This is a genomic window from Pseudoalteromonas sp. ABV4_021 (assembly GCF_056159365.1).
On record NZ_JBSWVB010000002.1, the window covers coordinates 1150734 to 1208139 of the forward strand.

At 40.2% G+C, this 57406-nt stretch carries 61 protein-coding genes (2 of these 61 only partly in view); 17 read left to right on the forward strand and 44 right to left on the reverse strand.

What is annotated here, in order from left to right:
* The 3 genes in view from ACXAFE_RS19350 to ACXAFE_RS19360 are tightly spaced (at most 34 nt apart) and all read left to right on the forward strand, a layout consistent with a single transcriptional unit that may run on beyond the window.
* Positions 1-373: the 3' portion of a Dps family protein gene (locus ACXAFE_RS19350; protein ID WP_475156650.1), read on the forward strand. The gene continues 92 nt to the left of window position 1, outside the view; the window shows 373 of its 465 coding nt (coding positions 93-465); its start codon lies off the left edge, out of view; it ends in the stop codon at positions 371-373.
* A gap of 28 nt (positions 374-401) precedes the next feature.
* A complete protein-coding gene (locus ACXAFE_RS19355; protein ID WP_475156653.1) occupies positions 402-1283 on the forward strand; it encodes a glutathione S-transferase C-terminal domain-containing protein in 882 nt (293 codons plus the stop codon).
* A 34-nt stretch (positions 1284-1317) separates the two neighbouring features.
* Positions 1318-1935 (forward strand): DsbA family oxidoreductase, encoded by a 618-nt coding sequence (locus tag ACXAFE_RS19360; RefSeq protein ID WP_475156660.1) that lies wholly within the window; start codon positions 1318-1320, stop codon positions 1933-1935.
* Positions 1936-2114: 179 nt separating this feature from the next.
* Here ACXAFE_RS19360 and ACXAFE_RS19365 read toward each other — a convergent pair whose 3' ends face one another.
* Complete coding sequence (locus ACXAFE_RS19365) at positions 2115-2276, reverse strand: hypothetical protein (RefSeq protein ID WP_475156662.1); 162 nt, start codon at positions 2274-2276, stop codon at positions 2115-2117.
* Between the two features lie 151 nt (positions 2277-2427).
* The gene (locus ACXAFE_RS19370) at positions 2428-2745 is read right to left on the reverse strand and encodes a hypothetical protein (RefSeq protein ID WP_475156664.1); all 318 of its coding nucleotides are present in this window, start codon (positions 2743-2745) and stop codon (positions 2428-2430) included.
* A gap of 163 nt (positions 2746-2908) precedes the next feature.
* Between ACXAFE_RS19370 and ACXAFE_RS19375 the strand changes: the two genes are divergently transcribed.
* Positions 2909-3952 (forward strand): IS110 family RNA-guided transposase, encoded by a 1044-nt coding sequence (locus ACXAFE_RS19375; protein ID WP_475156669.1) that lies wholly within the window; start codon positions 2909-2911, stop codon positions 3950-3952.
* A gap of 501 nt (positions 3953-4453) precedes the next feature.
* Here the strand turns inward: ACXAFE_RS19375 and ACXAFE_RS19380 are convergent.
* Complete coding sequence (locus ACXAFE_RS19380; RefSeq protein WP_475156674.1) at positions 4454-4939, reverse strand: N-acetyltransferase family protein; 486 nt, start codon at positions 4937-4939, stop codon at positions 4454-4456.
* A gap of 1043 nt (positions 4940-5982) precedes the next feature.
* Here ACXAFE_RS19380 and ACXAFE_RS19385 point away from each other — a divergent pair.
* The 8 genes from ACXAFE_RS19385 to ACXAFE_RS19420 all read left to right on the forward strand — a co-directional run bounded on the left by ACXAFE_RS19385 (position 5983) and on the right by ACXAFE_RS19420 (position 11771).
* A complete protein-coding gene (locus ACXAFE_RS19385; protein ID WP_475156679.1) occupies positions 5983-7035 on the forward strand; it encodes a flavin reductase family protein in 1053 nt (350 codons plus the stop codon).
* Positions 7036-7100: 65 nt separating this feature from the next.
* Positions 7101-8093, forward strand: a complete 993-nt coding sequence (locus ACXAFE_RS19390) for a fatty acid desaturase family protein (RefSeq protein ID WP_475157789.1) — start codon at positions 7101-7103, stop codon at positions 8091-8093.
* A 724-nt stretch (positions 8094-8817) separates the two neighbouring features.
* Entirely contained in the window at positions 8818-9114 is a 297-nt protein-coding gene (locus tag ACXAFE_RS19395) for a hypothetical protein (RefSeq protein ID WP_475156683.1), read from the forward strand.
* On the forward strand, positions 9101-9484 hold the full coding sequence (locus ACXAFE_RS19400; RefSeq protein ID WP_475156686.1) for a hypothetical protein: 384 nt from the start codon (positions 9101-9103) through the stop codon (positions 9482-9484). Before ACXAFE_RS19395 ends, ACXAFE_RS19400 begins: the two co-directional genes overlap by 14 nt.
* Positions 9477-9692, forward strand: a complete 216-nt coding sequence (locus ACXAFE_RS19405) for a hypothetical protein (RefSeq protein WP_475156688.1) — start codon at positions 9477-9479, stop codon at positions 9690-9692. The genes ACXAFE_RS19400 and ACXAFE_RS19405 overlap by 8 nt, the downstream gene beginning before the upstream one ends.
* Entirely contained in the window at positions 9682-9885 is a 204-nt protein-coding gene (locus ACXAFE_RS19410; protein ID WP_475156693.1) for a hypothetical protein, read from the forward strand. Before ACXAFE_RS19405 ends, ACXAFE_RS19410 begins: the two co-directional genes overlap by 11 nt.
* 66 nt (positions 9886-9951) lie before the next feature.
* On the forward strand, positions 9952-11073 hold the full coding sequence (locus tag ACXAFE_RS19415) for an FAD-dependent monooxygenase (protein ID WP_475156696.1): 1122 nt from the start codon (positions 9952-9954) through the stop codon (positions 11071-11073).
* Entirely contained in the window at positions 11073-11771 is a 699-nt protein-coding gene (locus tag ACXAFE_RS19420) for a hypothetical protein (protein ID WP_475156699.1), read from the forward strand. Before ACXAFE_RS19415 ends, ACXAFE_RS19420 begins: the two co-directional genes overlap by 1 nt.
* 90 nt (positions 11772-11861) lie before the next feature.
* Here the strand turns inward: ACXAFE_RS19420 and ACXAFE_RS19425 are convergent, their stop codons facing one another.
* The 4 genes from ACXAFE_RS19425 to ACXAFE_RS19440 form a co-directional block, all read right to left on the reverse strand.
* Positions 11862-12053: a hypothetical protein gene (locus ACXAFE_RS19425; RefSeq protein WP_054977896.1), complete on the reverse strand. Its 192-nt coding sequence runs from the start codon at positions 12051-12053 to the stop codon at positions 11862-11864.
* Positions 12054-12102: 49 nt separating this feature from the next.
* On the reverse strand, positions 12103-12273 hold the full coding sequence (locus ACXAFE_RS19430; protein ID WP_475156702.1) for a DUF1328 domain-containing protein: 171 nt from the start codon (positions 12271-12273) through the stop codon (positions 12103-12105).
* A gap of 33 nt (positions 12274-12306) precedes the next feature.
* Entirely contained in the window at positions 12307-12753 is a 447-nt protein-coding gene (locus tag ACXAFE_RS19435; RefSeq protein ID WP_475156705.1) for a ferritin-like domain-containing protein, read from the reverse strand.
* Between the two features lie 139 nt (positions 12754-12892).
* A complete protein-coding gene (locus ACXAFE_RS19440; RefSeq protein ID WP_475156711.1) occupies positions 12893-13786 on the reverse strand; it encodes a mechanosensitive ion channel family protein in 894 nt (297 codons plus the stop codon).
* Between the two features lie 273 nt (positions 13787-14059).
* Here ACXAFE_RS19440 and ACXAFE_RS19445 point away from each other — a divergent pair, with 273 nt between their 5' ends.
* Positions 14060-14629 carry a BON domain-containing protein gene (locus tag ACXAFE_RS19445; protein WP_475156715.1) on the forward strand — a complete coding sequence of 190 codons (570 nt, stop codon included), beginning with the start codon at positions 14060-14062 and terminating at the stop codon, positions 14627-14629.
* Positions 14630-14939: 310 nt separating this feature from the next.
* A complete protein-coding gene (locus tag ACXAFE_RS19450; protein ID WP_475156718.1) occupies positions 14940-15377 on the forward strand; it encodes a GNAT family N-acetyltransferase in 438 nt (145 codons plus the stop codon).
* Positions 15378-15457: 80 nt separating this feature from the next.
* Here ACXAFE_RS19450 and ACXAFE_RS19455 read toward each other — a convergent pair whose 3' ends face one another.
* From ACXAFE_RS19455 to ACXAFE_RS19480, 6 genes are read right to left on the reverse strand one after another with little or no spacing between them, the layout of a single operon-like run.
* Positions 15458-17407 carry a response regulator gene (locus tag ACXAFE_RS19455; RefSeq protein ID WP_475156721.1) on the reverse strand — a complete coding sequence of 650 codons (1950 nt, stop codon included), beginning with the start codon at positions 17405-17407 and terminating at the stop codon, positions 15458-15460.
* Between the two features lie 8 nt (positions 17408-17415).
* Positions 17416-17862, reverse strand: coding sequence for a response regulator (locus tag ACXAFE_RS19460; RefSeq protein ID WP_336436256.1), 447 nt, complete (start codon positions 17860-17862; stop codon positions 17416-17418).
* Entirely contained in the window at positions 17849-19345 is a 1497-nt protein-coding gene (locus ACXAFE_RS19465; RefSeq protein ID WP_475156725.1) for a sensor histidine kinase, read from the reverse strand. Before ACXAFE_RS19465 ends, ACXAFE_RS19460 begins: the two co-directional genes overlap by 14 nt.
* A gap of 5 nt (positions 19346-19350) precedes the next feature.
* Positions 19351-19557 carry a hypothetical protein gene (locus ACXAFE_RS19470; protein ID WP_010558585.1) on the reverse strand — a complete coding sequence of 69 codons (207 nt, stop codon included), beginning with the start codon at positions 19555-19557 and terminating at the stop codon, positions 19351-19353.
* Positions 19558-19577: 20 nt separating this feature from the next.
* Positions 19578-20960: a sigma-54-dependent transcriptional regulator gene (locus ACXAFE_RS19475; protein ID WP_475156728.1), complete on the reverse strand. Its 1383-nt coding sequence runs from the start codon at positions 20958-20960 to the stop codon at positions 19578-19580.
* A 36-nt stretch (positions 20961-20996) separates the two neighbouring features.
* Positions 20997-22610: a diacylglycerol kinase family protein gene (locus ACXAFE_RS19480; protein WP_475156733.1), complete on the reverse strand. Its 1614-nt coding sequence runs from the start codon at positions 22608-22610 to the stop codon at positions 20997-20999.
* A 215-nt stretch (positions 22611-22825) separates the two neighbouring features.
* Here ACXAFE_RS19480 and ACXAFE_RS19485 point away from each other — a divergent pair, with 215 nt between their 5' ends.
* Positions 22826-23545, forward strand: coding sequence for a hypothetical protein (locus ACXAFE_RS19485; protein ID WP_475156737.1), 720 nt, complete (start codon positions 22826-22828; stop codon positions 23543-23545).
* A 120-nt stretch (positions 23546-23665) separates the two neighbouring features.
* Here ACXAFE_RS19485 and ACXAFE_RS19490 read toward each other — a convergent pair whose 3' ends face one another.
* The 10 genes from ACXAFE_RS19490 to ACXAFE_RS19535 all read right to left on the reverse strand — a co-directional run bounded on the left by ACXAFE_RS19490 (position 23666) and on the right by ACXAFE_RS19535 (position 35121).
* On the reverse strand, positions 23666-25849 hold the full coding sequence (locus ACXAFE_RS19490; RefSeq protein ID WP_475156742.1) for an OsmC domain/YcaO domain-containing protein: 2184 nt from the start codon (positions 25847-25849) through the stop codon (positions 23666-23668).
* A gap of 362 nt (positions 25850-26211) precedes the next feature.
* Positions 26212-28428 carry a hypothetical protein gene (locus ACXAFE_RS19495; RefSeq protein WP_475156744.1) on the reverse strand — a complete coding sequence of 739 codons (2217 nt, stop codon included), beginning with the start codon at positions 28426-28428 and terminating at the stop codon, positions 26212-26214.
* A gap of 14 nt (positions 28429-28442) precedes the next feature.
* On the reverse strand, positions 28443-29447 hold the full coding sequence (locus ACXAFE_RS19500; protein WP_475156746.1) for a PI-PLC domain-containing protein: 1005 nt from the start codon (positions 29445-29447) through the stop codon (positions 28443-28445).
* A gap of 31 nt (positions 29448-29478) precedes the next feature.
* Positions 29479-29835, reverse strand: coding sequence for a hypothetical protein (locus ACXAFE_RS19505; protein WP_475156749.1), 357 nt, complete (start codon positions 29833-29835; stop codon positions 29479-29481).
* Positions 29836-30065: 230 nt separating this feature from the next.
* Entirely contained in the window at positions 30066-30683 is a 618-nt protein-coding gene (locus ACXAFE_RS19510; protein WP_475156751.1) for a class I SAM-dependent methyltransferase, read from the reverse strand.
* 87 nt (positions 30684-30770) lie between these two features.
* Entirely contained in the window at positions 30771-32522 is a 1752-nt protein-coding gene (locus tag ACXAFE_RS19515) for an AIPR family protein (RefSeq protein WP_475156754.1), read from the reverse strand.
* Between the two features lie 410 nt (positions 32523-32932).
* Positions 32933-33259 (reverse strand): ankyrin repeat domain-containing protein, encoded by a 327-nt coding sequence (locus ACXAFE_RS19520; protein WP_475156759.1) that lies wholly within the window; start codon positions 33257-33259, stop codon positions 32933-32935.
* A 119-nt stretch (positions 33260-33378) separates the two neighbouring features.
* Positions 33379-33804, reverse strand: a complete 426-nt coding sequence (locus tag ACXAFE_RS19525; protein ID WP_475156762.1) for a VOC family protein — start codon at positions 33802-33804, stop codon at positions 33379-33381.
* A gap of 248 nt (positions 33805-34052) precedes the next feature.
* Positions 34053-34511 (reverse strand): GNAT family N-acetyltransferase, encoded by a 459-nt coding sequence (locus ACXAFE_RS19530; protein WP_475156765.1) that lies wholly within the window; start codon positions 34509-34511, stop codon positions 34053-34055.
* A 22-nt stretch (positions 34512-34533) separates the two neighbouring features.
* Entirely contained in the window at positions 34534-35121 is a 588-nt protein-coding gene (locus ACXAFE_RS19535; protein WP_475156768.1) for a MarR family winged helix-turn-helix transcriptional regulator, read from the reverse strand.
* Positions 35122-35290: 169 nt separating this feature from the next.
* Here ACXAFE_RS19535 and ACXAFE_RS19540 point away from each other — a divergent pair, with 169 nt between their 5' ends.
* Positions 35291-35881, forward strand: coding sequence for a carboxymuconolactone decarboxylase family protein (locus ACXAFE_RS19540; RefSeq protein ID WP_336436238.1), 591 nt, complete (start codon positions 35291-35293; stop codon positions 35879-35881).
* Between the two features lie 37 nt (positions 35882-35918).
* On the opposite strand, the gene ACXAFE_RS19545 is transcribed toward ACXAFE_RS19540, so the two are convergent.
* The 14 genes from ACXAFE_RS19545 to ACXAFE_RS19610 all read right to left on the reverse strand — a co-directional run bounded on the left by ACXAFE_RS19545 (position 35919) and on the right by ACXAFE_RS19610 (position 47380).
* Positions 35919-36614 (reverse strand): aspartate/glutamate racemase family protein, encoded by a 696-nt coding sequence (locus ACXAFE_RS19545; RefSeq protein WP_475156779.1) that lies wholly within the window; start codon positions 36612-36614, stop codon positions 35919-35921.
* 3 nt (positions 36615-36617) lie between these two features.
* The gene (locus ACXAFE_RS19550; protein ID WP_475156784.1) at positions 36618-37160 is read right to left on the reverse strand and encodes a GNAT family N-acetyltransferase; all 543 of its coding nucleotides are present in this window, start codon (positions 37158-37160) and stop codon (positions 36618-36620) included.
* A 1-nt stretch (position 37161) separates the two neighbouring features.
* Positions 37162-37635, reverse strand: a complete 474-nt coding sequence (locus tag ACXAFE_RS19555) for a hypothetical protein (protein WP_475156786.1) — start codon at positions 37633-37635, stop codon at positions 37162-37164.
* Positions 37636-37662: 27 nt separating this feature from the next.
* Positions 37663-38784 (reverse strand): alkene reductase, encoded by a 1122-nt coding sequence (locus ACXAFE_RS19560; RefSeq protein ID WP_475156789.1) that lies wholly within the window; start codon positions 38782-38784, stop codon positions 37663-37665.
* Positions 38781-39215, reverse strand: coding sequence for a YtoQ family protein (locus ACXAFE_RS19565; RefSeq protein ID WP_475156791.1), 435 nt, complete (start codon positions 39213-39215; stop codon positions 38781-38783). The genes ACXAFE_RS19560 and ACXAFE_RS19565 overlap by 4 nt, the downstream gene beginning before the upstream one ends.
* Positions 39216-39285: 70 nt before the next feature.
* Positions 39286-39747 (reverse strand): hypothetical protein, encoded by a 462-nt coding sequence (locus tag ACXAFE_RS19570; protein ID WP_475156793.1) that lies wholly within the window; start codon positions 39745-39747, stop codon positions 39286-39288.
* 1 nt (position 39748) lies between these two features.
* Positions 39749-42445 carry an Ig-like domain-containing protein gene (locus ACXAFE_RS19575; RefSeq protein ID WP_475156795.1) on the reverse strand — a complete coding sequence of 899 codons (2697 nt, stop codon included), beginning with the start codon at positions 42443-42445 and terminating at the stop codon, positions 39749-39751.
* Positions 42446-42565: 120 nt separating this feature from the next.
* Positions 42566-42793 carry a DUF2798 domain-containing protein gene (locus ACXAFE_RS19580; RefSeq protein WP_475156800.1) on the reverse strand — a complete coding sequence of 76 codons (228 nt, stop codon included), beginning with the start codon at positions 42791-42793 and terminating at the stop codon, positions 42566-42568.
* A 383-nt stretch (positions 42794-43176) separates the two neighbouring features.
* The gene (locus tag ACXAFE_RS19585; protein ID WP_475156802.1) at positions 43177-43716 is read right to left on the reverse strand and encodes an isochorismatase family protein; all 540 of its coding nucleotides are present in this window, start codon (positions 43714-43716) and stop codon (positions 43177-43179) included.
* Between the two features lie 29 nt (positions 43717-43745).
* Positions 43746-44147, reverse strand: coding sequence for a hypothetical protein (locus tag ACXAFE_RS19590; protein WP_237131485.1), 402 nt, complete (start codon positions 44145-44147; stop codon positions 43746-43748).
* A gap of 31 nt (positions 44148-44178) precedes the next feature.
* Positions 44179-44484 (reverse strand): Fis family transcriptional regulator, encoded by a 306-nt coding sequence (locus tag ACXAFE_RS19595; RefSeq protein ID WP_475156807.1) that lies wholly within the window; start codon positions 44482-44484, stop codon positions 44179-44181.
* Between the two features lie 133 nt (positions 44485-44617).
* The gene (locus ACXAFE_RS19600) at positions 44618-45346 is read right to left on the reverse strand and encodes an SIMPL domain-containing protein (protein ID WP_475156811.1); all 729 of its coding nucleotides are present in this window, start codon (positions 45344-45346) and stop codon (positions 44618-44620) included.
* 79 nt (positions 45347-45425) lie between these two features.
* Complete coding sequence (locus ACXAFE_RS19605) at positions 45426-46949, reverse strand: carotenoid oxygenase family protein (RefSeq protein ID WP_475156815.1); 1524 nt, start codon at positions 46947-46949, stop codon at positions 45426-45428.
* An 11-nt stretch (positions 46950-46960) separates the two neighbouring features.
* Positions 46961-47380, reverse strand: a complete 420-nt coding sequence (locus ACXAFE_RS19610) for a DUF2141 domain-containing protein (RefSeq protein WP_475156817.1) — start codon at positions 47378-47380, stop codon at positions 46961-46963.
* Between the two features lie 145 nt (positions 47381-47525).
* Here ACXAFE_RS19610 and ACXAFE_RS19615 point away from each other — a divergent pair, with 145 nt between their 5' ends.
* Positions 47526-48374, forward strand: coding sequence for a LytTR family DNA-binding domain-containing protein (locus tag ACXAFE_RS19615; protein ID WP_475156821.1), 849 nt, complete (start codon positions 47526-47528; stop codon positions 48372-48374).
* 1 nt (position 48375) lies between these two features.
* On the opposite strand, the gene ACXAFE_RS19620 is transcribed toward ACXAFE_RS19615, so the two are convergent.
* From ACXAFE_RS19620 to ACXAFE_RS19650, 7 genes are all read right to left on the reverse strand, one after another.
* Entirely contained in the window at positions 48376-49467 is a 1092-nt protein-coding gene (locus ACXAFE_RS19620; protein WP_475156824.1) for a heparan-alpha-glucosaminide N-acetyltransferase domain-containing protein, read from the reverse strand.
* Entirely contained in the window at positions 49457-50077 is a 621-nt protein-coding gene (locus ACXAFE_RS19625) for a hypothetical protein (RefSeq protein ID WP_475156826.1), read from the reverse strand. Before ACXAFE_RS19625 ends, ACXAFE_RS19620 begins: the two co-directional genes overlap by 11 nt.
* A 78-nt stretch (positions 50078-50155) precedes the next feature.
* A complete protein-coding gene (locus tag ACXAFE_RS19630; protein WP_475156828.1) occupies positions 50156-52543 on the reverse strand; it encodes a GNAT family N-acetyltransferase in 2388 nt (795 codons plus the stop codon).
* A 1-nt stretch (position 52544) separates the two neighbouring features.
* Complete coding sequence (locus ACXAFE_RS19635; protein ID WP_475156830.1) at positions 52545-53765, reverse strand: MFS transporter; 1221 nt, start codon at positions 53763-53765, stop codon at positions 52545-52547.
* Positions 53765-55060, reverse strand: coding sequence for a lysine N(6)-hydroxylase/L-ornithine N(5)-oxygenase family protein (locus ACXAFE_RS19640; protein ID WP_475156832.1), 1296 nt, complete (start codon positions 55058-55060; stop codon positions 53765-53767). The genes ACXAFE_RS19635 and ACXAFE_RS19640 overlap by 1 nt, the downstream gene beginning before the upstream one ends.
* A gap of 4 nt (positions 55061-55064) precedes the next feature.
* Complete coding sequence (locus ACXAFE_RS19645; protein WP_475156834.1) at positions 55065-56606, reverse strand: pyridoxal phosphate-dependent decarboxylase family protein; 1542 nt, start codon at positions 56604-56606, stop codon at positions 55065-55067.
* A 244-nt stretch (positions 56607-56850) separates the two neighbouring features.
* Positions 56851-57406: the 3' portion of a sensor histidine kinase gene (locus ACXAFE_RS19650; RefSeq protein ID WP_475156836.1), read on the reverse strand. Its footprint extends 710 nt past the window's final position; the window shows 556 of its 1266 coding nt (coding positions 711-1266); the start codon falls outside the window, past its right edge; its stop codon occupies positions 56851-56853.

Here is a 57406-nt window from a genome sequence, read left to right on the forward strand (position 1 = left end):
GCAAACACACAATTTTCATTGGAATGTCACCGGTAGCCAATTTAGAGAGCTTCACCTCATGTTTGAAGAGCACTACACCGAATTAGCTACAGCAGTAGATGAGATTGCAGAAAGAATTAGAACCCTTGGCCTTATTGCCCCTGGCACATATCAGGCATTCATAAAACTAAGCGCTATTGCGCAAGTTGATACTGTTCCAAATGCAACAGATATGATTGAACTTCTTCTTAATGCTCATGAACAAGTCGTGAAAACGTGTCGCAAAGTACTGACATCAGCCCAAGACGGAGATGATGAATCTTCAGCAGCATTAGCTTCTGACAGAATGCGCGAACACGAGAAAACAGCGTGGATGTTGCGCTCAATGTTGTAATGAATTTTTAAATACGGGGGAATTACCAATGGCAGTTTTAGAAAAAGGCATTTGGAATGAACAAAAAGAGGTTGCAGACCTCACTTTGGAAGATAGCTTTAAGCATAATATTGAAAGTACTGCGGGCCGATATCATTTGTATATGTCATACGCGTGCCCATTTGCTCATAGACCTTTATTAGTTATTAACTATTTGGGTTTGAATGATGCAATTACATTCTCGTCGGTTGCGGCTAAACGATACTCTGAAGGGTGGTTATTCGATGACCAAAATCCAGACCCAATATATGAGCAACAAAATTTAGCAGCGTTATACCTTAGAGCAAAAGCAGATTATACAGGTAGAGTAACTGTTCCTATTCTTTGGGATAAGCTAAACAATACGATTGCTAGTAATGATTCATCTAACTTAGCAATGGAGCTTGCGACTAACTGGTTATCAATGGCTACCAATAAAGTAGAGCTTGTTCCAAGCAATTTGAAAGAAGACATTGAGAGGTTGAATAGCTGGTTGCATCAAAACGTAAACAGAAAGGTTTACCACGTTGGCTTTGCAAAGTCGCAACATGAGTATGATTCAGCGAGTGATACTTTGTTTAATGCGTTAATAAAACTGGATGAAACCCTATCAAAAAGCACCTATTTACACGGCTCAGTTATCACATTGTCGGACCTTTTTTTACTTCCGACATTGGTTCGATTTGAAGCTGTTTATGAAGTGCACTTTAAAGCGAATAAAAAACCACTAAAAGCGTTTACTCACCTGTATCGATATATGCTTGATTTATTAAACGTTGAAAGTATCAGAGCAACGATAGAGATCGAGCATATGAAAGAGCATTATTATTTCTCTCATGCTCATATTAATCCACATCGCATTATTCCTGCTGGACCAGAAATAACTTGGTAAATAAAACGCTTACTTTATCTTAGAGCAACAGAATATGATTAGAATTGATTTTTTCCATGATGTAATTTGTGGCTGGTGTTATGTCTTTTCCCCTAGATTACGAAAGCTAGCAGAAGAGTTTGATTTAGATGTACATCACCATGCATTTGCACTTTCCGCATCTCGCGAGGAGATGATCAGCAAGTTCGGATCAATGCCACAAGCAAAGGAGATTATTCTTGGGCATTGGGAGCAATGTGCACTCGCTGATGACGCTCAACGCATCAATGTTGAAGGCATGCGCCAAAAAGCGTTTGAGTATCCATTTTCAACGCCTGGATTAAAAGCGTGTAAAGCCGCTGAAAAACAAGGTGGTTCAAATACGTATTGGGATTACTTTGATGCGGTTACACACGCACATATGAGTGAAAATAGAAACATTGGAGATTTACAAGTACTTGCAGATATTGCAGAGCAAGTTGGATTAGATAAGTCTATTTTTCTTGATGATATTAATTCTACCGATAGAGAAATTGAAATCCAAAGTGATAGACAGCTAGCACAAAGCTTCGGCGTTACATCTACTCCGACCTTAATTATTAATAATAAATGGAAAATTACTGGCGCAGTCTATTATCAAATGCTTCAAAGCGCGCTGGGTAAACTCAACTAACTCTGGAGTTTTTTCTTTAAAATCACTTAAATCTGGAATATTTGTTAGACGTTTAATGCTGATTCTTTACCAATGCTGCGCCGTGTTTTACTGAAATAAAATAGTTGGCTTAAATTGGCAAAACATAAGCAACAGCCAACTATTATTTGTCTCACTTATCCAGCTTGTTGCAGCGGAAGTTAATCTCCACCCGAGTCACCGTCACTTCCCGAGCTAGAGTTAGAGTCAGTCGACGAATCAAATTCGGAATAAACACTTACTCCAAAGTCAGCATGTCGATAAATTAGAAGCGCGGTAAAGACAAGAATAACGCCAAAAATGGGGTCATCATGAAGGTACATCCAAGCACCTAATATTGCTATTAAAATAGAGACTATCTTTTTAATCATGTTTTACTTCCTTGTTTTATTAGACACAGTTCCGCTTTGCTTAATGGTGTCGCCATAGCTTAGTCCGGCAGTATTTTTGGCCGAAATGCGCTTTAGCAACTGGTTATATGCCGCCTATAATAAACCCAAAAATAAAAGCAACACATGCTACCAAAATCAATTGATTTAACTTTGTTTTTTCATTGCGCTCTGAAACAGATTGCAACATAGCTTCAACAGAGCCCTCGTATTTACCAAATGCGTTTAGTGTATAGGTGGATTTATTGTTTAGTTGACAGAAAAAGTCATTATTAGAATCGAGAAACTCTCTCAGTTGTGATTGGCTAATATTAGTTTGATTTGCCAAAGTTATAATACCGCATCCAGATTTACCATGGGATGCGACAGTTTCAAGAATTTGTTTAGTTTGGTTAAAATCCATTTATTTTCTCCGTACTTTTAATATTTCGATTTCCATCGAGTCCTAGCATTAATGCCTTGATAATTTGTCCACTTTTAAACTATTTGATACTTATTGAACCTTCTCCCCGAAGTTTAGCGAATAGCTAAACTTCAAGGCGACCAAACCAAAAGGAGAAAGCTCAATGAAATTCTATACTACTTTTCACAAATATTATTGTGGAATTGACCTTCATGCACGCATTTTATACGTGTGCATTCTTGATGAGCGTGGCAATAAAGTGGTTCATCAGAAAATAAAAGCTGATAGACATGAGTTATTTAAGCTCATTTCTCCTTATCTAGAAGATATTGTTGTTGGCGTTGAATGCATGCATTGTTGGTATTGGGTGAGTGACTTATGTGCTGAACATGATATCGATTTCGTACTTGGTCATGCGCTATACATGAAAGCCATTCATGGTGGCAAAGCCAAAAATGATAAGATTGATTCTTATAAAATCGCAAGCCTATTGCGCGGTGGCAATTTTCCGCTAGCTTACAATTATCCTGCTAATATGCGTTCAACACGTGATTTACTGCGCAGGCGAACGCGACTGGTTCAGCATGGCGCACAACTAAAAGCGCACATTGTTAATACAAACAGCCAGTACAACTACCCACAGCTCGAATTACACATGAAAAACAAATGTGTTCGCCAAGAATTCCAAACGCGTTTTGACGACCAAGCTGTTCAACGTAATGTGAACTTTGATTTAGCAATACTCGATGCCTACGCAGAGGAACTTAAAAAGCTGGAATATTATTTAGAAAGCAAAGCTAAAAAGCATCAACCAAACTATTACGCTCAACTTCGCACCATACCTGGCATTGGTCTTATTTTAGCGATGACTATTTTATATGAAATTGGCGATATTAATCGCTTTGAGTCTGTACAAACGTTCGCATCTTATTGTCGGCTCGTTAAGTGTAAAGCAGAATCTGCTGGCAAAACCTATGGCACCAGTGGCAATAAAATTGGTAATGGCCACTTAAAATGGGCATTTAGTGAAGCCGCTGTGCTTTATTTACGTGGTAACGACAAAGCTCGGAACTACTTAAACAAATTACAAAAGCGCATGAGTAAAGCCAAAGCACTCTCAGTGCTCGCCCATAAGCTCGGGCGCTGTGTTTATTTTATGCTAAAAAACAAGACGGTATTCGATGATGAACGTTTTTTAAAAAGTTAAGTCGCACAATGGGGTGAGCTATACACCTAACTAGATAGGCATGAACAACCATGTACTATTTGTGTTTAAGTCAGCAAAAGCTGAATGTGACAGGTAAGTGTTGTCGAAGTAATAAGCTATTTAGCCTTGATTAGACACCCCGTTGGTGCGCATTAATTTAAGCAATGAATTGAATCGTTTACACCTTAGCTGATTACTGCGTAACGCACCTTTAACTAACTGGACGAATGAGCCATCCCCTTGAGTAGCGCTAGATTAAGGTTAACCGATAAATGTCTAGTGGCCCTAAACGATAAGTTGTATCGACTGATTTAGGCAGCGATGAGATCGCAATAAGAGATTACTGCGTAACGCCCCTATATGTGTTTGCCGTAAACGATTTTAATGGCTAACCGACATAACGAAGCTGAACTGATTTAAGAATTGCCAATACAAATTAGCTGCTTAAAAGCAGCTAAAAAGAATCGTTATGCTTACTTGACCCGAGAAGGTTCATATGTGTTATGTTCGTAGCCATTTGTACATGACGTAGCTATCAACTAACCCTAGATGAGCATGCTTATATGCCTTTGGGATTGTACCTATGATTTGAAACCCTAGCTTCTCCCAAAGCTTCACCGCAACTTCATTGGTAGAAACCACGCTGTTAAATTGCATGGCATCAAAGCCAAGCCCTAGAGCAATTTCCTGAGAATGTTCACACATAAGACGTGCAATGCCCTTACCCCTAGCTTCGCTTGAAACCATATATCCACAATTACATATATGGCTACTTGGCCCCATTGCATTTGGCTTGATGTAGTAAGAGCCCAGTACAACGTCATTTTCCACGAAAACAAAAGCTTTCAGGGGAGATTCACACCATAGATCGAATGCTTGTTCTAGCGTCATATTTGGGTCAAAGGCATACGTTTCTTGGGCCTGAATTACCGCTGAAAATGTTGGCCAAAACGACTCAAAATCGGCTTTTGTGATTTCCCTAATCATGAATTTCCTCCTAGAACATAACAGTTTATTAAGAGGCAAGTTGCCTCTTTTTCTACCGCAACATCGCCTGTTTACATTCTAAAGCAATTTATAACACTAATAATTAGTTGTTACTAGTCAGATAGTTATTTGAAAATTAACATTTTATCAGTTGCAGAAAACAGGCAAATTGCCTGTTAATATTATTAAGGGGAAAATAATCATTAAGAAATCGAATAGGCATGATTTTTACTTCTAACAATGAAAAATTTGATATGGAAATGGAATAGTTTATTCAAAGGCTGCAATTCGCTCTTTTGCGGCATTCTTATAAACACGTTTTGTGGGAAGACGTGTTAGTTGAACGTCTGTTTTTGAGAGCTTGGTTAATAGCGATAGATGACAATGACAATCTTTTGAACGCTCAAAACCGTTATTCTTACCAAATCCAACTCTCAAAAAAACTGAAAAAATAATCGATAAAAAATTGAACTAATTTAGAAAAAAGCCGCCATTTTCTCGGTTTAATTAGCCTAACTAACTGTTTTAATGAAATTAATCTAAGTTCAGATTCTGGAGTTAGGTGATTTTATACAGGTGATTTTATACATGAATTTATACTTACCTGATTTCGACAAAAACAAGTTTATTATTTAATCTGTTGAGATTTGATCAAATCTTAAAATTGGAATTTTGGAGTTAGGTGAGTTTATATAGATCACTGGCGCAGCAGATTTTTAGATATCATAAAACGAACTCAATCATTTACTTAAATATCCTCGTTAAAGATTTTTTCAAATCAAACCCATCAAACTTTTTTAAAAAATAATCATAAATAAAACCGATGCTGTAATAGCCAATTTATCAAGAGTTAAAAAATATTAAGCTATTGTTTTAATTAGCTTTAAATTAATTAGAGGCATATGTTAGTAACTTGGTTGAATGATTGCCTTCTCCCTCATTTAAAGTAAAAACTCTATTTTACCGATTAGGGGGCTTGAAAAAAAACACCTGTTCAGCGTACACTTGTGCGCTGATTGAGCGTACATGTGTAAGCCTAAAATATGAATGTTTTGTTAAACCCCCTTTCTAACTGGTTCAGTAAACAGTTTTTCCATCACACATCGATGGCGGGATATATTGAGCCTGTAATTCAATTATTTAAGCCAAGCTGGCGCGATGGTTATTATCGAGCCAAAGTGGTTGCGGTTCAGGCTATTGCTAATCGAACACTTGCGATTGAGTTAAAAACAGAGTCCCGTTGGCCAACTCATAAAGCGGGGCAGCACATTGAACTAACGTTAGAGATAAACGGCCGATTAGTAACGCGTGTGTTTACTATTGCTTCAAGCCCAAATCAGGCGATGCACGAAGGGGCAATTCGTTTAGTCGTTAAGCAGCAAGATGCAGGCGCATTTACCCCTTATTTATCGCGCTTACAGGTTAATTCGTGGGTTAATATTTCAAAACCAAAGGGAACGTTTTTATTACCGCAGAGCGGTGCGGTTACTCTGTTTGCTGCTGGCTCAGGCATTACGCCATTTATTGCGATGCTGCATCAAAATTTACACGAACAAGTAGATCCTATTCATTTGGTGTACTACGCAAAACCAAGTGAGCATTTACTGGTTGCAGAGCTTGAGAGCTTAAGCAATCGCTTAGCAAATTTTACCTTTACCTTATTGAGTCGAAGTAGTGATGGCGATGTTATTGAAAAGCTATCCGAGTTTCATAATTCAAAGTGGCTGGTGTGTGGTCCAAATGATTTTTATAAAACTATTTATGATTACGCAGAAGCCCATCAAATATCAATTTCAAGTGAGCATTTTTCCCTAGTTAATTTGCATGTACATGGTGATGAAAAAGCGCATTTTCAGGTGGATCATGGCGGCATTAAATTTACAGCCGATAACCAACAGCCGCTTTTAGCGCAGTTTCAGGCAAACAAGATTAATGTGCCTTACGGTTGTGGCATGGGTATTTGCCATCAATGCCAATGCGTAAAGAAAAAAGGGATAGTGCGTGATATTCGCACCGGTAAATTATCAGATTACGGTGAAGAGTTAATTCAATTATGTGTATCGCAAGTGGTGTCAGATGTGGAGTTTAAAGCGTGAACACAGTAGCAGAACCAAATTATGATTTATTAGCCGAGCAGCTAAACGAAATTCAATCAACAACTATGGCGAAAGTGGGTGAGCAAGACGCAAATTACATTCGCCGTGTAATCGTTATGCAGCGCATTTTAGAATGGTCGGGGCGTATTTTATTGGTGCTTGGCTTTGTTACGCCGTGGCTTTGGCTTGTTGGTGTGCTTGCGCTTGCAACGGCTAAAATACTCGACAATATGGAAATTGGTCATAACGTAATGCACGGCCAGTACGACTGGATGAACGACAAGCACATTAACTCTAAAGCATACGAGTGGGATATTGCCTGCGATGGTAAAAGCTGGAACCGTGTACATAACTTTGAGCATCACACCTATACCAATATTATCGGTAAAGATCGCGACTTTGGTTATGGTTTATTACGCTTATCAAACGACTTTCGCTGGCGAGTAAAAAATCTTTGGCAATTTATTACATACTTAAATTTAAGTATGTTATTTCAGTGGGGTGTGTCGTATCACGAGCTTGCCGCTGAGCGCGTGTTTTTTGGTAAGAAAAAAGAGAACCGCGATTACAAAGTGCCACACAGCGAATTAAAAACACGGTTTTTTAGTAAAGGCGCGCGCCAATTAATTAAAGACTACCTAATTTTCCCATTGTTAGCAGGGCCATTCTTTTTATGGGTATTAGTGGGTAATCTAATTGCCAATTTGCTACGTAACTTATGGACATCAACCATTATATTTTGTGGTCATTTTACTGGCGATGTAAAAACATTCAGTGAAAAAGAGTGCGAAAACGAGACAAAAGGGCAGTGGTATTACCGCCAAGCATTGGGTTCATCAAATATTAAAGGTAGTAAGTGGTTTCATGTATTAACAGGGCATTTAAGCTTTCAAATAGAGCACCACTTATTTCCAGATATGCCTGCAAAACGTTACCGTGAAATTGCACCTAAAGTGCAACAGGTATTTCGTGAACACGGTATTCAATACAACACAGGTAGTTTTTTCAAACAATATGGCTCGGTAGTTAAACGCATTTTGCGCTACTCATTGCCATAACTGGTTAAATCAGTTCCTTAACATAATGTGCCCGGTTATTGTCTGCCAACGATAGCGCGGGTGCATTATTTTTTATCTTGGTTATTACCGTGTTCATCGTGTTTTGACAAAAAACATAAAACTGTTTGCTAAGCTACAGATATATGTAAAAAGGAAACACGAGTTTCCTCATCTACTCAAATAGGTTGTTTACAATTTTTTACAAAAGGTTTTTACGATTTATATTTAAATTATGTAAATGAAGTGTGTTTTTTGTTTGTTTCTCATACAAAATAAGCTTCTTTTAGTTATTTTATATTTCATTTATATTCTATTTAGTAATTATTTATTCTCATTTGAAATAAGTTGAATAGTAATACCCGTTTTAGATGTTAAATTGAAATTTAACTTTATATATCGACTTTATTAACATTGTCCCTATATTTGTTTTCAGTCTTTTTCATTAGTTATTTCCTACCTTTTATCGCTGCTCTATTTATCCCTATCTTTTCTAGGGATTTAGCTTCCACTTCTTACATGTTTTAAGAAAATACAACTTTTACACTATTTGCTCATTTTTAGACCTGTAATTAGTTGTAATCCAGTTTTATGTAAGCGCTATCACTTTTTGATAACTGTAAAAAAAATGTTGTCAATGTTTCGCTTTCCTGTGTTTTTGCCTATTTGCAATTTAAATGAGTGATCATCACAATGCGCCGCCTTGGGGAATGAATGAGGTACAGGTTTGTTAATAAAAAAAGCAGCGAAACGTTTTGAAGTAGCGCTAAAAAGCTATGAAAATGAAAGCATCAGCACTGAAGTCGCAATCATCAATAATCATAAACTCTCAATAAAATGCTTCTTGTATTGTGGCCTTCACTATTGTGTCACTGTGCAGTTTGATGATGACTATTGTTTAGTGGCGTTAAATGTTCAGTATTTAAAAGAAGGGGTTCACATACCCACTTTAATGCAAAAAGCACAGCTCTCCGCGTGCATATCCCAAGTAATTACAGAGGGGATGCATTATGCCAAATGCTGAAATTTATTTCGCTGGGATGTCAGTTTCTGAGCTTGCACTAAGCACACAAACGTTACTTGAACGCTTGTTTAGTAAAGATTATTACCAAGTTGTGGTGTCAAAAAACACGCTGTTTGAAGCACAACTAACAGTGTTTTACTGCAGACATAAATTACTCAAATTAATGATTAACAACAAAGAGGTGAGTTTGAGTCATTGTGAAAAGTTATGCCACACCAAAGTGAATGAGCTAGTGCAGTATTTCCGTGCAGCAGATAAAAATTTTTGCTTTTCGCGTTCGGTGTTTTATACCAATGAAAAACTTATTGAGACGTTTCATGTTTTAAATTCGCCTTTAATTGGCATTATGCAGAGGCACTATTATGCATAAACTGAGTTTGTGTTTTAAATCATCGCAGTGCCATGAACTTACGCCAATGCAAACAAGGGTACTGTATCAACTTGTTATTAAAACAGTATCAGAACAGTACGGTGAAGACCGCGTAACGCAAATTATCGATGCCTTTAATGGCGATTATTTTTCAATCTTAAAGTGTGGCATTTCATTGCTCGCAAGTGAGACCAACAATGCAAACTAACATGGTAAATAAACTAACAGATGTGGCGCGCACCGCCGACCAGTATATTGCAGAGCAAGGGCAATACGGCCGTATTCAATCTGATAAAAGTAAAGTGATGGATCACATTCTTAAACTAATGGAAATCGACGCGCAAATACGCCTTGCTAAGCAATTCGAGCATTTAGCCTCGGCAATTGGAACAAAAAATTAGTAGTACCCTGTTTTCAACAGGATCCCCCAGCCAAAGCCTCCCGTGAGGCTTTTTTTAGGTAACAACATGAAAATATTAATTGTAGGTGCAGGGATCGCCGGTTTATTGATGTATCGCGAATTGCAACGTCATGGCATTGAAGCCGATTTTATAGAAAAGCAGGAAGCTTTGAATAATTTAGGTGCGGGTATTTGCTTACCTGGCAATGCAATGAAGCAGTTTGAAGCACTTGGCTTAAAACAAGCTATTTTAGCCAAAGCCCACCAAGTTAAAGAAGTGCGGTTTGAAACTCATCAACGCGAGTTGTTAGCAAGTGCTAGCCTTAAACAGGGCATATTAGCGCAACAGCCATTCGTTGCTTTATCGCGACAGTCTTTGATGGACATATTAAGCGAAGGTATTGAGAAACAGATTCAATTTAGTCGTTCAATCGTAAATGTAACTCATAAGCAGTCTTCTCAATTGGTGCGTTTTAATGATGGTTCTGTACTCGAATATGATCTGGTGATTGGCGCTGATGGGATGAATTCAAATGTACGTGAGTCGTTATTTGATACGCCAGAGCTCAATGATTTAGATGTTACACATTGGCGCTTTATTGTGGAAATGCCGACAGCATTGCTGGAACCAAGTTACTTAGTGGGGGAGAGCGATGCGTTTATGTTTTACCCCATTGGTAAAAACCAGGTGTATTGTTATGGGCAAGCGGCAAATCAACAAATTAAAGCTTTGTACCATGATCACAAAAAAAGCATGTTAGCGGTATTTAAACACTATCATCCATCGGTAATTAGCGCGATTAATAATGCAACGGTTATCAGTCAAGGGCGCTTAAAGTCGGTTGTTTCTAATCAGGTATATTGTAAACGCACGGTATTAATTGGTGACGCATTACACGGTTGCCTGCCTAGTTTACAACAGGGGGTAGCACAGACTTTAAACGATGTACGTGTTTTATCTAAGTGCTTAAAAAATGCTTACAGCATCGATATGGCATTAGCTGACTTTAAATCGATAAGGCTTAAAGAAGTAAGTTGGATAGTCAATGAGTCCAACAAAATAATTCGATTAGCACAACTAGGCAGTTCACGCTTTGGGCGTTTTATTCGCAATGTATTGATTCGCTTGCAAGGTCCACAAAATGTGAGAGCCTGGCGTAAATTAATGGCAGACCAAGAGGTAAAGTAATGCAGCTTCAAACTATGCTAAACACGTATCAGGGTGAGTTGCTAAGTTCGCATGATCTGTCTTTTTACGAACGCTGGGCAATGGATTATTTCCATGATGACCAACATGTAAGTGATCCCTACTTGTCTATTACACTTGATTTACCGCTGGGCGCGGCTCGTGATAATTATCAAAATCATTATCAAAGTACTGAAGGTGCATCATTTCAAGGCTTTTTAATTTGGTGTTTAGCACGGGCACTTAAGAGTGAGTGGATTTTCTCGACCCGTAACATTAACGGCAAATGGTATCGATTTGATAATCTTCCTATTTTTTGTCCAATTGCGGTAGGGGGAGATCTGCGTTTTAAAGATGTGATCTTAGAAAATGTTACGGCGCTTTCGTGGCCTGAGTTTGCGCGTTATTATCGCAAATCTGTGGATTGTAATGACGCAAAACTAGAAGTATTGCCACAGGAAGTATGGGCACTGTGTCCGTTTATTGGCAATCTACCTAATATGGCATTTTCGTCATTTCAAATACATCGAAACAAATTAAAAACAGGGCGCCCCTTATTTTATTTCGGTCAGCGCAAAACGATTAATGGAGAGCCGAGCGTTCCCCTAAGTATTAGCTTTGATCACGCTAATAGTGATCCGTTTGTGTTGGATAAATTGCTTGCCACGTTTAATGAGCTAACTACTCAAAGCGCAGATTAAAAAAAGCGACTATCTGGGGATGATGATAGTCGCTTAGGCCTACTCGTTGGGGTTTAAATCAGATTAATAAACTCTGTGGTTGCAAAGCTATTAGCAGTTTTGTTCTTCAGTGCCAATCTCTTCTTTCGCTTTTTCACACAGGTCTTCGGCTTTGTTTTGCGCGTCAGTGATGGCTTCGTCAATACGCTCGCCTGCATCTTCTGCTGGGCCTTCAGAACAACCTGTTAGTGTAAATACGGCACCAAGTGCAATTACTTTTGTCATTGTCATTAATGTTTTCATGATATTTTTCCTTATAAAATTAATTGAGTATTAGCGGTTTTTGGCCCGCTTAGGCCTTAGGTGCCCTTACTCTGGGTAAAATCAGCGACAGTACCAATAGTGCGACAAATACAAAGAATAAAATTTTCGCGATACTCGCTGCGGCGCCTGCAATGCCACCAAATCCTAAAAGAGCGGCAACAATGGCTAAAACAATAAATGTTAGTGACCAACCAAGCATACATCCTCCTTAATTTGGGTTAAGTTCAAAATATTAAGCGGTTACTTCTTGTAGTGCTTTCATCTCGTCGTGACATGCTTGCATGCTGTTTTGAATTAGCTTAAGCGTACTGAAGTAAGGCGCTGGCAGAGGCTCTTCTAGTGCTGCCTCAATTTTTTCAAGAACGCGGTCCTCTACTTCTTCAAGTTGTGAGATGTACGTGTGCTCTTTGTCTGTGCTTATCACCGAGAGCACTTTTGTGTATGTTTCACGTAATGACACCATGAAATCGTTATCCGTTTCGACTTCACCTTCATCAAGTACTACTAAAGGTTGTAATTCAGCCGCGGCACGCTCTTTTTCAGAAATCATGCGCTCGAAGATGATTTCAAGACTTTGGCTAGAGACTTTTGTTTTGGCTTCTTTATAAAATTCGATACCGCCATTTAAAACTTTCACAAGCTCTTTTACCGGGGTTAAGTTGTAATTTGAGTTTGACATAAATGCTCCTTTTCAATTTTCTTAACGGTTCAATCTATTAATGCATGGCGTGTGCCAAAAATAAAGTTATTTAAAATCAAATGCTTGTCGGTTTTTATGGAAAAGTGCCTGCGACACATTTACAGGCACTATGAAGTTTTTACTTATCTTGACTCTGTATATCTTGCAAAGAGTGGCCACCCTTTGCGTTAAAGTCTAACGTACGGATTGGGAACGGAATAAGGATGTCGTTTTGCTCAAGTGTTTTATGAATAGTAGCAACCGCTTTGTGGCGCATTTCCATAAAGCCAACCTCGCCTGGGTAGTCTATCCAAAACCATACAAGTAGGTTTACTGAGCTGTCAGCAAACTCGCTGGCATAAACGGCGGTTTCAGATTGTTTGATTACGCCATCAAGATCATTAATCGCGTCGGTAAGTACGTCTCGTGCTTTATCTACATCGTCTGCGTAAGAAATCCCCACAGGTACTTCTATACGACGTTTGCGCAGTTTCGAATAATTTAATAGCTCGTTCTTAAACAGGATTTTGTTGGGCACTATGGCCATTTGTCCATAAAAGTTCTCTATTAAGGTGTTGCGAAGATTAATGCGCTCGACTGTGCCAAAGGTATCGCCGGCTTCTATAATGTCGCCAACGCGAAAGGGTTTACGAATACCCATTACAATGCCTGCAATTAGGTTCTCCGTCATATCTTGAAAAGCAAAGCCAATGGCAAGACCAATAATGCCTGCTCCTGCAAGTAATGATGCTACCGCTTTTGATAGCCCCATAATGTCGAGCGCGAAAAAGAAACCAATAACAATTATCACCATGCGACAAATACCTGTAATAAGGCCAGCAATTTGCGATGATTCAAAAATACGGTTAAGTAACTTCTTTATCCAGCCCGATATCCATTTGGATAACATTAAAAATACGATAAAGATTACGAGCGCAATCACCATGTTGGGCAAATTCTTTATGGTTATTTCAAGCCAGTGGGTGAGCTTTTCATTTATAAGAGACCAAAACTTCTCCAATGTAATCGACATAACAGCTCCTTTAATAATGTAATGACGTTACTTTGGGTTACGCAGTTTATATGCCAGCGTAGCTAAATTGAGTAAGGCTAAGGTGTTGTGAGGTGTTTGTAATAATGGCACTGTGTATTTGTGTAAAACGTACATGGATTTTTTTCACACTGGTTATGTAAATGCTACATTGGTAAATGTCTGAGTTTTATTAAGTTGTTGATATTTAATGTTAAAAATTCTGGCATGTGAAGTGCTTTAAGTAAATCGAACTCAGCAAAAAGGAAATTTATTATGAATCGTACATTTAATACACTTGCACTAGTTACTGTTTTATCTACAACTGCTCTTTCAGTAAACGCGAAAGACAACCAGTGGGAAAAAGAAGCAAGCGACGCTTGGATTGATGGTAAAGCTGAAGCAACCTTACTTTTCAATACACAGCTAAATTCGTTTGATATTAACACCGATGTAGATAAAGGTGTGGTAACACTTACGGGTAAAGTAAATCACGATGTTGATAAAAAGCTGGCACAAGAGTTAGTTATTGGTATCGACGGCGTTAAAGAAGTTGAAAACCGTTTAACAGTGCTACCAGATAGCAAAAGCAAGTCAGAAAAAGACGATGGTCAAATTGAGTCTGACTTTGTAGACGCAAAAATTGCAACGGTAATTAAAACACGCTTACTGTTCGATACAGATATTAGCGGTACGAGCATTGACGTTGATGTTGAAGGCCAAAACGTTACCTTAACGGGTGAAGTTGATTCAGAAGCTGAAAAGCAACTAGCAATCACAATTGCTAAAAACGCAGACGACGTTGAAAACGTAGAAGATAACCTTCGCGTTGTAAAACAGTCTTAATCCTGTCCCAATTACTGCACTACTAAAAAAGCACCGAAAGGTGCTTTTTTTATGCCAGCATCTTTCTTGTAAATCAATTTGCGCTTTTATTCGTGTAACTATCAAATGCCAGTAACCAACATCTAAGTTACTGGCACCCATCTTCAATGTTTTAAGCACTTAACACATGTCGTTTAGCAGTTGTTTTGAACTCTTTAGTAATCTGTGTGGTCTACTAACTTCTTGTTTTATTTAACCTGAACCTGCGTTCAGGTTATTTGTAAATTGACCTAGAGTTCATTTTTCTCTAGGTATATCAGTTAGAGAGTATATGGACGTAGTACTTAAAGAAATAACCAGTTCAAATTATGAGTTAGTGTGTGATTTAGATGTAACAGAAGATCAGCAAGATTACGTGGCGTGTAATATGTGGTCGCTGGTTGAATCGCATTACAACTCTGGCTATACCTGCAAAGCAATTTATTGTGATAACCAAGCTGTTGGCTTTTTTATGTGGGTGCAAGAATCGCCAGAAAAAGTGTCGATTTGGCGCTTTATGATAGATCACAAATATCAAAATAAAGGCATTGGCAGAATCGCATTAAATCAAGCGCTTGACGCGATTAAGTTAACGCGGGGGCTGTGTGAGATTGAAATATGCTATAACCCTAAAAATCCTGTAGCGAAAGACTTTTACTCAAGTTTTGGCTTTCAAGAAGTGGGCATGGATGAAGACGACGAAGACATGCTCGCAATAATATCGCTTTAGTTTGCAATACTATGAAAAAGGGGCGGTTTTTAGTGAAAACTTGCCCCATTTTAGTTAGCGCATCACCTAAAGCTAGCGTACTAAATCACTTGTTTTAAGTCTGCTAACGACACAGGCTTTAAGATCACATGCTCAATTTGGTGTTTGGCAAGCGCCTCCGCGGGTGGTTCGCTACCGCTAACAATAACTAGGTTGGCACCACACTCTCTTGCCTTTATTTCACTTGCAAGGGTTAAACCCGAGCCATCAGCCAGGTTTAAATCGAGGCAAATCGTATCAAATGCGGTGTCGTTGTCTAACAAGGCACAGCATTCGCTAAAACCGCTTACACTGTGACTTTCACAGCCAAGAGAATCAAACAGCAAACACATTAAGTCACGGGTGTTTTTATCATCTTCTACCACTAAAATACGCTGTTTAGTTGCGTTTTCATTAGCGGAAGAAGCGGGTTTTTCGCTGGTGCATGGTTTTGCTTGCAAATGCGCTTCAAGAGACTGGTAAAGCAATTCGGTATTAATTGGCTTGGTAATAATGCCATCAAAACCAAGCGCTAACAGAGTATCGATATTGTCTTTTTGCGCTGCTGCGGTGAGGGCAATAATCGGTGTGTTAATACCTTGCTTTCTGAGCGTCACAATAGCTTCTCTACCGCCCATTTCAGGCATATGCAAATCCATAAAAATAAGATCAAACGCCTGCTCGTCTGAGCATACTAAGTTAACGGCATCGAGCCCGTTATTTGCACAGGCAACCTTTGCACCTGTGTTACTAATTAGGTTTTTTAATAGGGTTTGGATCTCGGGCAGATCTTCAACAATTAATACATCGCCTTTAAGTGATAATGGGCAAACGTGGCTTTCATCACTGTTACTTGCTGCTAAGCTCAGGGGCTGACATTCACCAATGTCGGTGCCTAAGTCAATATCAAAACAAAAGGTGCTACCAACACCTACTTCGGATTCGAGCGTAATTTTACCGCCAAACAACTCAACTAAAGCGGCACTAATTGCCAACCCTAAACCGGCACCTTCAGAAGTGCGGGTAATGGTGTCTTGTAATTGCTCAAACGGCCTAAATATTTGCTTTTGTTTTTCTTTTGCAATGCCAACACCGGTATCTTGTACAGCCACATTCAAGTAATAGTTCTGGCTTTGCTGCAACAGCTTAAACACTACTTCAACCTTGCCTTCGGGGGTAAACTTTATGGCGTTGTAAACAAGGTTAATTAAGATCTGCTTTAGCCTTTTGGCATCGGTCATAATTACTGTTGGCAGGTCGCCTTTTGCCACTATGCTAAGCGCAATGCCTTTTTTCTTTGTTTCCATTGAAAACAAACTTTGCAGGTCGGCAATTAACGGGCCGAGCTCGGTTGGTGATTTTTCAATATTTAAACTGCTGGCATTAATTTTTGATAAATCGAGTACGTCGTTCAGCAAGTTTAGTAAATGCTGACTGTTGTTATGAATAATGTCTAATTCGGGCTTAATATTGCTAAGTTGGCGGTTGTCGCGCAGCAGCTCGGTGTAGCCAATAATTGAGGTAAGCGGTGTGCGTAACTCATGGCTCAAATGCGCCATAAAACGATCTTTCGCGCGGCTATCAGCCTCGGCTTTGTAGCGCTCTAAACGCTCGTTCTCCAAGTCGCGTCGTGATAGCGCATATAAAATCGCGCGATTAAAGCGTGGGCTGCTTATTTCAGATTTTAATAAAAAGTCATCTGCGCCGTGCGCAAGCGCTTCTTTATCAAGCCGTTCGTCTGATTGCCCAGTAAGCATAATAAACGTAGTACTGAGCTTAAGTGATTTAGCGGCTTCTAAAATAGATAAACCCGTATGAGCGCCTAAGTGATAGTCTAAAAAGCATAAATCGACAGGTTGCTGCTTTAATTCATCGAGCACACCTTGATAGTCACTTAACCAAGTGACATCAAATTGATAATTAGGTATTTGCTCAAGATAATCGACCGTAAGCAAATAATCGTCTTCATCATCCTCTACCAGTAATACACGTACGCGCTCAATACTTGTCATATTAATCCCTATGGTAGTTCAACAATTTCAATCCAATATTTACCAAGCTGTTTCATCAGTTCAACTAAGCCTTCAAAAGTTACGGGTTTAGTAATGTAAGATGCTGCGCCAAGATCATAACCACGCAATTTGTCTTCTTCTTGCTTTGAAGTAGTCAAAATAACCACCGGAATTGAACGCAGTGCTGCATTTTCTTTAATTAGCTTTAGCGCTTCGCGGCCATCCATACGTGGCATGTTTAAATCGAGCAAAATAATATTAGGGCGCGGGTATTTTTGTTTATCTTCGAACGGCGCTTGATTGTTCAAATACGCCATTAGCTCAACTCCATCATTTACAAAATATAAATTGTTGATGACTCGGCTTTCTTCAAGTGCGTCTTGGGTAAGTAAACGATCATCTTCGTCATCGTCGGCCATTAAAATATTAATTCGTTTTACTTCAGCTTCCAGCATTACTATTTTCCTCTAAATGAAATGATGATGCTGCAATCGGCAGTATCATGCTAAACGTTGTACCTTGGCCAACTTCGCTGTGAGCAGTAATTTGGCCACCATGGCGCTCTACAATACGTCTGCAAACCGACAAGCCAATGCCTGTACCTTTGTAAGCGGTGCGACTGTGTAAACGCTGAAATGGGGTGAAAATTTTATCACTGTAATCCTGTTCAAAGCCTATGCCGTTATCGCACACATCGATTTGTATCCATTCGCTGGTAATATCATCTAAATGTTGTGCTGGGGCGCTAGCCTCTGACACGGTTACATTGATTTCGGGCGCTTTGTCGGCTTGTCTGAATTTAAGCGCATTCGATAACAGATTTAAAAATAACTGTTGTAGCTGGCTTTCGTCGCCCTCAATTTTTGGCATGCTTGCCAGCGTAATGGTGGCGTTTGATTCGTTAATGGCGATTTCAAGGTCGTCCAGCACGCCTTCAAGCACAGCGTTTAGGTCTACTTCAGTAAAGGCTTTACCTTTTGTAGTGACCCGCGATAACGCTAATAAGTCTGATATTAACAACGACATACGCGAAGCAGCATTATCCATGCGCGACAGATAGTCTTTGCCTTTATCGTCAATTGCGCTGGCATAAAGCTCAGTAATACGCGCTGAAAACGCACGAATTTTACGCAGCGGCTCTTGTAGGTCGTGTGATGCAATAAACGCAAAGTCTTCTAGCTCGCGGTTACTGCGGCCAAGTTCTTCGGCGTAAAGTTCTAGCGCTTGGGTGCGTTCTTGTACTTTTTCTTCAAGTAATTCGTTGTTTTTTTCAAGCTCTAATGCATTTTGCTTTACATTGCGCAGGTGTTTAATGAGCAGTATTAAAAGCAGGCTGCTCATGATAATACTAATGGCGGCAAACCAGATTAAGTTTGCCTCAGAGGTTTTACGTGCCTTACTTAAACGGGTAAATAAGTGATTGCGAATAACCGTTTCGTTTTCAATGATCTCTTGATAAATCGTACGTAAGTCTAAATCAGATATTTGCACATCTTTTAACAGGCGCTTTGGCGAGCGCTCAGAGTTTGTTTGAACGTGGCGAATACCTGCACCCACTAAGGCGAACTTAGCTTCGGCGTAGCGCACAAAGTTGTCGATACGTTTTTGCTGAATATCGCTTTCAGAGCGAATTTCGCGGGCTTGTGTAATACTCTCAGAAAATTGGTCTAACGCTTTTTTATAAGGCGCTAAATCGTCTTCTTGCAGCGTAATTAAATAAGCGCGTTGGCTTGATTCGGCGTTGAGTAAGTCAATGTGCAAACGGTCAATAGCCAGCATCACCTTTGATGTATTTTGAAAGCTTTGCTGAATTTGCGCAATGCTCTGGGTGTTTTGTAACCCCACAAAGGTAATTGAGATGATACCCAATACAATAATGACAAATGCGCACCATGCAAAGCCGATGCTGTGAATGGCACGTTCGAAAAATGCTTTCATTATATTCACTTAGCGTTTTCAGCGATTTGTTGTAACAGCTCGCTGCAGGCTTTACTTGCGGCGATTATTTTATTTGCCGCATCGCTAATTTCGCTGTTTTTCGCTGCATCTTCGCTTAAAATTTTAATGATTTCAGCATGCATTGAAATATGATTTAGTGGCTTTCGTGCATCGTGAACTAAGGTATTAAGTTGTTCATTGTTGTCAGTCATGTTTCCTCGCAAATCATGTTTTACAGTGATTCTTCGTAAGCGTTTAATCGGTTATAGAGTGTTTTAGTACTTATACCAAGTAACTTAGCGGCCAGCGTTTTATTGCCCGAAACCGACTCAAGGGTTTTATAAATAAGCTCTTTTTCAACCGCTTCAATGGTTTTTCCAACATCAACTTCTGGTGCATCATAGGTCGCCGCAGGTGCGCTAGGTGTAAAGGCTTGCTGAACAGCAGCAGCTGGATTGCTTGCTGGTGGCTGTGCAAAAGGTGATGGTTCTATTTGTTCAATATCGATTGTTTGGCTATTTGGATCAGCCATAATAAACGCGCGGTGAATACTGTGCTTTAACTCGCGGATATTACCCGGCCAATGATGGGCAAAGAGCACTTGTTTACTCGTCGGTGAAAACTGATACTGGGTTTTATATTCACGGTTTAAATCATCTAAAAAGTACTCGCTTAATAGCTCGATATCTTCTTTTCGTTCACGCAACGGCGGTATTTCAATTGGAAAAACCGCAAGACGAAAGTAAATATCTTCACGCAGTACTTTCTTTTCGGCAATCTCGTTCATGGTGCGGTTAGTGGCTGAAACAACGCGGCAATTTACCGGAATTTGTTTGTTACCACCAACGCGTGTGACATGTTGGGTTTCTAAAACGCGCAGTAAATTAGGCTGCATGTCTATCGGCATTTCGGTTACTTCGTCTAAAAACAAAGTGCCGTTTTCAGCTTGTTCAAACACGCCTTGCTTTTGTGCAACCGCGCCAGTAAACGCGCCTTTTTCATGGCCAAATAATTCGCTGCCAATTAAATCTTTGGTGATAGCGCCGCAGTTAACCGACACTTGCTCGCCTTGGCATTTGCTGGCGTTATGAATAGCCTTTGCCACAACTTCTTTACCAACACCACTTTCACCAATTAATAATACATTTGCGTTGGTTTTAGCCACGCGCTCAATCATGGTGATTAGGTGCTGCGCCGCTTTTGATTTACCAATTAAACAGCCAAAGTGACGCTCTATTTTCGTTGTACTTTTGCTAGAAACCGCAGGTTCTTTAAACAGTACACGCTTTACGTCGTCGGCTTGAATGGGCTTGGTTAAGTAATCGATTTGATCATCACACAGCGATGCGATAGCGGTTTTTACCGACGGATGACCTGTAATTAGGGTGATATTGACATTAATGCCTTGCGCACGAATAAAATCGATTAGGTGAATACCACTGCCATCGGGCAACATAAAATCTAAAAAAACATGGTCGAAGCGCGTATTTGCAAGCCACTCTTTGGCCTCTGCAATGCTTTCAGCGGTGTACACTTCGCAGCCGATATATTCAAAAATACGCGCGCCTAATTCGTTAAATTCCGAGTCGTCATCGACCAATAACACTGTTTTCATAATGTCCTCAAAATACTGCACTACAAAGTAAACAAATTACTTTGTCATAATCCATAATGATTTTTCTTTTATTTCAATGGTTAGTGTTTCGCACGTTTTTATTTCGCCATCAATACTATACCTTACTGTGTCACCGTGTTGGTGTAAACAAACACGCTTACAAAGCGCATGATTTACGTTGTTTTCGCTGTGTTTTTGCTTACCTTCTAGGCCGTTAAACACAAGTTGCGCAAGACTAAACGCTGCGCTGTTGTTTTCGTCGTGCTCGATGAGCGTGATATCGAGCTGGCCATCTTGATAATTTGGCTCGCCACCACCTTGCGCTAACACGGTAGAAAATGGCGCAGCATTGGCAACAACTAAACTGTTTACGTTCAATTCTTTAGGATTTTGTTCATCAACCGCAATACACACGTTTTGTGATTTGCTTTCAGATACGGCATTAATAAAGCCGCTAATGTAAGCAAATTGGCCACCTTGATTTTTCTCTTCGCGATTAGCAAAGCTGATCATTTGCTCTTCAAAGCCAAACGCAACCAACAACAAAGCAGTGTGTTCATTACATTGAATAGTATCAATTTGCTGTGTTTTACCTTTAACAATTGCCTCGCATGCAAGTGTTATGGGTTCTAACTTAGTTTGCACACCAAGTAATACGTGTGCGAGCGCATTGGCAGTGCCCAGCGGAATAAAACCTAAATGGCAATCGCTGTTAACAAGCGCATGGGCCACGGCCGTTACGGTGCCATCGCCACCACAGGCAATCACTTTGTTATGGTTACGTTTTAAACGCAGTGCGAGCGCACTTACATTGGTGTCTTTTTCGGTAAAGTGAAATTCAAGCAAAAAGCGCTGCGTTAAATAACCAATCACTTGGTTATCGTATTGATACCATTTACCGCTACCCGAAACAGGGTTGATCACCATCGGTAGGGTTTCTGTTTTTGCGAGTAAATCAACGTGTGCAATGGCATTTAAGCGTTTTTTTTGCGAACGGTTTAAACGCGCGGTTTGGCGTAATTCTTTTACTCTATCAAGTGCACCTTGAGTACTGAGCTTATGTTTATAAAGTAAATAAGCACATAATAAAAATACCGAACGACCACGGCCAAGGGCACAGTGGATCACCACTTTTTTGTTAAGCGTGTGCATTGCCTCAATCCAACGTAACGCATGAACAATTTGCGCGCGAGTAGGCGATTGATGATCAAGCACCGGTAAATTTAAGTAGTACAACCCTTCTTGCTCAGCCGACCAATTTAAACCGTCAAATTCTGCAGTTACATCTAAAATTGCGTCAATTTTATTGGCTTTTAACATTGGAATATCGCTTGGGAATAAACGACATGCGATAAAAATTTGGTCTTCAACTTGTTGCAGCGCAGGCACTGAGTCTTTGTAGCGCTGCCACGCGTTGTAAAGCTGCGCGCACAGTAAATAAGGTAACAGTACCAATTTAATAACTACTGGAATTTGCCCTGTTGCGCGTTTGCGAAGGAAATTTGGTTTTTCAAATAGGTAAGCGCTAAACACGATTAACACCGAAAGCAGAATCCAACAGCTAGCAAAAATAAATAACGGGTGTTTAGACACATAAACAAGACCGGATGCCGCAACAACCAGCAATAAATAAATGAAAGTTACATTCATACTATCAACACCTCAAAGCTAAATAACATACGGTTACAAGAATTGTACCTATGAATTTTTATATGTATTTCAACGTGATAGTGGTTTTTTGAGTGTGTAATAACTACCCGTTTGAAAAAGTTACAAAGGGTTTAAAGTAAAAGTGTGTAAAAATTACATACCTGTATAAATATGCTAGCCTAGCATTATTTTATTAAGCAAATTAAAGGGATGTTATGCGTTTTTCCCGCTATTTTAATGTAAGTGTTTTAATACTTATTCTGATCATCGTTGGTTGCGGTGAGAGTTATCAAGCGTTACGTGATCGCGAGGCAAAGGAGCAGCAAAACTGGCCTAAATGGCCTGAGTTTGAAGCCGCTGTGCCAAAACCCGATTGGTGGCATTCAGTACCAATTAAGTACATTGATCCTATGAATTTTACATCGGAAGAGATGACAGCCTATTACAAGAAAAATACGGGCGATGATAAATATAAACGTGATTTTAAAGTAATTTATGCGCGAATGCTTAAGCATAAAAACAATGCCCAAGAGATAGCAGGCTTTTTAGGTCGTGGCACGGTAAGCGAGTTTAAACCACTTTACGAATTCTATATCACACACTTTTTAGAGGAAACATGGCAAAGCGAGTATTGCAAGCAATGTAACGATGCAAACTCTGCCATTAATATAGGAACGGATTGGCTTTATTATTTAATTGAGGGCGGCGAGTATGAGCGGGCGCAAAAAATTATCGACCAGTTATTAGAATTGAAATACCCTCGGGCGATCCCAATGCAGCGTTTCTATTTAATTCGCTCTTACCGACGATTACTGGCCAAAACGGTTACCGAAAAAGAAATATACAACCAATTAGAACCGTACATTGTCGAAAACTATAAGTTGGCTGAACAAAAGCAAGACTACAAATTAATGCAGCGATGGTTAGATTTATAACGCGGTTTGCCGCAGTACAAGTTTAGCGAGCAAGGATTGGTCAGGTGCTAGTTAGCAAGCGTTGAAGCACACGCATTAAAAAAGCCCGAATACATCGGGCTTTTTAGATTTTATAACGCTTTACTTACCCGCTAATTTTGCGCGAGCGCTGTGTAGCTTTTTGTAGCTTTCGATTAAGCGTAGGTGCTTATCTAGGCCTTCTAGCTGTGAGTTAGTGGGTGTTAAACCATAAAAACGCACATTGCCATTAATTGAGCCAATAATCGCGTTCATTACTTCCTCGCCAAACATGCGTGTGAAGTTATGGTGGTAGTCTTCAAACTCAAGTTCGTCATCAAGTGCTACTTGCAGTGTTGCGTGCAGCGCTTGGTAGAATAGGCCGCGTTCAACGGTGTTATCGTTATATTGTAAGAAGCTTTCAACGAGGTTATTCACTTCTTCTAAATCGCCTAATGCTAAATAAATTAATAGCTTAAGTTCTAGAATCGTAAGCTGACCCCACACCGTGTTTTCATCAAACTCAATACCAATTAGGGTGATGATATCAATGTAGTTATCGAGCTCGCTCTCTTCCAAACGATTAACTAAATCAGCTAACTCGTCATCAGACAGTGAATGCAGGTTTAAAATATCGTCGCGGTATAAAAGCGCTTTATTGGTGTTATCCCAAATTAAGTCTTCTGCTGGGTAAACCTCAGAATAACCCGGTACTAAAATACGGCATGCGGTACCAAGGCCTGTAAATTCAGCTACATAGGCTTCTTTACCGATGTCTTCTAAAATACCAAATAGGGCATCGCATTCTTCTTGGTTAGTGCCTGAGAAATCCCATTCCACAAACTCGTAATCGTGCTTGGCACTAAAGAAACGCCAAGAAATGGTGCCTGTTGAATCAATAAAGTGTTCAACAAAGTTTTCAGGCTCTTGTACGGCCATTGAGTTGAAGGTTGGCTTAGGTACATCGTTTAAACCTTCAAAGCTGCGGCCTTGTAGTAGCTCAGTTAGGCTTCGCTCAAGCGCCACTTCAAAACTTGGGTGCGCACCAAATGAGGCAAACACGCCGCCGGTTTTCGGGTTCATTAAGGTAACACACATTACCGGGAACTGGCCGCCAAGTGAGGCATCTTTAATGACGACTGGGAAGCCTTGCTCTTCTAACCCTTTAATGCCCGCAACTATGCTTGGGTATTTGTTCAGTACGTCTTCTGGTACATCTGGCAATACAATTTCTTGCTCGATAATTTGGCGTTTTACCGCGCGCTCGAATATCTCCGACAAACACTGTACTTTGGCCTCTGCTAGGTTGTTACCCGCGCTCATACCGTTACTTAAAAATAAGTTTTCAATCAGGTTTGACGGGAAATAAACCGTTTCGCCATCTGAATGACGGGTGTACGGAATTGAACAAATACCGCGCTCAACATTACCTGAGTTAGTGTCGATTAGGTTAGAACCACGTAGCTCTTGCTCTGGGTCGTAAATATCCAGCGTGTAGTCGTCTAAAATCTCGCTTGGTAGCTCGTCTTCTGGGCCTGGTTTAAACCACTTTTCATTTGGGTAATGGACAAAATCGCTATTGGCAATTTCGTTACCAAAGAACTGATCGTTATAGAAAAAGTTACAGTTTAAACGCTCAATAAATTCACCAAGTGCCGAACACAGTGCGCTTTCTTTGCTTGCGCCTTTACCATTGGTAAAACACATCGGTGATGCTGCATCGCGAATATGAAGGGACCAAACGTTTGGCACAATGTTACGCCACGATGAGATTTCAATTTTCATGCCCAAGTCTTCTAAAATCTTGGTCATGTTTTGAATGGTTTGCTCAAGCGGTAAATCTTTACCTAAAATCATGGTATTGGTGTTGCCCTCAGGCTGACCCATTAGCATGGCTTGCGCGTCTTCATCGAGGTTTTCAACCGCTTCTACAACAAACTCAGGGCCTGTTTGAATCACCTTTTTAACGGTACAGCGGTCGATTGAACGCAAAATACCTTGTTTGTCTTTGTCAGAAATGCTCTCTGGCAGCTCAACCTGAATTTTAAAGATTTGGTTGTAACGGTTTTCAGGGTCAACAATATTGTTTTGCGACAGGCGAATATCGTTCGTTGGAATATCGCGCGCGTTACAGTACACCTTTACAAAATACGCCGCACACAGCGCAGATGAGGCAAGAAAATAATCGAATGGGCCAGGTGCGCTACCATCGCCTTTATAGCGAATAGGCTGATCGGCAATAACGTTAAAGTCGTCAAACAGCGCTTCTAAGCGCAAGTTATCAAGATAATTTACTTTGATTTCCATGAATTAGGTTCCAAGTGTGTCGCCGCGAATAGGTGGTTGCAGCAAGGCAAACATAATGGCTGTAATTATCCGCTTTTTTAGCGCTTAATTCACTAAAATCGGAAAATAAATACTTTTTCCCCAAATTCAGCTTATCTATTGCCACATTTGGTGACTTATTTAAGGAAGTAAATTAAGCAAGCGAATAATGTGCTTGCTGCGCGAATTCAGCAACTATGGTGGGAAAAATATTTAGTGTTAAAGCTGATACTAAAAGCTATCGAAATATATGTTCAGTTATTACAAGTCATGTATAAGAAAAGTGACTTACTTCTAGAAAAACCAAAAGTAAGCCACATTCTAGAGAAGGTATATGTTAGAAATTAGATTACATTGCTAATCTCATCAATCAGTCCAATATAATGTTTCTTAACTTTTTTCTGGACATAGTAACTTTCGCCATTCCAGGATTTATCCCAGTTGTCGCTACTGAAAGACCATTCTTTTAGTCCACTCAGTTGTTTATCCATTTGTACAAGGCTGCCCGTTAAGCTCTTTTCCGCCCTGATATTGGTGCTCAATGATATACCTTTCCATGCTACATGCTCACCAGCAGCAGCTGAGTACGGAATAGGGTAGAGTGTAATGTTAAAATCTCTATTGGTTAAGGTTTTAGTGTCTTTATTCGCTTCAAATTTTATAAACTTTGCTAAGCCTGGTTTAGAAAATGTAATTTCATGATCATAAATAGCAACAAGGCCCCCTTTCTCGGGACCAAATGCCCATAATTCCTTGTCAGGAGTAATTAAAGGTAATACTTTAAGCGTGTTTGCGAATTGCTCATAATTTCCTGAAGCAGCTTCAAACAAATTAGATACTAACTTGTATGACTTACTATCAGCACTTTCATTGCTTGATAAATCGCTAACTGATTTTGTTACGAGTTGACCATTTTCTTTGACCTCATGAATTAAACCTAAAGCTAATTCCGCATTTCTTAGGAAGGTATTCTCATTCCAGAATTTATAAATATCACCAATAATTGTTCCCAAGCTGTGTATGATAGAGCTCAAAATATTGTCTTTATGGTAATTATTTTGTAACTCGCCAGCAGCGTTGGAGAAGCCATTGGCAATATCATAAGTTTTCACATCAGGTAAAGAACGATTTAGCCGTTTTATTTTTTTTATACCTGACGCATCAGCTGTTAAATATAGACGCGCCAGTGTTTGAAGATCTTGCAGCAATACACGCTTTCGGATTTCTTCAGAGCCCTCGATATATTCAACATTATTCAGATATCCCTGTGCCATCCAAGGAAAAATATCAGCCCAATTGCTTATCCAGACACCTAAAGGTACGTAGTCAGCCAAGTTGGCATTTGTACTAACGTTTTGGCTCAATAAACGTTCGGATTTTGAAGCCAATAGTAAATTTTGGTGAAGTTCGTCGTTTGGCTCTAATACATTGATGTTATTGTCATTAACATTATCCTGAAGCTCCTCGAGAGCATCAATGTTAGCGGGTTGTTCGGACTCAGCTATAAATTCTTTCAAGGTCAATTCAGGGTTTAGTTTTTTAGCTTGGTCAAATGCGGAAGCCGTCGCAAATGCTTTCAAGCCATCTAGGTCTTTGATTTCGCCAACTTTACTAGAAATTCCCTCGCTAGGCTTTGGCTTAACGAAATCAGGTATAGTCGGAGGTCCTTGATTAATAGTCATATTAGGGGCGACAGCCATTACTTTAACATCAGCAAGTTGCTCAAAAGTTTTATTACTAACTTGTTCAAACCATTTATCAATTTGTGTGGTTAGCACGCTGCCACTTACATAACTATTACAGGATACCGTTACATTCGCATAATTATTAGAAGTTCCCCCGTCATACGTACTCTTGACAGCGACAGAAGAACCTACACTGGCATAAGAGAAATCTGCTTTCCCTCCATATTTCCATGTTTCGGACTCACTATCTGATGTCATCTCCATAATGATCCCGCCCATAGCACCCCAAGTAACCCCTACAACTATACCGTCACCAAAGTTGGTGCAAAAGCGTTGAGATAAATCAATCCACTTTTGCAGGTAGGGCTTCAATTCAAAAAATCTACCGTCATTTTCATCAAGTTTATTTAGGTCCAAGTCTAATTTGGCTGTTTCCTTTACTACGTCATTAAATGCATCTAATACCCCTAATGCATTTTGTCGAGTTGCATCATCTAAACTTGCCAAAAAATCGCTGGCAGTTAATGATTGAAAATCAATATACTCAACTCCAGCCACAGATTGTGCGTTATAGCTTACAGTAATTGACTTAGTTGCTGTTGCTGATGAATTACCAACATAAGCTGAAAGAGATGACTTCACCTGTGAAACCCCAGAAATACCGTAAGCGCCGCACAATCCAAAAGACCCTTGATTCATTTTATCGCTATATACATAGCTACTCTCGCCAGACATGCTTTTTTGATGTTCAACCTGACTCACCATTTTGCTAACTGGCTGGGTCAAAACACTGGCTTTAAATTTAGTCGTTCCAGATGTAACTGTTGAACCTATCGTTACTCCAAAAAGAGGATTTAATATTTGTTTCGCGTCCATAATTTGTCCTTAAATTAGTCTAAGAAGTTATATTGAATAATGTTTTTAGCTGTCTGGGCATTCATGTAATCAATATAAACAATGTTGGGAGGCGGCTGATTTTCATCTACAATTTGCTTTTCTAAAGCTGCGGGTAAGGCTTGATTAGCTTTCGATGCCAGAGATTCAATACTGCCGCCAAAGAATGTTCCTGCATCTGGTGTTAACGTCCAGGACAAAAGGAACATAAAGTTCTGACCCAATCCTCCGAAGCGGTGCCATTTTTCAATCTGATCTTTTTCCATTTTAGAAAGATTAGTGGTGTTGGTGTATTGGTCGCATACCGTCAGGTTCGGACCTCTGAATTGGCAATCATCATTGTTACTGCCGTTTTCTAGGAATCCGTCGTGATAACGGAAGCGACCCTGTTTAGCTGTTGTATTTTCGTCGTAATCAAACGTCAATATCATTTTTCCACGGGTATTTTTAAGCAGTATATTTGATAAATTTACCTCGTAGTCCTGATTGGTATAGAGATATTCACTATAAGTGGGTGTTGATAAAAATTGGTCGATTCTGTCTTTTATTTCGCGCTGTTTACCTCGATTACTTCTTATGTGGGAAAACTTTAGAATCAGTGTTTCACTCGGATAGTTCTTTAAAAACGCTAAGGATTGATTCATAACACTTTCGAGTGACTGACCGTTACAACCCAAGTCGCCTGAACGATGATAAGTCACTAATTCTCTGTGATCATAATCCACACGTATATCAAAAAAACGAGAACCTGATTCTAATTGTCCCTCAATGTTAAGCCGCTGCGTTTTAACCATTCCAGTATTCAAACTTGAGCCCCAGTCACAATGATGTGTTTCCGACATTCCTGCATCGTGACTTCCAGGCATTACTATTCGACTGATCTTTAAATTATCATCTAGATGGGACATCCAATTTTCATTTGAAAAATCGACGCCATTAGCAATGGAAAGATTAGATAAACTCAATAAATAGAGAGATAAAAAACAATTAAGTCGCAACATACGCGTCCTCCATGTAGGTATTCGAAAACCATTAATTAGCATATAGCTCAAAAGTGATATTTTGATCATGGCCTTTAAAACTGCCTTTAATATCATGAGTTATTGCATCCGAAGGGGTAGGAGTAATTCGGTATGAGCTAGTTGCTGTTCCAAGCGGATGATTAAAGTAAAATTCTACGGTAAAACTTTCGTCCGCAGCTTTATAGACAACAGTACCTTCTGGACCAGGTCCAAAAATTGTCACGCAGTCACACTTCCAGCTCCCTGTTGTCTCTATCGATTGTGGTGGGTCAACTTCAAATTCCCCATGTTCTGCTTTTTTTGACTTAAGCTTAAGTTCTTTATTTGTAAAATTTTGAACTGTCATTTTCACTGGTCTTACGCTCATAAATTTCTCCTAAAATTTTATTATCTGTCCCTGATAAAGGGCGTAAAAATAGAATAGACGAGTTTTCTTTTTCCGTTATTACGAGTTATTACATGGTTGAAAATGCCGGGTGTAAGTAATCAGGCATGTCAAAAATTAGAAGTAAATACATAAGAAAAGGGGGAAGTGTGAGAATGTAGAACCCAAAAGAAAGAAATCTTAAGGGTTAGATACAGAGTAACGATGCCTTGCTAAACTTGTTTTACAAAGTGACAAAACACAAACTTTTGTGTTGTACCAAAGGGTGTTTTATGTGTTTCATGCAGTTGCTGTTTAAGCACAAACTGTTCACCAAATTCGGCGTGTAAGCTTTCTGCACTGTAGCGCACAATAGGCAAACCGCTGCATTTCTCTGGGCCATTTTTTGCAAATGTGGCAATAATAATGTGGCCATGTGGTTTAACCGCGTGCAGCACGTTTTTAATATAAGCGCTACGCTCTTCAGGCGTAGTTAAAAAGTGAAACACCGCACGATCATGCCATACATCAAATTGCTGTTTTGGCAGTGTTACCTCTGTTATACCCGCTTCAATCCATTCAACGATTGCTGAATTTTCACCAATACGCTTTTTAGCCGTTTCAAGGGCAGCACCAGATAAATCAAGCACCGATAGATTTGTATGACCATTTAACAGCAAATCATCAACAAGCGTTGACGCGCCGCCACCCACATCAATAATGGCAGCATTTTTTTCACAATTTAAACGGTTTATAAACTCTATTGAGGTCACCGCATGAGGCTGAAACCAACTCACCGCACTTGAGTCTTTTGTTGTGTAAACCGTTTCCCAATGTGATTTTTTGTGCATGGTGTACCTGAGTTGGTTTGCAAGCATGAAGCCAAAATCAGCGACCCTGACCTCATTGGTTTTATAATCCAAACATATAGCGCTTTGTTATATGGCTTTCGATAATTTCTTCTTTGCTTTTACTGGAAAAAGTCTTTTAGTGAACTCATCTACTACACTTTCTGTTCGAATAAAATCTCGGATTTTTTCACGACTAGTTATACCTGAATCCGAAATTATATTTTCAAGATGTGTTGCTGTTTCCTCTATTTGTGCCGCGAATTCGTCATTATTTTTTAAGACTGCTATGATGGCATTTGTTACCTTTTTCTGTGACTTTATTGAAGCATCCAATATATCTGGTGTTTGCCAATATTTTCTCACTAGCGCATACAAAGCATAAAAACGGAAAATAACCCTAGTTCTATCAATCTTCCCTGAGCGTACCAAGTAATCAAACTTATATAGTGCTAATGCAGCAACATGATAAAGCTCTACATTATGATTATCTGAAAAAATACGTTCAGCGAATTCTTTCCGTATACCCCTATGATCACGTGCAGCACGATGGGGTTGGTAAAAAAACATCGCTGCAGCAGCCTTCATAAGATCTGATGGTCGATGGATACGTGTGCGCTCAATCCCTACATCCCTATACTGATTATCTCGCCTTTCAATGTAAATCCGAACTTCACTATTTTGAGATGCACAATACTCTTCTAAGTCTTTCATAAATGGGCGTAATGCCCAAAATTGATCTTCCCTAACTTCATTTTGACGATTAGTACCAATGATTACACTAGAAACAAATTCAGTATCACCACAACCAATTAGGCGAAAAGGAACAAATATATTGTCAATTTGATCACGAACGTGAGCCAGTATATTGGTAGTTTGGCATCCATTTACTATCTGGTAATCTTCTAGATTAAATGTATCTCCTTTACGCTCTATGTTTTTTGAAACAACAGTAATACCGTTATTTTTAAAAACAAAAGAGGAATTATCCCCTGACTCTAATTCAGAAATTATGGACTTATTTATTTCTGATTCTGGATTAAAGTCCCTCACATTATCGTAAAATAAAGATTTGTTAATATGAGTGACACCATCTTGATCTGGCTCACCAAGTGCAATCGCTAAGACTTCTGATGCGGAAACATATCCAATATACGCCTCATCTACTTTATCATGAGCTGGCATCGTTACTGCTTTTGGAAAGTTTAACTTTGCAGATGAAGAATTTGTTGCTGCACGGAAGCCATTTTGAATCACTTTTGCTCCAACACATTCAATATGTATTTCATCAAATATGTTCAACTCAGCTAAACGTGCCTTATTCGTTGTTATCAATTGGCTGATTAAATCGGAAATTTCACCAGAACCAGTAGTACAGTAGTAGCACCTCAATGTAGGACTTGTTTTAGCTGCTGTAGAATAAATAGCGTCTTTTACTTCTATCAAACTCTCTATTTGCTCACCAGTTACTAATGATTGGGTTGTGAAAAAATCATAAACCCCATCTAAGAATTTTGAAATGTTACCATAATCCAATTTGTCTGATGTTTTCGATTGAAAGAAATGAAACTCAGAATCATGATTTTTACCAATTGCTAGAACTTCTGCGGCTTCATCGGCGTCTGTACAAAGCGCCCCTTGAATAGAAATTGCTACACCATCAATGCCAAACTCATCACCTTTGAGGTGAGCTCTAAAAGGATCTAAGTTTTCTCCAAGAATACCATTCTCTATAGAAAATATAGACATAACTTCAAATAAGTTAGACTCATCCAAATTTTCATTTGGATTCATTTTTTTAAAAGTATTTAGCTGCGCCTTAACTATTGGATTCATAGCCATTTATCTATTCCTTTACTTTATTTTTCCAATTTAAATACAACTGGCGATTAGTGAATTACCGTATGACAGATCATTAGAGTGCATTCCGATTTAATAACATTACTCACATACTATAAATTGCCAAGTGATTAGGTTTTTTGTTCAATATTTTCAATGAGTTATCAGTATAAACGTAAACTGATAACGTGACACTTGTTAGGTTTTAAATCACTATTACTCAACTGCACTCTACCATCATAAAACAGCCCCTTAAAAGGCACCTTTAGTATTATATGGGGGTGGGTTTATTTAACTATAACAAGGTATTACAAATGCCAGTTAGTTGATTTAACCAAGTGTGGTGTTACGCAAGTTGCCTTCTTGATCAAAATGCTCAACGTATCGAGCTTGCTTATATAAAACGCGTTTTACTACTGCGGCAACTCAGCACTTAATAATGCAATCGCCAATTTATTGTTTTTGTTTTTAGCGACGTCTAACGCGGTGTTGCCACGCTTATTTTTGCGTGATGTTTCGGCACCGTTATTAAGTAAATAACGCAAATTATCAATTTTGCCTAAGTAGGCGGCATCAATGGTGGGTGTGTCACCGTTATTATTCGCGATATTTACATCAGCACCGTTTGATACCAGTAATTTTACTAATTCAAAATTGTTGGTGCTCCAGCCAGCAAGTATTAATGCGGTATCGCCAGCCTTTGTTTGGGCATTTAGGTTTGCGCCTTGTTGTATTAGCAACTTAGCGCCTTCCAATAAGTAAGGGTCTTTACGAAAGCTTGTAATAAAAAATGGCAGAACGGTACTGTTTGAATTATGCAGCGAGGTAAAAGTAACGCCAACGGCCCTTGTTATGTTTTTTACACTACGGATTTATCGTAACACACTAATTCTACAACATTATTCTCAGGGTCTTTTACGTAAATTGAGCGCCACTGACACCATTGATGTTCTGCGGTTATTACTTCTAAGCCGGCATTTTCTAGCCTTGTTTTTTCGGCTAAGTAATCTTCTGATGAAATTTCTAATGCAAAATGATGCAGGCTTGAACACGCTGGTTCAATGGTTGAGGTATTGTCATTGGCAAATGCTCTAGGCAACTCTTCGGCAAATAAGCCGATTACTTGTGTATGACCACCAAAGCCCTCTGCAATTTTAAAAAATGCTACTTTGGGAAATTCTTTAATTAGTTCAAGACCAATAATGTTGGCGTAGAACTCTTTCATACTTTCTAAGTCGCGCACTCTAAGTACTGTTTCGCCTAATCCTTTAATTGCAGGGTTCATCTCTTCTCCTTAAAAATTTGCAGACTAATTATTTTTTATTTAATTATTTCAGTAGATTATCAGTATAGCTTTGCGCTTACAACGTTAAGTTTTGCGTGTATTTATGGGCATTACTTAATGGCGCGAAACGTTGGATTACGTAAGGCAGCGGTTTTATTTAAATGTGTGTTAAGTGTAAAAATTTGCTTGATGCTGCGTGCTTACAGCTAAGCAAAGGGTTTAAACTGTGATCTTGATTAAAGAGCTGATTAATTATTTTGCGCTGCAATATCGGGTGCTTTAATAACAAAGCCACGTTCTCTGTCGCCGTTGAATCCGACTGCGCTATACACTTTATGGGCACCATTTAGCTTTGCGCCAGACAGCAGCATGACTTTGTAGCAGTTTAACTGCCATGCTAAATCAATTGCATAACTGAGTACTTGCTGGCTCAACCCTTGGCGGCGAAAATCGCGGCGCGTTACAACATGTTCAATTAAACCAAACGGGCGCGCGCCAACGGCAATGCTTAAATTGATACTGAGCGCACATGTAGCTGCAAGCGTGCCATTAATATCAGCAACCACTATATGGGTTCTGTCGTCACTAATTATTTGTTGCCAGCGCTCAATGGCAAGTGAATCGGGCAACGCAGGGTCGCTTGGTCGCAATTCGTTATAGAGCGTTAATACACCTGCCAAATCATCCTTGTTAGCGAGTCGGATCATGGTATTTCCTTATGGAATTACTTTATTTTGATTGCTTTTGTGTGCGTTTAAACCAACGAATTTGTTCACTTTGGTCGCGCGTGGGGGTGCCGCCTTGCTTCGCAACTGTGTCGGCATTGTCTGCCAGCATTTTCTCGGTATTTAGCTCTATTTTTTCTAACAACATCATTAGCGTTGCTTGTTCCGTTTCGCTAATGCCTGCTAATACAGCATCGCAACGCTTAGCCATGTAGTCAGAAATTTTTTGGTAAATCGGTTTGCCATTGTCACTGATTTCAACCAGTTTACTGCGGCTTTTTTGATGGTCGTTCGACGCTAAAATTAGCCCTTTTTTTAGCAAGCCGTTAATCGCACGGGTTACCGAGTAGGGGTCTAAGCGCGTTTGATAGGCAATATCGGCCGCATTAATTGGCCCATACGAGCCAACATTTAACAGTACGCGAATTGCTCGGGTGTCTAGGTCGGTAATTTGTTTTACATAGGCGTCTCTATCGAGTACCAGTAAATTACTGGCGGTTGCAATGCGGTAGGGAACCTGCTGATAGAGATCAAGCGCGTCATTGGTTTTACTGCTTAATGAAAAAGACGTTTGGCGTTTGTTTGTTGTCATAGCGCGTTATTGATTTTTATATTTAGGCACGGTACTGGCTGCAAAATAGCATATTTAACCGATGTGAAACACTGAGAAATAAGTATGTACAAAAACTAGACATGGTTTAGTGGCTTGATTATATTTATGTTGCATATGCAACATAAATATAATCAACAGGAGAAATAGCATGGCGTTAGTAACCCCCTTATCACCCGATCACGATAGCGAAGTGGCAGAGCTTGCAAAGTTCTTTAACGAAACCTTAGGCTTTTGCCCAAATAGCGTATTAACCATGCAAATTCGCCCAGAAATAGCCCGGGCATTTATTAATTTAAACAAAGCGGTAATGGCAAATGATGGGCGCGTAACAGCAGAGCAAAAGCGTTTAATTGGTTACATCACCAGCGCAAATACTGGGTGTCGTTACTGCGAAGCACATACAATTTTAGCCGCTGAGCGTTATGGCGGTAGCGATGAACGTTTAAAGCATATTTGGCAATTTAGAACATCCGATTTATACAGTGATGCTGAAAAAGCGGCGTTTGAATTTGCCTTAGCAGCATCAAGCGTGCCTAATGCGGTTGATGATGCAATTTCGGCAAATTTAAAAGAACATTGGGATGATGGCGAAGTGGTTGAAATTTTGGGCGTAATATCACTGTTTGGTTATTTAAACCGCTGGAACGACAGCATGGGGACCACCATGGAAGCAGGCGCTGTTGCCGCAGGAAAAGAACACCTAACACACAATGGTTGGCAGGTTGGTAAACATCAATAATTGAGTTTTTGTAAAACAGAATATTGCACTTAAAAGACTAGTTTTTAAGTGCAAACTTCACTGCGGCATCGGCATGAATGCCTGTGGTGTCGTAAAGGGGAATCTCCGTATCGTTTTGTGATACTAATAATGCGATTTCAGTACAGCCAAGAATTATCGCTTGCGCACCTTGGCGGTGAAGCTTATTGATTATTGCAAGGTAACGCTCTTTTGACTCTGGATTGATTTCGCCAAGGCAGAGTTCGTTATAAATAACACGGTGTACACAGTCGCGATCTTCTTCATTAGGCACTAATACTTGAATACCAAACTTTTCTGTTAGGCGGTTTTTATAAAACCCTTGTTCCATGGTAAATGCGGTGCCAAGCAAACCAACGCGGGATATATCATCTTGTATCAAGTGTGCTGCGGTGGCGTCGGCAATATGCAGCAGTGGAATGGAAATATTGTCTTCAATTTGGTGCGCTACTTTATGCATGGTGTTGGTGCAAATAAGTAGGCAGTGCGCACCTGCTGCTTCTAAATCTTGCGCAGATTTTGCTAGCATGTCGCCCATTTTTTGCCATTCGCCTGCTCGTTGCAGTTTTTCTATATGATCAAAATTTACGCTATAAAGTAAAATTTCTGCGCTATTAAGCCCGCCAAGGGCGGCTTTTACACCTTGGTTAATGGCTTTGTAGTAATTGAGCGTAGATTCCCAACTCATGCCACCTAAAAGACCGATTGTTTTCATAAATTACCAATAACACGCCTGATTAAGAGGCAATACACAACGTACTTCGCCAGTTAGTTCGCTAAGTGGTTTATCGCCAAGTGCAACCGCTTGCCAACCATGAGGGTACGACAGTGAAAAGGGCGGAATTAACTGAGTATCAGCCACCGCTTGAAACCCCGTTTTACTGTAAAAATTAGGGTCGCCATAGGTCACAACAAAATCCACGTTGTGTGTTTTTAAATACATAAGCGCGTGGTTTATGAGTGCTTGCCCGATGCCTTTGCCTTGTTGCGACGATGCCACCGCCATTGGCGAGAGGATCACAGCGGTAAGATTTGGCTGGTTGCTAATCCATAATTTACTAAACAGTACTGCGGCAAAAAGCGTATTGTGCTCTTTTGCTACAAAACCTATCAGCTCTTCGCTTGTGCAGTCACTAAGCATGCGCTCGGTCAGTTCACCGATTTGTAACCCTGCTTTTGCGCCGTCAGCATCGCTAAAAACATGGGTAAAGAGCGCGGTGATATCGGCCGCTGCATGATGAGAAATGGATTCAAATTGCATGTTAAACAGTTCCTTGCTTACATTGATTAATAAGTTTAGTGCTGTTTGCGATATTGTTGCGAGTTAATTTAGCAGTAATCACTTCTGATTTTGCGCTAAGTGTATTGATGTCTTGCAACCAAATTGAAATCGACTCATCATGAATGGTGTGTGCTAGTTGATAGTTTCCGCCAGCTGGCAAGGTGAGGTTGAAATTGGCGAATGCAACTTGGTACGAGTTGAGGTTATTTGCCTCTTGGTAAGTCGCTTTTACCCAAATATTGTGTTTGCCCGCAGGGTATTGCCGTGCAGTAACCCAAGTAGCGGGTTTGTGCTTATAGCACATTAGGTAAACGTATTCTTTTCTGCCTTGGCTATTATCGTAGCTGGTATTTTCAATACGAAAATGCCCTTGTTTAATGTCGTTATTAAAAGGCGACATAGCACAGGCAAACAGGTTACATAATAAGAGTAAAGTAATGAGGTGTTTAGTCATCATAATTCCATTTTGATGAGAGAGGCGCTAGCGTACGGATTTTTGTGCAAAACTGCAACTGGTTGGGTAGTCGGTATAGCCTTTTTTACCGCCACCATAAAACGAACTGTGCGCATCATTGGCTAATTGCGTTAGCGATATATTGCCCTGCATGCGCTCAACTAAATCGGGGTTACAAATATAGGCTGTACCAAAAGCAAATAAGTCAGCTATGCCTTTATTTAAAAAGCAGTTTGCAACCTCTTGCGTTAAACCGCCCGCCAACATTATTGGATGTGGGTAAAGCGAGCGTATTTTTTTGCGATACGTATCGGTGATTGGCTGATAATTACCAATATTTTCAGATAGGTGCAAATAAGCGAGCTTGATTGGTGCGAGCGCCTTTAAAAGTGCTAGGGTTAAGGTTGGCATGTCGCTGTCATGCTGTTGAAAGCTGCTGGTAACAAATGGCGAAATACGCAGCCCCACTTTGTCGCTGCCAATAGCATTAGCCATAGCTTGGCACACATCAACCGTTAATCGAATACGGTTTTCAATTGAGCCACCGTATTTATCATCGCGTGTGTTGGCATAACGGCGCATAAATTGATCTAGCAAGTAACCGTGTGCGCCGTGAATTTCTACTCCATCGAATCCCGCTCGCATGGCGTTTTTCGCAGCAATAACAAAGTCATTCACCGTGTTTTGAATATCGCTTAAATCCATGGCTTTTGGCATTGTGGTGTCTATCATGCCTAGTCCGCCATTTGGTAGCGGGCCGTAAACTTTGTCGGGTTCTTTTATTGCCGATGGCGCCAGTGGTTGTAGTCCTTCGATAGCTGTACTTGAACGCCTGCCAACGTGCCACAACTGAGCAAAAATCTTGCCGTCGCGCTCATGTACTGCATGTGTAACTTTGCGCCAACCAGCGATTTGCTGTTCCGTGTAAATACCCGGCGTAAGCGAGTAGCCGCGCGCTACCGCTGAAATAGGCGTTCCTTCACTAATAATTAAACCCGCAGTTGCACGCTGAGCATAATAGGTTGCCATTAGGTCGTTAGGAATGTTGCCTGGTTGCGACGCCCGCGAACGCGTCATAGGCGCCATAACAATGCGATTTTTAAGTGTTACTGATCCAAGTTGGATTGGATCAAACAGGCTTAAATTCATGAATTAAGCGTGTACGCTAAAATTTCGACAATTTGTGATGGTGATGTAGCCCACGCTTGCGCGCTGCCGTCTACTTCTTTTAATGCATGAACAATTTCTTCGCTATGCAGCGTAATGTAGGGCTTGCCAAGGGCTGCGCAGTAACCTGCATCAAATGCGGCGTTCCATTGTTTGTATTTATCACCAAAGCGAATAATCGCTAAATCACATGATTTAATGGCATTTTGAATACGTATTGCATTTACTTTTGCTGATTTGTGGTCGCGCCAAAATGAGTTAGTTTCTTCGCCTAGGCAATCGCCTGCAGCGTCGCTTGATTCGTGATCTGTGTTTGGTGAGACAAACTGAATATCGAGACTTTTAGCTTGGCAGCCAGCAATAATTTGTTCGCGCCAATCACTGTGGATTTCACCTGATAAATAAACTTTCATTACATGCCCCTTACTTATATGTTGTGCGTTGTTGGCTAGTTTCAGACTAACTAGCCAACTTAACCCTAACCTATTGCTTTAGCCAAATATAGTTTATGCGTTGCTTAGAGAGTTTCAGCGGTAAAATAACGTAATTAGTACCGTACACGGTAACATTGGTGACTTCACCTTCGCTCAAAATATAGCTGTTGCTTTCACTTTCTAATTTCCACGCGTTGTTTTTAGTCAACACTTTAAACACGGTTCGCCCAGCATCGTTTGGAATTTTAACCTCTAATTGTGCGTTTTCTCCGTAAGCAGCAACTAACGCATCTTTTTGGTAGAGGCCGGTAAATTTAACAGGGCCTTGAGGCGAGTGTTGAGATGTATTTTTGAATCTGCAATCACTGCAATTTGCCAGTGTTTGCGCGTCAAAATTTACCGCAACGTTTTGATAACTTAAGCCGGTGTTAGTCAATTGCCAATCTGGCGAGCTGCTATTAAAGCAGCCCACCAAGAGTAACAACAAGATTGTAATCGTTACTCTTTTCATCTTATTTACCAGCAGTCGAAATCATTTTTAACAGCTCCTTAGACGGCGCTTGCTCAACAATAACTTCTTGTAGATCAGAGTCCATAACATTTTGTGGTTTTTGTTGCTCATTTGATGAAACCGTAGCGCCACCATTTGCGCCACTCCAATAACGAGTAAAGTTAAGTACTAAGTTATCCCATTCGTTAAAGTCGTTAAGCTCGGCACTTAATTGGCCATCAAAGTTTAAGTCGTAGTTAGTTAATACGTCGCTGTTGTTGCCGTTACAATCAAAATCAACCGCAACAGAATTCGCATTGACTAAACCAAGCGACTCATCGATTTGAGCTTCGTTAATTGTGCCATTAACACCGTGCGAGTAGCTGATTTTGAAATCTTCTGGTGCAGAGGTAAAACCATCAATTAATTGTGCGTCTTCTGGGAAACAGTTATTGTTACCAGAGAAGAAACGACGGTGGTAACGGTCACCTTCGCTTTCACCGATAGTTGATAAACCACTTAATTGATATAAGTAGTTCATTACGCTGTGGTGATTAGGTTTATTATTGGTGTTGTTGTTACCGCCATGGCGAAGACCCAGGTTGTGACCTAGCTCATGCATAATCGTGCCGGCTTGCATGTTGTACACAATATTACGGCCTACTTCGGTTTCTAGGCTAAAGCCCCAGTTACCCATAGAAATAATAAAGTCATTACCGTTGATTTCAGCAAGACCTGAAGAACCCGCAGAGCCGTCTTCTTCTTGGCTATTTGCCATTAACATATAGTGGAAAATAGGACGACGTTTGATGTCGAAATTTTTCACTTTATGGTCAAGTATACTTGGTGCTTCTGCAGAACCTGCAAAGTTAGTTTGCGCGTAAAAATCAACTTGGTTACCACCGCCTAAATCATAGTCGGCTGGCGAAATACCTTCAGCTTGGTGGTATAAGTCACCGGCATCAAAATGCATTGCAATATTTTGCGCTGCAAACGCCGCTTTAACTGAATCTAATGCTTGGCGATGCAATTGAATACCAGGGTCATTACTTTCCATGTAGTCGACTTCGATAAAGATGTCTCTTACACCTGCGCGAGCACCCCACTCATAAAGTGGCAGGCCTGCAAAGGTTGCGCCTTCTTGTTCGGCACAATCTGGAATGCCGTCGTTGTCGTCATCGGTATTACAGCTTACGTCATTTTGTCCGCCCGGCGTCATGTAATAGCTTACTTGCCAATCTTGCGCTGAGTTTGTATCGCTATCAAGCGCTGCACGAACAACACTCATACCTAGGTTTTCTTCCATTGGCGCGGCATTGTTACCTGCTTGCCATTGGCTTGCGTCAGTTGGCAGATAGGCATTTTCGCCAAAGCTAACAAAATCTACCGTTGTACCAGACACCGTTTGTAATTCAACAAAACCGCCTGAGTAGTACCATTCAGGGTGAATATTTGATTCGTCTGAAATTAACATTAGCTGATCTGATTCAGCGACACTTTGTTGCCAATAGCCGTTACCGTGCTTTGCTTGCAGCACAATAAATTCACCCGGTGCGAGGGTTTTGTCTGAAAGTGCAAAAGCTCTTACGCCGGTATCACTCCAATCGGTATAGTTAATGCTTTCGGCAACAATTTGGTAGTCTGCAAGTGAAACAGGGCTGGCAGTACCGTTATAAACTTCTACCCAACGATTGTCATCCCAGTATTTTGACGATGACACTTCTGAAATAAGCAGATCGCTGTTTTCAGTTTTAAATGTAAAGCTTTGTTCAACAAGCGACGTGCCGTGGAAGTTGGCAACATCACCCGTTACTTTTATAACGTAATCAGTTGATGCAGAAAGGCTTTGAGCTGGGTTTAAGGTTAAAACAGTTGGCGTAGCATCAGTTGTTGCTGAGCTTACGTCAAGCGCAACACAAGTGGCAAAGTTATCGTTACTTAGCTGAATGCTGCCGCTACATTGTGTATCTGCATTAGTGGTAACACTGGCTGCGTCTAATACATCGTCGAATGAAATTGTAATGTTGCTATCAACTGCGACTAAACGAGCGTTTGATTCGGGTGTTTTGGTCACAATTACAGGGGCACTTGTATCAACTAATTGAATGCTGACTAGCTGCGATGTTTCAAGGTCACCATCGCTTAAGGTGATTTCAAACTCTTGGTCTTCAGCACTGTTTAGGCTAGGCGTATAAGAAAATAAGTTGTTTTCAAGTAACGTTAATTCACCTTGTTGCGGCGCAGTTTTAATTGCAACTTGTACCGTGTCGCCATCAGGGTCTGAAATGCCTAAATCAAACTCTCGCGCTTGGTTAAATTCAACTTGTACTTGAGACGCGTCGGCAATTGGCGCGCGGTTTACATCGGTAATGGTGGTGCTGATGTTAAGCGTTGATTGGGCACCGTCGTTGTCGCTTGCGGTTACGGTAAAACCGACAGCGCTATCGCTGGCAACTTCTGGCGCAGTAAAGCTTAAATTTCCATTAGTATATGTGAAATCGACCGTTGGGCCGCTACTTTGCACGACATTTGACGACTTAATGCTACCGTCACTGTCTGAAAGTGTAATGGCAATAGCAACATCACCACGCTCTGGGTAGGCACCGGCAATATTGCTTGAAATAGTTGGTGCTTTATTGGGTTTGTCGTCGGAACCACATGCTGTGAGTAAGAGAATGCTCGATGCAATTAGGCTCGCTTTAAATACTGGCGCTTGCATTTTAGTCCTTTATTTTTCTTGTTAATAAGTTGAAATAATGGCGTAAATGAAAGCGCAAGTCTAGCGATTGTGATGGATTGTAATATTATGTTTTTAAATGACTTAATTAAATTTTGTTTATCAATCTTGTGCAACAAAAAGGCGGGTGAGTTTATTTACAACAGGTGCAACTAAGGTAACTGTTGGAAATGCAACAACAAATGCAAAGCCCCAAGCTTTTAGCCAAAGCGAGATTAAATTCTCAACAAAGCCAACATTGAATAAGGTAATAACAAACGACATTAAAAATGACATTAACAGTGCCATAAAAAAAGAAAAGACAAAACGTTGATATTTATTCGGGATCATTGCAGGGAACAACTTTATTTATAAAACACGCGCCAAGTTTACCATAGTAGCGCGTGTTTCAGGTAAATCATGCGATTAAACAACACGAAACATTAGGGCCTGTTGACCTTTCAAGTTCGTTTTTACAGCAGTTTGATTGGGTTTTATACAAGGCAGAGGCTGCGTGGCATAGTTATTCTATGTGAGTCAGCCGATAACACAGTAGAAAAGCCAATCAAGCGCTGCCGAACGGTTCTTTTGAGCGCACTTTTCTCATTGTTGCTCGATATTCGCTTAGATTGCTAGGCCACACATCAAGCGCCGCGATAAAAGCACGCTCAAAAAGAACAAAAATAGAACAGCAAAGATCAACAGGTCCTAATATTATTTAACCTAAGCTCAGCTTATTTAATTAAATTTAATATCGCTTTAAAGTGCTCGTCGCGGCAATCTTTCACTAATTCAAACAGGCTCATTTCAAGCCCCGTAACATGTGCACCTAATTGCTGTAGTTTAGTGATGGCAAGCTGTTTATTTTCAGCTTTACGGGATGCAATACAGTCGCCCACCAAGTGTACTTGGTAATTATTGAGCAGCAAACTAGAGCAAGTTTGATAAACACAAATATGTGCTTCAATACCACAGACCAGCCAATGAGCCTTACTTTCGTGCTCAATTGTTTGCATAAACACGGGCTCGCGAAAGGCATCAAAGGTGTATTTTGTGATGGGCGTAATGTCGGCCAGTAAGTTTGCTATTTTAGGGTGTGTTGCACCTAATTTTTCAGGGTTTTGTTCAAGCCAAATGATCGGAAGATTAAGAATTTTCGCGCCTGAGATAAGCGCGCAACAATGTTCAATATAGGCATCGCCGCCCGCCATTAGGCTTGCTAGTTTTCCTTGAATATCAACAACAATTAAGCCTGCATTATTACGTGTAATCATGTTATTTGCCTCGATTGTTCGCCTTGAGTTTAGCCTTTAGTACGAGAATAAACGGTTAATAATGGAAAATTACTTTCACCAAATTGAATGGTAAGCGATAAGGTTTCATCGTCTTTAAACATTTGCTCAAATGCTAATGGGCGAATACGCGCGCCATTGCTAACTTGTGCCATTAAATGTTTATGATTGAGCGTACGCGAGCCATTGGCAAGGTTTTGAATGGTCACTACGGCGAATCGCTCACCATTTTCGTTGCTCATTAACACAAAGTTTTTTACATGGAAGTCGCTTAATTCAGGTTCGATGTTGCGCTCGTTTGGAAATGCCAGTTCAAAACTATGTGGTACTACGCGATCAACACTAATCACATTTTGATTAGCAAATAAGGTAATTGGCGAAAATGCGATAAGGCAAAGTAATAATCTAATCATAAAAACTCCATTTAATAGGTGTAAACAGACGCTAAGGTGCATCCTGTTTGGTTACGAAAGTAACACACTCTTTGATAGCAGCAGTATTAATATTTAGTTGTTTAAGCGTTTGTGCTATTTGCGAGCGGACTGAGAGCAAGTGCTCGCTATTGGTAAAATTGGATAAGGCATTTGTGTCTTCAAAAACGCATGTAATCTGCAAACTTTGCGGAAATTTTTGAAAGTTAACTGTGTGCGTAACCCAGCAAAACCCCGCTAAGTCTTTAAGGGTTTCTTCGCAAAGTGTAGTAAGCGCGATGCGGATTTGGTTATCTAATTTTTTATCGGATTTACGCATGTAATTTAAAAACCTTGGGCAGCGATTATTCGCTGCCCACTATAACTAACCTAAGCGTTAGATAACACATTATTTTCTAGCAATGATTGCTGTATTAAATGTGTTCGCAATAGGTTTGTTATTAACCCTCTAATTAGTTTTTACCTTTTAAATCAAACACCACATTAATTGTCGCCTTAAAGGTGAGATCATCTTGTAAATAGGTACCGGGCGAAACTGATCCCATGTCAGCACTCATCATGCGTGCATTACCCATTTTTTCCATTGTTCCGTAATGCTTAATTTGGTCGTAATTTTGCGCGTTAATACTGTAAACCTTGCCAAGTGCTGCGCCAAATGAATTGGCGAGGGCTGCACCATTGGTTTTCGCATTTTCAATGGCGCGTTCTACAGCTTTTTGCTGTAGCTGTTCTTCTTTTGACGATGCCATTTCAACACGTTGAATTTGGTTTACTTCAACGCTTAACGCTAAATCCATCACATCGCTAAGCATGGTTAAATCGTTCACAGTTACTTGAATTGAGCGACTTGCAGAGTAGCCAACATGCAGTTGTTTACGCTCTTGCTGCGAATACTCGTATCGCGGTGATACCGCAATGCGTGATGCGACAATGTCTTTTTCGCTAATGTTGTATTTTTTAAGACCTTTTAACAGGGTATTAAAGCGTTTATCTACTTCAGCTTTCGCCTCTGCGCTTTTTTTATCTATGTGCTCTACCGAAAAATGTAAAACGGCGATATCTGGCTTAACTGTAGTTTCACCATAGCCTGTAATTGCGATGTGGCGATGATTAGGTAAATGGCTGTTGGCAGATGCTAAACTTGAAAGCGCTAACAGTGATAAATAAAACAATGGCTTCATGGTGCGTCCTTTTTAAATAAGTCTCTGTTTTGAGTTGTGAATTATAGATAAGTTCACCATAAAGCATTGTCAAGAATTGTTAAACCGCCATAAAATTACCATGAAAGCCAAGCGGTAAGGCTTGCCCCAACCAAGCGCGGCAAATTGGGCCATCACTAACATGACCTATTTTAAAAATATTAACGCAGGTGCGTTTTGACGGTACATGAAGCGCTGTGCCCATTAAATAACCGTTTCCTTCTTGTTGTGAGTTATCAACAATCACATGCTCTTCAACCAAAAAGTCTTCGCCATACACAAAGGTATCTTGCTTGCCATTATTCACATTTATAACGCGCACACTATCACTCCATACATCACTTTGTATTGATGATAATGTCACCAGTAAATTATTTTTTAACCCTGTTAAGTGGTCGTACACGCGTGGAAATTCGCTAATCCCCGAAATGGTTTGTTTATGAGTACTGCCGTTTTTATAAAGTGTGAACAATACAGTATTGGCAGGCGTTGCATTGGACGTTTTACCACGCATTAAATCACTCATATGATGTAAGTTTTCACAATTTGGATAAAGGCTGGCATCAAAGCGAATCGTACCATCGGTGTCTTCCCACGCATTACCAAAATGAAAGGCAAAGCCAGTATCCACTTGGTATTCACGCGTCAGTGTTAAGGTATTTTTGTCAATGACTAATACCTTCATCGGCAGAGAGCTATTGTAGCGAACTGCACTGAATAACCGCTCATCGGTTTTATCTCTATCAAGCGAGGGTAAGATGATCAGTATATTATTCTGTGTGATTAAAAAGTCATGTAGCATGCCGCCACGGTAATTGGTTTTAAGTAGGTTTACTTTTTGCGTTACTCCGCGGTTATTAAGATGGTAAAGTACGATGTCACCAGTAATCGTACTGCCAAAATTCCAAATCGTGCCGTCCGCCTCAATTTTTGGGTGTGCTGAAAAGGCGAGCCCTTTTAAACTATTACCATAACGAGTGTTTTCGCCAAGGTTTACAAGACCTTTTGCGTCCAAACTACTTGCATCTATTGCGGTTGCAGAGCCCGCTTCCCAAAGTGCCCATAGCTCGCCATTTACCGGAATAATATTGGTATTTGCAGCATTAATAATGTCGGTTTTATTGACAGGCAAGCTGCCGGGTAACTTGCTATTTGGTCCAGAGAATAAAAATTTATCTGCGGCTTGCTCTTGAGTGTACTTGTTGGTTTTTACAAATTTAGCACGGTGCTGAATGCCAGTATCAGCAAAATTAAAGTGTTGGATCATGCCATCACCTTCAAAAAGATGAGTGTAGCGTTGTCCATTACGCTGATGCACCGCAGGCCCATTACGATAAAAATTGCCGCGAAGCGCTTTTGGTAATTTCCCTTCAATGGTTAAGTTTTGCCAAGGAATATCACCAGACATGCTTTTTAAACCAATTAAGTTAGGGTTATTAATAGCGGCCTTGTCAAAACTGGTTGCAAACTGCGCCATGATATCTTCATTTGCGCTCGCCAAATTTGCGAGCGCAGGAAAGGGGCTACAAGCAACTGCAGCAACAGATAAACCGAGCATACTTTTTAAGGCTTCACGTCTTTGCATTACTTCGCTCCTTAGTAGTTAACAGTTGATGAATTAATAACGGTAATATCTGATACTATGAAGGTCATTTGCTGGTAGCTTGGCGGACCAAAATTGACCGGCGCATTATTTGAGAAGCCATAACCTTCGATTGGCATACCAAACATATTGTTGTCGAAGTCTTGGTTATTGTTTTCATCATGGAAGTAGCGAATGGCATAGTCACCGGGTTCAACATCATTGAAAGTCACTGTTAGTTGCCCTTTTTTTGCATTCACGATTGCAACATTGTGTGCTTCACCTTTTTTAAAGTTGTTTTCGCCTTTGAATAATTGGATGTATAACTTCCCCTTATCGTGTTGAATACCTTCAATATTAAATTGCACGGTTTGTGCAGATACAGGTAATATAAAAAGGCTTAACGAAAGCGTAGATAGTGTTAAAAAGTTCATTGAATCTCCTTAATTAAATTGTTTTTTAATGAGCGTTATTTTGCTCGTTGGAATCACAATATGACGATTTTTTTCAGTGCTCAATTGACCTTTCGTAAAGTGAGTTCATTACTTCGTGAAATAATAAAAAAAGCAGGATGTACAATTGGCGAATCGTGAAATTAACTTTAATAATCAATCGATAAGAGAGTTTTTAGAGGCAAGGGATTTAGCGACTGATACCGTTGTTGTCGCTATTTTTGTGTTGTTTTTAACGTTTCTTCGCCCATTTGGTATGCACCAAATTGACATTTTTTATGCAGGGTTTTTCTGGAGTGTGATGTGCTTTACTGGCTACGTAATTTACTCGCCAACAATGTTCTTTTTGTCAAAACTACTCGAAAGAAATTTACCCGAGCGGATAAACAACAAAGCCGTTCGACTTGTACTTTCAACATTAGTAGCAAGTGTTTTAATGGGGTTGTTAGCGCCCTTTATTATTAATCTCTTTTTTAACTATTTTGATAATAGCTATTTGCAATCTTTACCTATGTCGATTTTATATTGCACGGTTATTGGTGGCATTATTGCAGGTGTAAGCTCAATTAAATCGCTAATGTTGCAACAACAGCAACTGCTTAAACAAAGTGCGGAAGAACTGGCCCTTGAATCTGAAAAAGTCGATACCATTCAAAGCCAACCAATCGAATCATTGATTAATGAGCTACCGATTGCCAAACGCGGCAAGTTAATTTGTTTGCAAATGGACGACCATTACTTAAATGTAAAAACAGATAAAGGTGAACACCTGTTATTAATGCGTTTTAAAGATGCGCTCGCGAAACTGGAGCATTATGACGGCTTTCAAACACATCGTTCTTGGTGGGTTGCCAAAGACGCGGTGGTAGATACTAAAAAAGACGGGCGCAAGCTTATATTAGTGATGCAAAATGGCACCGAAGTGCCAGTGTCGCAAACCTATTTAGCAAATGTAAAAGCGGAGTTAGATCTCTAAATCACTCAACTTGCGGTGCTCGTTTCAATGCATGTTTGTTAAGACTTAGGTTCGTTCTAGCTGTTACATAGCCATAATGGCAAAGCAGCGTTAGGGAAATCGTTAAGGGCATTAACATTATTGTTTGTAACGAGTTCATGGTTTGATATCCAACAATCGCCATGCCCCAACAAATTAACACCCATTGGGTTACATAAAGGCTAGTAACATGCTGCGAACAGTAACTAAATAGACCATGTAATCGTTCGAATATACCGCTTTTTAGCAGTTTATTGAGGCACCATAAAGCGATTAAGTTAACGCCAATTAAATAGGCGATACCACCGAATCCAGTATGGAAAAAGTTGCCAAAATGATAATCAAAATCCCATGCCATCAACCCGCCACCAAGTAAGGTCAAAGTTATACCCATTTTCAAGCAGTCGCTGTGTAATGCGACACTATTGTGACTTTGCACAAACCGTTTGCCGATAAACATGCCCACCAAAATGCAGCTTAACCACGGGAAAAGTGGAAAATATATTTGATAGGTATTGCCCCACAGTACTTTGGCTAAATAATCTAACCCGGCAATGCCTGGCGTCCAACCGCTTAATGGCTTAGCGCTCACAGCTATTGCCAAGGCAACGATAAGATACCCCCACTCATTCCTAACAAACTGCGTAATAGCACTAAGAATAATCAATGAGAAGCCTGCCATTTGAAGGATATCACCGGTTAAGATGAGGTATTGATATTGAAAGAAATTTAGAGGTGTTTTCCACTCATAAGCAGCGACAAATGACTCCGGCATGACACCCAGTATAATGGGCAGTACGAATTTTAGAAAATTCATACTGTAACCAATTGCGAGAATTGTTAGGCCACGAAAAAATAAATCACGACTAGATTGTCGCCTTGATAGCATCAATGAGATTCCCATAGCAACAAGAAATGATGCGGTGCCTTTACCGAGAAAGTGAATAATATCACCCAGTAAAGAACTCGATTGGGTTTCTTTATCTGCATACATCCACAATGTATGCACACAGATCATAATAATGACACTCATGCCACGAGCGATATCAATGGAAACCAAGCGATTAGTTGGCATGTGTTGTTCTCCTAATGGAATTTTTGGGGCAATTTTCACACGGGTTATTGGGCTCGATTTGAATATGTAAGCAGCAGGTTGCTAGCTTGATTTTTTGTGAATTGCTTTGCCTATCTAAAAAAGTATGTTGTTTATTAAAAAGGGCGTGTTGCCACTCACTCAGTGCAGCGGTTAATACATCGCTTTGCGCGATACCTGACACTCGGACAAAGGCCTGCGCCAGAATATCGCAAACGATTTTTATACTCTGTCCATACGAGAGATGGCAGACTTGCTTCATGGTATTGAAGGCGTGATCCAAACACCTTCTTAATGAATGGATATTGGCATTAATCGCATGTTGCAGTGTGTGGTGAGTCACAATGTTTGTCACCTGCAAACCATACAATGTGTTTTCTGTTTGTACTTGTTTCAGCTCATGAAGATTTGTACTTATTTTGGCGCGGTAGCAACTAGCCACAGATAAATAGATGGGTTGCCAAATAAGTTGTCGCCATAAATTCACAACGTGGTACGCACGTGTTGTGTGACTGAACTTTTCTTGCAAGGTGCGATGAAGTGAAGAGATAGCATTGGGATGATAGTGAAAATTAATGTCACTATCACCCACTAGTTTAACCTCGGGCACTGTACTTAGTGAAGTTGCCAACACAGCTTTAGGGCACCCTTTATTGGTTTGAATGGCCATTTAGTCTTTAAACAATGCTATGGGGTTGGCTAACTTTCCGGCAAATTGCAGGCTGTTTGCTGGGTCCGTTAAGTCGACCATTTGTTTGTTGTTCTTAAGCTGCAAGCGATTTAAGCATGAGAGTTCGAACTCGTCACAGAAAATGTCGTACTGTGCAAAGCGCTCACTTAGTTCAGGGTGGGCTGCCTGATATTGGTTAATTTCAGTTGCAACTAATTGCCAAAATTGCTTTGGTGTAAAGCAATTTTCTTGCGCGAGTAATGGCACCATGTATCTGAAAATACAGTCAAAGACATCCGTGAAAATAGACAATAGTTCAAGCTCTTTTGGCATAGTGATAGCAATGCGTGCGATTTCTTCGGGTAATTCATCTTGTGAATTAAGCACACACACCTCCTCACCAATATCCTTCATAAAGACACCTACTGGCACATGATCTTTAAACCTTAAAATCAAGTTTTCACCGTGCGGCATAAACACCAATTTGTACTTATAAAAGCAGTGCAGCAGAGGGATTAAATACGCTTTTAAATACGCTTTTAGCCATGCCTCAGGTGAGCGCTTTGATGCGTTTATTTTGGCCACTATGTAAGCATTGCCATTATTATCTTGATGCAGCAAGCTGGCCATGGTTGCAAGTTGCTCTGAATTGTCGATTAAATTAGTGGGGTTATCACGCCAAAGGGCTGCGATCATTTTTTTATAAGGTGTATCCCCTAATTGACTATCTTCGTAATGACTGCCGCTAAAGCCCAGTGTGGCAAGCTCGCGCAGCGGTACGAAATTAAGAGAAGATAGGGTGGTATCGTTCAGCACTAAATCATAGACCCACTGATTAATTGCCGGAGTCACCGCCATATATTTGGCCGACAAACCGCGCATAAAGCCCATATTTAAAATTGATAATGCTACTTTCACATAGTAGTTATTAGGCTTTGATAAGTTAAACAAGGTACGGATAGATTGTTGCGGTAGGTATTTATCAAATCCAGCACCTAAACAGACTAGCGTATTATTTGCTAATTCACGGGTATATAAGTGAACAAGTTTATTTTCCCACTGCCAAGGGTGAACAGGGATTAAGTAGTAGTCATCTAGTACTAAGCCTTTTTCAGCAAGCCGTTTTTCAAAGAGTAACTGCTCACTTAAATCCAGTTGGCTATCGATTAACGACTGATACTTGATATCATTTATTGCATTAAATGCTGTATGTGTTTTAGCACCCGCTAGCCAGACAATCTGTATTGGGGATGCGGCTTCAGGTGCGTATTGATGAAAATCTGTTGCATCAAAACCAATGCGTCCGTTATTGGCAATAAAACTGGGGTGGCCATGGGTCATTTCAGATTCTACCGTTTGAAATGACTGATGCACTAACTCGGGGGCGGTGAATGATCGTTTTGCGTATTTATAGCAGGCTGAACTTAAAGTGCTAGATACTTCTTCTAAGTAGGTAGCCAGTTGCTGATCTGCTAATCCGAGCTTTGAGGCAAATTCCAATAGAAACGCCAGGGCATCCAAAGCTTGCTGCTCCCCTTGGTTATTTGTTTTTACTAAGCTCGATGCATCGATCATAAGATGATCAAGGGGTAATTGCTTTGCAGAAAAGTGATAAGTCACTTGCTCATTACTGTTGGTTAGCAAATAACTACCTGTACTTAACTCAAACGGGGTAAGTAACCGCTCATGAGAAAACTCGGTGATCATTTTAACGATTAGCTGTTGGTTTGCTTTTTGCCAATGTGTTGTTTTTATGTGCGATGCGAATTGTGTCGCATCGTGCGAACTGTCATTTAACTGAGTTGAGCTATGTAAATGATTAGCATACTGCTTACTATGATTAAACGCGGTTTTAGTTAGTTCGCCCAGCAAAGCCTGTTTTTGTTTTAAGCGAACGGTTTTAAGGTGACGAAAACCAACACTTAAATTAAGGGCATGGACTTTGTGATTATGACAATCTGGCTCGACTAAAATTCGCGTTGCATGGTATTCATCAAATATAAATTGCATACAGTGTTGCATTACAGCATGACTAAAACCACGAATAGGATGCGTGTTGGGTGCTAATAAAATATGAAAGCCAATATCGCCTGCTGTGATATCAATATGTGATGCGATTTCGTGTTGTGACACATCATAAATTTCTATCAAAAACTGGGCAGTGCCATTGATATAGCCTAAATATGCTGTTTCATGTCCACTGTTTATCAGCGTTGAATAAAAGGCTTTGACCTCGTCAATTGAAGCATTTTCCATTCCCCAAAATTTTGCATAGGGTTGGGTTAGCCAACTGTGTAATAAGCTACTGTCGTGGTCTGGTAAAAATGGCTTAAAGCTAATTTGGCCCAAAAGAGGGCTTTGCAAAGTAACATGATCTATCTGTTTCATTTCAAGATTTCTCTGATTCTAAAGTAGGCTGATGTTGCGGTAATGGTTGAGAATGTGTGGCGTTATGCGTAAATACTTTAAATAGGCCAATAAAGACGAAAAACGTCAGTGCCATTGCCCCTGATGCAACTAAAAATGGCGTATCGTAGGCGTTGGGTTGTACTAGCGAACCAACTAAAAATGATGCGCCAATAACCCCTAGGTTTTGCATAAAATGGATTTTGGCAAAGTCTTCGCCATAGTGCTCTGGTTGGCTAAGCGAAAACAATAACACCTCAAGCTTCACTGTGATTACAAACATTGCATAGCCGAGTAAAATACGGCCAGCAATAACACTCTGCCAATCAGGCGATGCCTGTAGCCACAAACCAATACACGCAAATCCTAATCCAACAAGAATGTGTTGCTGGCTGGTCCAGTTAAGTGAGCGGCGACTTTTGCTGAGAATAAGCCCAAACAATGCCATCCAAGCGGGAATTGCATACATTAATCCGGCAATAAAGGTACTGCTGATACCACTAATATGTTGCCAGTAAAGTGTGAAATAAGGACGCGCAAGAAACCCGGCAAAATACACAAGCAATGACACCAGACCTATGGTGTAAATAAAGTTTGGTATTTTTTTACGCAATACAGGCGAAGAAACCTTTGGATGCAGTGCCCACTTCAACTTGAGTTGTTTACTTAGGTATAAACAAACACCTACTTGTACAATATCGCCCAGTGCCATAATCAAATAAATGGTTTGGATATCAGTTAAATCAATTACCCAACCACCGAGTAATGCGCCACCAATACCACCAAAGTGCATCAATACGCTAAACAGGCCAACAATACCTAAATGGGATTGTTGATCTTCCAAACGCAATACAAATGGATATATCAGTAGGTAGCTGGCTTTAAATACCAGCATCGCAAGCGAAATCACCCAGAACCAAACAATGTCAGTACTAAAAAAACACGCAATGCCTAAGCAGGCTGCTATGAGTTGAGTTACGACCCAAATATGTACCTCATGAACGCGTTTGGCGAGTTTTGCCCAGTAGGGGAAAGCACACATAACGGTAAAGCACACAGTAGCAATATAAGCACCCACATGATGGCTATTATCTATGCCAAAACGATCAGCAAAGAAAGTAGGATAAAAAGGCAAAATCATAGTGTCGCAGATTACTGAGATGAGTGTCAGTAAAATCAAACTGGTTTTAAGCGAAATACGCATTACACATTTTCCCCTTCAGAGCAGGGTGTTGCTTCAGGCGCTAAAAACTCTTGAAATGTGGTATGCGTTTCAACCTGATAGTGTGCATAGCCCAAAATCTGGTTGATTATTTGGCTATTGCGATAACATGCCATGCCAAGATCTGGGGTGACAAAGCCATGGGTGTGTAACTCTGCATTTTGCACAAAAATACGTTGTTGCTTGTCGATAGAATAATCTCGTGCGACAGCAAAACGCCCTGTGTTATCGCGGTTTATCTGACACTCAATACCGCTTAAGAAGACCGGATCTTGGTAGCTAAAGCCTGTAGCCATGACTAATTTATCGAATTCAAGTGTGAAACTGTGATCGGCTTCGGTTTGTTGAAACGCCAAGTTGTGGCCTGATTGTGATTTTAATTCGCTGTTAGTGAGTAACCGAGTTGGTACATCACCATCGAGCTTTAACTGATACAAGAGATCATATATCTCATTGATAAGTGAGCTATTTATGCCTTTGTATAAATGTTTTTGATTTGCAATTAAGGCGTCTTTTTTTACTTGTGGCAGATCATAGTAATAGTCCACATAATTAGGCGACGTCATTTCTAGGGTTAACTTCGAATACTCAAGTGGGAAAAAGCGAGGTGCACGTGTTACCCAAGTGAGTTCATAATTGTGTGAACGAATATCTGTTAGCAGATCATAATAGATTTCAGCAGCGCTTTGGCCAGAGCCAACAATCACCAATTTTTTAGCCTGTGTGAGTGCGTCTTTGTTAGCTAAGTATTGCCCTGAGTGGATAATATCGTCAGCGTTTTTATCAACCGCAGCGGTATAATTTGGCACAGGCCCAGTACCTAAAACAAGGTGCTTGGCAAAGTATTGATATGTATTACCCGCACTGTCTTTAGCTGATATGCAATAAAGGCTCTCACATTCATTGAAATCTACCTGAACGACTTGTCGCTCAAATTGCACATTACTAAGTGATTTTGACGCCCATTGGCAGTATTGGTTGTATTCTTTTCGCAGTAAGAAAAAGTCTTCACGAATATAAAACTGATATAAGTTACCTGTTTGTTTTGCATAATTTAAATAGCTATACGGGTTAGTTGGGTCGGCCAGGGTCACTAAATCAGACATAAAGGGAGTTTGCAGGTGAACACCGTCGATCATTAATCCTGGGTGCCAGTTAAATTCGCTACGTTGTTCGAGGAACAAACCGTTTAAATCGTTGATTGACTCTGTTAAACAAGCAAGGCTAAGGTTAAATGGGCCTAGGCCAATCGCAATAAAATCATAGGTTGGTTGCATGGTATTAGTCCGTTACCTGTTGTGAGAGTTCAAGATACGCATGGGCTTTGATTTCAGATAAAATTTCAGAAATATGCTTAATGCTGGTGGTTGGGTTAAGTAGGGTAAATTTAAGGTATTGCACGCCTTTTACTTTCGTGCGGGCAATTGCGCATTCTCCAGTTTTGAAGCATTTTTCCTTTATTTGATTGTTGACGGTATTTAGTAGCTCATTGGGTAAGTTTTTTTGGTAAAAACGAAATACCAAGGTGCTGATCTCAGGTTGATGGATCACTTCAAACTCATCATCTTGATTTAATATCGCGTGTGTTTGTTTAGCGAGCTTAATCACTTTATCGAACACGTTGCCAATTTGCTCCGCGCCCATAACACGTAAGGTAAGCCACAATTTTAGAGCATCAAAGCGACGTGTGGTTTGCAGACTTTTATCAACAAGGTTCGGCGTTTTTTCAGTATCGGTGTTTAATGGGTTGAGGTAATCTGCATGGTGCGTAAGTAACGAAAAATGTTGACCATTTTGCATAAAGAACGCGCTACTGCTGACTGGCTGTAAGAACGATTTGTGATAATCCACGGTAACGGAATTCGCGTTTTCAATGCCGTTTAACTTTGTTTTATGTTGCTTACTGACCAGCAATCCGCAGCCGTATGCGGCATCAACATGCATCCACATATTGTGCGCTTTACATAATTGAGAAATCGCATGTAATGGGTCGATACTGCCAAAATCAGTTGTGCCTGCTGTGGCAACGACGCAAATTGGGGTATTTCCCTCTTCGACGGCTTTCTCTATGGCCTGTTTTAGTGCATGGCTGTCCATTTTAAATGCGTGATCGACAGGTATCGACACAACAGCGTCATAACCAAGTCCCAAAATGGCTGCGGACTTTTGCACGCTAAAATGGCTGACTTCAGAGGTAAAAATTTTATAGCGAGTCGCTTGTTCAGTTAATCCAGAATCACGTAGCGACGTATTTTGAAATGTTTTTGCGTAGTAATCTCTTGCGATTAATAACGCCATTAAATTAGACTGACTACCACCACTTGTGAAAATACCATCTGCTTCGCTATTAAATCCTATTTGCTTGCAAGTCCAGTCAATGAGTTTTTGTTCCATCAATGTGCCAGCACCGCTTTGGTCGTAAGTATCGAGTGATGAGTTAATGGCGCTAAGAATTTGTTCGGCAATTACACTGGGGTACGCCACAGGGCAATTTAAATGGGCGACATATTTTGGATTGTGGAAATACACAGCATTGTTTAAATAAATGTGTTTAAGTTCTTCTAATGCTTGTCGTGTGTTGCCTACAGGTGAATCTAAGTTTACTTTGCTGACAAGATCTTTGAGTTCATTAGCGAGCTTGCCATTAAAGACTTTGTGATTACTACTAATTGCTTGATGTACATAGGATAATGCTTGAATAGAACCCGATTCATAATCAACAAGGTTTTGTTGATTGAAAATAAAAGTTGATTCGCTTTTAGGGTTTGTAAATGCAGTCACATTGTCACTGGCGAAAATCATTTGTTCAGATACGTTTTCCATAATATTTTTCTGACACTGAAAAAGGAACAGGGATCGTAATGCGAATGATTTGTGTTGGCGATAAGGTTTATGTATTAGATTTTTAGAATTTTGTGTTATATGTGGCTTTATTTTGTTTATATTATAGGGACGAGAAAGACTGAGACTTGTCGACAAAACCACTTCGTATTACCCCCTTATCTCATCAGGCAGCAAAAGAAATAGAGGGGGGACTTAGCAAGCTAATTTAGCTTATCGAACATTATCAATTAGCAAAGGTAATCGTGGCAATCGCACCTTGCTTTTCAGTTTTGTTTGTAAGTGTTAACTCACCGTTTTGATTTCGTATTAACTCGCGGCTCAACACTAAACCAATGCCAGAGCCTTCAGGTTTGGTTGAATAAAACGGCACAAATAAGTTGTCGTTTAAATCAACGCCAATTCCGTTATCTTCAATGGCAATTTGCCAGTTATCTGCTTTATTAATTCGAATAGTTACGCCAGACGAGTTTGCAGTTAAATTTGCCTCATTAGCGTTTTTAACAAGGTTGAGTAGCGCCTGTTCTAGTTGCTCAATATCACATTCAATTTCACCATTGTCTTCAATTTCAATATCGACATCGGGGAACAGTGCTTTGCAGCGTTTGGCGATTTCACCTGTGGTAACGTTGGCAAGTTTTGCGTTAGGAATTTGCGACAGTTTGGAATAGCTTGCAACAAACTCAAGCAGATGCTCAGCACGCTTTTCAATCACGTTAAGCATGGTGGTTTGTAAGTCTGATTGCGTTAGTTTTGGCAGCTCTTGCAGTGACTGCGCCATT

Bases quoted from the DNA above. Each gene is read 5' to 3' on its own strand.
- ACXAFE_RS19355 (WP_475156653.1), top strand. From the start codon at position 402: ATGGCAGTTTTAGAAAAAGGCATTTGGAATGAACAAAAAGAGGTTGCA.
- ACXAFE_RS19360 (WP_475156660.1), top strand. From the start codon at position 1,318: ATGATTAGAATTGATTTTTTCCATGATGTAATTTGTGGCTGGTGTTAT.
- ACXAFE_RS19365 (WP_475156662.1), bottom strand. From the start codon at position 2,276: ATGTACCTTCATGATGACCCCATTTTTGGCGTTATTCTTGTCTTTACC.
- ACXAFE_RS19370 (WP_475156664.1), bottom strand. From the start codon at position 2,745: ATGGATTTTAACCAAACTAAACAAATTCTTGAAACTGTCGCATCCCAT.
- ACXAFE_RS19375 (WP_475156669.1), top strand. From the start codon at position 2,909: ATGAAATTCTATACTACTTTTCACAAATATTATTGTGGAATTGACCTT.
- ACXAFE_RS19380 (WP_475156674.1), bottom strand. From the start codon at position 4,939: ATGATTAGGGAAATCACAAAAGCCGATTTTGAGTCGTTTTGGCCAACA.
- ACXAFE_RS19385 (WP_475156679.1), top strand. From the start codon at position 5,983: ATGAATGTTTTGTTAAACCCCCTTTCTAACTGGTTCAGTAAACAGTTT.
- ACXAFE_RS19390 (WP_475157789.1), top strand. From the start codon at position 7,101: ATGGCGAAAGTGGGTGAGCAAGACGCAAATTACATTCGCCGTGTAATC.
- ACXAFE_RS19400 (WP_475156686.1), top strand. From the start codon at position 9,101: ATGCCAAATGCTGAAATTTATTTCGCTGGGATGTCAGTTTCTGAGCTT.
- ACXAFE_RS19405 (WP_475156688.1), top strand. From the start codon at position 9,477: ATGCATAAACTGAGTTTGTGTTTTAAATCATCGCAGTGCCATGAACTT.
- ACXAFE_RS19410 (WP_475156693.1), top strand. From the start codon at position 9,682: ATGCAAACTAACATGGTAAATAAACTAACAGATGTGGCGCGCACCGCC.
- ACXAFE_RS19415 (WP_475156696.1), top strand. From the start codon at position 9,952: ATGAAAATATTAATTGTAGGTGCAGGGATCGCCGGTTTATTGATGTAT.
- ACXAFE_RS19420 (WP_475156699.1), top strand. From the start codon at position 11,073: ATGCAGCTTCAAACTATGCTAAACACGTATCAGGGTGAGTTGCTAAGT.
- ACXAFE_RS19425 (WP_054977896.1), bottom strand. From the start codon at position 12,053: ATGAAAACATTAATGACAATGACAAAAGTAATTGCACTTGGTGCCGTA.
- ACXAFE_RS19430 (WP_475156702.1), bottom strand. From the start codon at position 12,273: ATGCTTGGTTGGTCACTAACATTTATTGTTTTAGCCATTGTTGCCGCT.
- ACXAFE_RS19435 (WP_475156705.1), bottom strand. From the start codon at position 12,753: ATGTCAAACTCAAATTACAACTTAACCCCGGTAAAAGAGCTTGTGAAA.
- ACXAFE_RS19440 (WP_475156711.1), bottom strand. From the start codon at position 13,786: ATGTCGATTACATTGGAGAAGTTTTGGTCTCTTATAAATGAAAAGCTC.
- ACXAFE_RS19445 (WP_475156715.1), top strand. From the start codon at position 14,060: ATGAATCGTACATTTAATACACTTGCACTAGTTACTGTTTTATCTACA.
- ACXAFE_RS19450 (WP_475156718.1), top strand. From the start codon at position 14,940: ATGGACGTAGTACTTAAAGAAATAACCAGTTCAAATTATGAGTTAGTG.
- ACXAFE_RS19455 (WP_475156721.1), bottom strand. From the start codon at position 17,407: ATGACAAGTATTGAGCGCGTACGTGTATTACTGGTAGAGGATGATGAA.
- ACXAFE_RS19460 (WP_336436256.1), bottom strand. From the start codon at position 17,862: ATGCTGGAAGCTGAAGTAAAACGAATTAATATTTTAATGGCCGACGAT.
- ACXAFE_RS19465 (WP_475156725.1), bottom strand. From the start codon at position 19,345: ATGAAAGCATTTTTCGAACGTGCCATTCACAGCATCGGCTTTGCATGG.
- ACXAFE_RS19470 (WP_010558585.1), bottom strand. From the start codon at position 19,557: ATGACTGACAACAATGAACAACTTAATACCTTAGTTCACGATGCACGA.
- ACXAFE_RS19475 (WP_475156728.1), bottom strand. From the start codon at position 20,960: ATGAAAACAGTGTTATTGGTCGATGACGACTCGGAATTTAACGAATTA.
- ACXAFE_RS19480 (WP_475156733.1), bottom strand. From the start codon at position 22,610: ATGAATGTAACTTTCATTTATTTATTGCTGGTTGTTGCGGCATCCGGT.
- ACXAFE_RS19485 (WP_475156737.1), top strand. From the start codon at position 22,826: ATGCGTTTTTCCCGCTATTTTAATGTAAGTGTTTTAATACTTATTCTG.
- ACXAFE_RS19490 (WP_475156742.1), bottom strand. From the start codon at position 25,849: ATGGAAATCAAAGTAAATTATCTTGATAACTTGCGCTTAGAAGCGCTG.
- ACXAFE_RS19495 (WP_475156744.1), bottom strand. From the start codon at position 28,428: ATGGACGCGAAACAAATATTAAATCCTCTTTTTGGAGTAACGATAGGT.
- ACXAFE_RS19500 (WP_475156746.1), bottom strand. From the start codon at position 29,447: ATGTTGCGACTTAATTGTTTTTTATCTCTCTATTTATTGAGTTTATCT.
- ACXAFE_RS19505 (WP_475156749.1), bottom strand. From the start codon at position 29,835: ATGAGCGTAAGACCAGTGAAAATGACAGTTCAAAATTTTACAAATAAA.
- ACXAFE_RS19510 (WP_475156751.1), bottom strand. From the start codon at position 30,683: ATGCACAAAAAATCACATTGGGAAACGGTTTACACAACAAAAGACTCA.
- ACXAFE_RS19515 (WP_475156754.1), bottom strand. From the start codon at position 32,522: ATGGCTATGAATCCAATAGTTAAGGCGCAGCTAAATACTTTTAAAAAA.
- ACXAFE_RS19525 (WP_475156762.1), bottom strand. From the start codon at position 33,804: ATGAACCCTGCAATTAAAGGATTAGGCGAAACAGTACTTAGAGTGCGC.
- ACXAFE_RS19530 (WP_475156765.1), bottom strand. From the start codon at position 34,511: ATGATCCGACTCGCTAACAAGGATGATTTGGCAGGTGTATTAACGCTC.
- ACXAFE_RS19535 (WP_475156768.1), bottom strand. From the start codon at position 35,121: ATGACAACAAACAAACGCCAAACGTCTTTTTCATTAAGCAGTAAAACC.
- ACXAFE_RS19540 (WP_336436238.1), top strand. From the start codon at position 35,291: ATGGCGTTAGTAACCCCCTTATCACCCGATCACGATAGCGAAGTGGCA.
- ACXAFE_RS19545 (WP_475156779.1), bottom strand. From the start codon at position 36,614: ATGAAAACAATCGGTCTTTTAGGTGGCATGAGTTGGGAATCTACGCTC.
- ACXAFE_RS19550 (WP_475156784.1), bottom strand. From the start codon at position 37,160: ATGCAATTTGAATCCATTTCTCATCATGCAGCGGCCGATATCACCGCG.
- ACXAFE_RS19555 (WP_475156786.1), bottom strand. From the start codon at position 37,635: ATGACTAAACACCTCATTACTTTACTCTTATTATGTAACCTGTTTGCC.
- ACXAFE_RS19560 (WP_475156789.1), bottom strand. From the start codon at position 38,784: ATGAATTTAAGCCTGTTTGATCCAATCCAACTTGGATCAGTAACACTT.
- ACXAFE_RS19565 (WP_475156791.1), bottom strand. From the start codon at position 39,215: ATGAAAGTTTATTTATCAGGTGAAATCCACAGTGATTGGCGCGAACAA.
- ACXAFE_RS19570 (WP_475156793.1), bottom strand. From the start codon at position 39,747: ATGAAAAGAGTAACGATTACAATCTTGTTGTTACTCTTGGTGGGCTGC.
- ACXAFE_RS19575 (WP_475156795.1), bottom strand. From the start codon at position 42,445: ATGCAAGCGCCAGTATTTAAAGCGAGCCTAATTGCATCGAGCATTCTC.
- ACXAFE_RS19580 (WP_475156800.1), bottom strand. From the start codon at position 42,793: ATGATCCCGAATAAATATCAACGTTTTGTCTTTTCTTTTTTTATGGCA.
- ACXAFE_RS19585 (WP_475156802.1), bottom strand. From the start codon at position 43,716: ATGATTACACGTAATAATGCAGGCTTAATTGTTGTTGATATTCAAGGA.
- ACXAFE_RS19590 (WP_237131485.1), bottom strand. From the start codon at position 44,147: ATGATTAGATTATTACTTTGCCTTATCGCATTTTCGCCAATTACCTTA.
- ACXAFE_RS19595 (WP_475156807.1), bottom strand. From the start codon at position 44,484: ATGCGTAAATCCGATAAAAAATTAGATAACCAAATCCGCATCGCGCTT.
- ACXAFE_RS19600 (WP_475156811.1), bottom strand. From the start codon at position 45,346: ATGAAGCCATTGTTTTATTTATCACTGTTAGCGCTTTCAAGTTTAGCA.
- ACXAFE_RS19605 (WP_475156815.1), bottom strand. From the start codon at position 46,949: ATGCAAAGACGTGAAGCCTTAAAAAGTATGCTCGGTTTATCTGTTGCT.
- ACXAFE_RS19610 (WP_475156817.1), bottom strand. From the start codon at position 47,380: ATGAACTTTTTAACACTATCTACGCTTTCGTTAAGCCTTTTTATATTA.
- ACXAFE_RS19620 (WP_475156824.1), bottom strand. From the start codon at position 49,467: ATGCCAACTAATCGCTTGGTTTCCATTGATATCGCTCGTGGCATGAGT.
- ACXAFE_RS19630 (WP_475156828.1), bottom strand. From the start codon at position 52,543: ATGAAACAGATAGATCATGTTACTTTGCAAAGCCCTCTTTTGGGCCAA.
- ACXAFE_RS19635 (WP_475156830.1), bottom strand. From the start codon at position 53,765: ATGCGTATTTCGCTTAAAACCAGTTTGATTTTACTGACACTCATCTCA.
- ACXAFE_RS19640 (WP_475156832.1), bottom strand. From the start codon at position 55,060: ATGCAACCAACCTATGATTTTATTGCGATTGGCCTAGGCCCATTTAAC.
- ACXAFE_RS19645 (WP_475156834.1), bottom strand. From the start codon at position 56,606: ATGGAAAACGTATCTGAACAAATGATTTTCGCCAGTGACAATGTGACT.